The sequence below is a fragment of the Algoriphagus sp. AK58 genome (assembly GCF_014324365.1).
In the GTDB taxonomy this organism is placed as follows: Bacteria; Bacteroidota; Bacteroidia; order Cytophagales; family Cyclobacteriaceae; genus Algoriphagus.
Window position 1 is genome coordinate 288358 of the sequence record NZ_QEIG01000008.1, and the last position, 57671, is coordinate 346028.

Sequence of the window (57671 nt, forward strand, 5' to 3'; positions counted from 1 at the left end):
TTTTCTTATCAAGGGAATCTAGCATTTTCTTGTTGATCCCGTAATAGAGTGAATACTCTCTCAAGCTTGGGAAATACTTAATCTGCTGACGCTCGAGTTGGATTCTCAGTACGTTGGCCACATCGCACCATTCGAGTGCTTTTCTGACATCCAACTCCACTTTCACTCCCAAGCTGGCGATATATTTTGGCAAAAGAGTGATTGGTCCGCAAACCATTACCTCAGCTCCTAGCTTTTGGAGGCAAAAGATATTGGAAAGGGCTACTCTGGAATGAAGAATATCCCCTATGATGGCTACTTTTTTTCCTGCTAGATCGCCTAGTTTCTCTTGCATTGAAAAAGCATCCAATAAAGCCTGTGTAGGATGCTCATGAGTGCCGTCCCCGGCATTGACGATATTGGCTTTCACATTTCTGGAAAGAAAATGAGGTGCGCCTGGACTGGCATGGCGCATGACCACCATGTCGACCTTCATTGCCAGTATATTGTTGACGGTGTCGACAAGTGTCTCCCCTTTTTTCACAGAGCTGTTTGACGAGGAAAAATTGACCACATCAGCACTAAGGCGCTTCTCGGCCAGCTCAAAAGAAAGTCGGGTTCGTGTGGAGTTTTCGAAGAATATATTCGCTATGGTGATGTCGCGAAGGGAAGGCACCTTTTTAATTGGCCTGTTAATCACATCCTTGAAATTCGCTGCGGTTTCCAAGATCAGTCGGATATCGGTCTCTGAGATATCCTTGATTCCAAGCAGGTGTCTGGTGCTGAGTTGCGACATGATTAGATTTTATCTTTCTCTGTGATCCAAATTGCGTCCTGTGGATGGCCTTGTTGAGCCCATTCCACGATAACATGTTGTGAGTCGAGCGTATTGACTTTGACTCCCACATAATCCGGCATGATAGGAAAATCCCTTGTCAACCTCCTGTCTACTAACACCATCAACTCCACCTTAAGGGGTCTGCCAAAAGCAATCATCGCATCCATAGCCGCACGTACAGAACGTCCCTTGTAAAGAACATCGTCGATGAGGATTACTTTTTTCCCTTCCACCAAAAAATCAATTTTGGTCTCATTGGCTTTCAAAGGAAAATCCCTTCTTCGAAAGTCATCCCGGTGAAACGTAGCATCCAGATAACCTGAAGGAACATCCACTCCGGAAATCTCTTTCAATAGAGCAACAATCTTATCCAAAAGAAGAGTGCCTCTAGGCTGAAGACCTAAAAGTACGGTGTTTTCGAAATCGTCATGATTTTCGATAAGTTGGAAACAGAAGCGTTTCAGGGTGATGGCAATCTGCTGCTGATCGAGTACAAGCCGTTTTTGCATGGGTCGGATTTGGGTCGTAAATATAGGAATAAAACTAGTCCCGACTTTCGACTGGCTGGTACAAATCCCCGTCAACCAAAATTTTGCTCATAAAAAAGACATCCCTAAACTCTTCCTGGTTTTGGGAATTCATATACCTCACGGTTTGCTTTCCTGAAAGCAAAAAATACCGGTCATACCAATGAACTAGCCGGACCGATTCAAAATCGGTGCTTTGGATTCTTCCATTCTCATCCGGAAGTGCAAAATCAACCCTATGATCTTCCACTATTTTTTCACCATTCCTGAAAAAGCTGAGTCTGATCTGATCATCTACCGCATACAGGTGAAATAAATCATCACCTACCACTGCGATCTCTCCAAAAGGCTCGGGATAGTTGGTAATAAACTCCCTGTAGGTCGCAGCATTATCCCAAATCACCTGACCCGTTTTTGCAACTTTTACAAAATGAGCCGACTGGTACTGGTATTCCGTGTAGAGGGAAAAAGAATGAATGGGCATATTGGGGGAAACAAACGGATCCATGTAATAGGGCGCATACCCCATCCGGCTCATTCGATCATATCGATAGGGATTTGTTGAAGAATTCGGTATGCCCCTTCCAGAACCTCGAGAGGTTACAATATTGAGTTGATCAAAATATACATAATAGGCATCTTCCGTTTCTCTGACATCCCGGATGGAATAGGTATTTCTAATAGAAGGAATCTTCCCTTTTTCCAAATCCGATACTACGATTTGATCTTGTTTTGCTTTCCTTTTCTCAGGCAGGTAATTGAAAAAATTAGGAAAATCCTCAAGGGTGTACAGTTTGAATTCATATTCCCCAAATTCATTGATCTCCATGATATACATACCCTGGTAGGAATTACGACCTACCAATCCATAGGAACCAATCATGACTTGCTGGTAATTTTGGTCAGCCAGAAGCAATCCCTCCAATATCTCCTGCCCTTGTTGGCCAAACTGATCGACTTTTACTTCTCTAACGAGATTACCCAGCATATCAAATGTCAAAATAGAGGTCTCTCTAACTTTGTATTGTCCTCGTCGACTCACCACCACTTCCAGAGCTTCTAACTCTGCCAATTTCCGGATTTGGAGTACTTGAGTATTATTGCCATACACTCCTTGTACCGTATGTACACTCTTGTCATCTATATTGTATATCTGCAATACTGGCCTCCCCTCTGCATTTCCCATAAACACCGCCTTGCGGTTGATTACTAAAAACTCGACCAAATCCAAAGGCAATAGATTTTCAGCTGGATATTCAAAGCCTTCATTGGTCTGAAGATTTATATGCAGGATGTATTTTTCAGCTCCGGTATTAAACCCCTTTGACAACAACACATATAGATGATGCTGATCGGTATCATAACCAATCATATCAAAGCCATTACGGAGTTTCACCTCAATCAAACCGGTTGACTTCAGATCCAGTCCGGTGGTATAGTATTGGAAAATACGATCTGAATTGAAGCTTTTTGCCTGAAAGGTCCTAAAGGAAACCAAACCCTCAGGAATTCTCATGATTTCAAAAATCGGCTCAAAAGGCTGAGAAGCCACTTCAAAGCGATCCAAAAACTTTACCTGTGCAGACACCGAAATGGCTACTTGAGAAAGAAAAAACAAAAGAAGTACTTTTTTCATGCACCCAATTTTAGAATCAACTCAAATTCAGATTGAGTCATCGACATCACAGAAAGCCTGGATTGCCTAAGCATCAACATATCGGAAAGTAGATCCTCCGATTTGATAGCCTGAAGGGTCACAGGATTCTTCAATGCAACTTTGGATCTTAACCTGACTGCATCCCAAACTGCATCTTTTGGATCGGGAAAGGCCTCCGCCGACACTTCTGCCACACCTACCACTGCTTTGTCTTTTCCGGAATGATAAAATAATACCAAATCTCCCAGGTGCATTTCCCTTAAAAAATTCCTAGCCTGATAATTTCTTACCCCATCCCATACATCCTCACCTTTTTTGACAAAATCTTCCCAAGAGTAAGACGTTGGCTCTGTTTTGACCATCCAGTAATTCATAAGTTGGCTTTCGGTTAATTGGTGATTGGAAATAGAAAACTGATCATTGTACTTGTCTTTTCAAGTTACCCCTTCGGACTTTAATTTGAAACTATATTTGAAGACATTTGTATAGTTAGCAAAACGAAAATTCAAAAATTTTGGACCACAAGACCATTCTGAAACAACTCAAGCTGAGTATTCAGCTCATGGAGCTACACGAGGAAAACCCGTTTAAAATACGAAGCTACCAAAGTGCACTCAACACCTTGGAACGCGGGGATCAGGACCTCATGGAATTGACTGACAGCGGGTTGGCTGAACTTCCAGGACTTGGAAAAAGTATAATTGAAGCTATCCAAAGCATCAAATCTTCGGGCTCTTTTGCTCTGTTAAATGAGCTTCTAGAAAAAACACCCGAAGGCGTTCTTGAAATTCTGCAAATCAAAGGGTTGGGTCCAAAAAAAGTAAAAACCTTATGGGAAGAATTAGGCATTACCTCCACCCATGAGTTGATGGAAGCCTGTCGGAGTGGAAAAGTCGCTCAAATAAAAGGCTTCGGAGAAAAGACCCAAGAAGCCATCATTCAAAATCTGGTTTTCAAAGCATCCAATGCCGGGAAGTGGCTCTATGCAGATATTGAAGATGCAGTGATTCAATTGGAATCTACCTTGAGCCAATTACTTTCTCAATCAAAACTGGCAATAGTAGGCGAATTCGCCCGAAAAATGGAAATCATCTCCGAAGCAGAGTTTCTGATTGCTTCAGATCACCTTTCTAGCATCAAATCTCATCTGAGTACCTTCGAACCCATTGAATGGGATTGGACTCAATCCGGCCCCATGACCTGGAGAGGAAAACTTCGGGATCCTGAACTAAATGTCAAAGTTCAATTTTGCAATTCTGAAGATTTCCTATGGAAAAAGCTGGTTTTGGAAGCTTCCAAGGCACACTTGGCCTGCACAGTGGATGAGCATGAAACGATGACAGAGAAAATCCTCAAAAAGAATTATCATTCGGAGGAGGACTTTTTTCAAAAAAATAATTTACAGTATATCCCTCTGGAAATGAGAGAGGGATTTGGTGAGGTAGCTCAGGCTAAGGAGCACAAAATACCTGACCTTTTGGAAAATTCAGACCTTAAAGGGATACTCCACAACCATTCCACCTACAGCGATGGCAAGCACAGCCTAAGGCAAATGGCAGAGCACTGCAAATCCCTAGGTTATGAATACCTTGGCATCTCAGATCACAGCCGGACTGCGAGCTATGCCGGAGGATTAGAGATTGAAAAAGTACTAAAGCAACACGCCGAAATCGATCTGCTCAACCAAGAACTAGCTCCCTTTCGAATTTTTAAAGGCATTGAATCGGATATCTTGGCGGATGGAAGTCTGGACTATCCGCAAGATGTGTTAAAAAGTTTTGATTTTATCGTTTCCTCTGTGCATTCGATTCTTAACATGGAAAAGAGAAGGGCTACCGACCGGTTGATTCGGGCGATTACAAATCCTTTTACAACCATATTGGGACATCCCACTGGTAGGCTTTTGCTCAGGCGTGAAGGATACCCCGTCGATCACAAAGCCATCATCGATGCCTGTGCGGCCCACCATGTCGTTATCGAAATTAACGCCAACCCCTGGAGGCTTGACTTGGACTGGCGCTGGGTTAGGTATGCCATGGACCAAGGCGTCAAGCTCTCCATCAATCCTGATGCCCATGAAATGGACGGATATGCCGACATGAAATATGGTGTCTTGGTAGGGAGAAAAGGAGGACTTACGAAAGAAATGACACTCAATGCTCTTAGCAGAGAAGAAATAGCTTCGTACTTTGCAGCCCGAAAAGCCAGCATCAAATAAAACATCCCCACCCAATCATCTAACCGCTCAATCTCATCTCTGTCCTAATCTCTTAATCTTACCTCATGAAATGGTCTGACCTTCCCGAACCCGTACTACTCCAGAGATCCTTCCTTTTTGGAATTACCGGGATACTACTTGGTGCCCTTTCCATTTTAAATTCCAATTTCCATGTGTTGGAAGCACCTATGGGGCCGCTAAATGGAGTCAGTCTACTGCTTCAGTTTTTTGGACTAGGCTTGGCCATGATGGTTTTAAGAAAAAGAAAAGTGGCTCAGGAATTCAAAGAAAAATCTCAGATGATGATCCTGATTATGGTAGTGGCCCTGTTGTTTTTCATCTTTTCTCTTTAATCCCAAAAATATTCCAGCCTGAAATGAATTGATTTTCAGGCTGTTTATTTTTTTACTTAAAAAAAATTTAACTTTTTTTAAATATCAGCGCAACCCTTTTTCAGGACCCTGCATCTACCCTTTTGAAAGCCAACCGGAATGTTTAACAGATCCAATTTTTCCACTGAAGAAGGACTAATCAAGGGATGCCTAAGAGGGGACCGATCGGCCCAGCGTCACTTGTATGAATCCTATTCGGGGAAATTTCTGGCCATCTGTATGCGATACCTGAAAGATCGCGAGCATGCCGAAGATGTGATGATCGAGAGCTTCATGAAAATCTTTGAAAAACTCCCTCAATTTCAGGCAAAGGGAAGTTTTGAAGGGTGGATGAAACGAATCGTAGTCACTCAGGCACTGATGACACTAAGAAGTAACCGACATCTGATGATGGAGGTAAACCTCGAAATGGAGTATGATTTTCAAGGACACCACTACGAGTTGACTCATTTGGAGACCGCAGAATTGATGGAATTGGTTCAAGGCCTTCCGGTAGGATACCGGACTGTCTTCAACTTATACGCAATCGAAGGGTATTCCCACCAGGAAATCGCTGATTTGCTTGGCATCAGCGAAAGCACCTCCAAGTCACAGTTGAATCGCGCCCGAACAGCTCTCAAAGAAAAAATTGCCAGTCTGCAACCCAAAATCAAGACTAACCATGGCTAAAACAAACGAACAATTCGACCGGATTTTCAAGGATAAACTTGAAAATCATCAGGAAAAACCGAGCGCTCTGGCTTGGGAAAGGCTCGAAAGTCAACTCCCCAAAAAATCCAACTCCGGATTGGGTTTTTGGTGGGCTATCGCTGCCTCGGTCAGCATCTTGTTTTTTGTCGGGTATCTGACTTGGCAAGGACAGGAAGAAGTATCGGAGGAAACCCTTATTTCAGAAAATCTGAAATCAAACGAAGACCTACCCCTTCTCGACCAAAATTCTTCCCCAGAAGAAGTGCTTCAAACTCCAAATACCAATGACTTAATCTCTGAAAATGAATCCCTCGTAGCTTCATCGAAAATACAAGAAGCTCAAGGTACTTATCAAAAAGCTTCCATTCCGGCAACACCTAAAACCGAGTATAACCCTTCTGAATTTACAGCTCCATCTTCTGAAATTTTGATTGCTGAGGTGAATGTACCTGAGCTTAAAGCCCAGGATATCACTCTTCCCCTTCCGGAAATGAAAGCACCGGAAATCAATCAAGCGCTGGCCTCCTCAGCTATGGAAAATGCAGAAGAGCCTCTCTATCGGGTCAGCATTTATTCCAATGGGATCAAAAAAGGAGAACCTGTGGACAAAAATCTGATCACCGAACTGGGTAAGACTGTGGGACAAGTGGAAGGATTACTTGGAAAAGTGGACAATGGATTTGCTGAATTACAGGATAAAAAAGACAACCTCTTTGCAAGTCTCACCTCTAAAAGAGACCGAGCAGACGAAAAACCTTAAAACTAAACCAACTACTTGCTTTTAAATGACTCTAGTTATGAAAAAATACTTGCTTTTGCTTTGCTTCATGGGACTAGTTCAACTGGCATTCGCCGGCGAACGTAATGAATTGCCCATCAAAACCGAAACCCTCATCATGAAAGACAGTGTGGTGATCGAATTCGGAAAATCAGGAAAAGTACTCATCATCGTCGAATCCAAAGAAGACTTTGAAAAACTCAAGCTGATGAATATCAATCAGATCATCAGTGAACTTGACCTCGAGGAAAATAAAGAAACAGGAGAATTGACCATCGTGGAAATCCGGAAAAGAGACGGGTCCGTCAAAGAAGTGGTCAAAGTATATGAAGGAAGCGGAGAAACAGAGGTCAATGTCGCCGGCGTAAGAGTGTATGTAGATGAATCCGGAGAAAACACCCGTGTCAAGGTAGAAACAGGTGCTAGGAAAATGTCCGATCCACCATTCAGAACCTATTTTACGGTGGACTTGGGCATCAACAACTACCTCGATAACGGAAAATTCCCGACCTCTGACAATCCCTATGCAGTAAAAGGCTGGGGAAGCTGGCAGGTAGGACTCAACTGGATGGCAGCCCAAAGAATTTCCAAAGGTTTTCACTGGAATTTTGGTTTGGGTTTCCACTGGTACAATTTCAAGTTTGAAAACAGGGATTTCCAAGCTGTAAGAGGGGATGATCAAATAGAATTTATTCAGCGTACGGATGTGGATGGGTTTAAAAGCAAAATCTCAGCTTCCTACCTGACAGCCACCACCCTTTTGGAACTTGACTTTGGCCAAATGAAAGACAAAGGCAAAAGAGGGTTTAAACTCGCCGCAGGACCTTACATCGGATACCGCCTCGGAGGGCAATCCAAATATGTCTATGAAGAACTGGGAGGCTCAGGTCGTCAGAAAGACAAAGAAGCCACAGGACTTTACCTGGAAAACCTCCGCTATGGCATCCGCGGAGAACTGGGTATCCACCGGGTGAAGTTTTTCACCACCTATGACCTGAACGAATTGTTCCAGGGAGGAAAAGGTCCCGCCCTCAATCCTATCACTTTTGGAATTGTATTTTAAAAAAATGTGGGGAGCTTGACTCCCCGCCTCATATAACTAAACCAACGATGAAAAAAATACTTTTACTACTTGCTACCATCCCAATACTCGCCATTTCTTCAGCCTTTGGCCAAGAAAAATCCGCCATGGAAGGGGAGAAAACAAAAGTCTATACCCTCTTTGGAAAAAGCTGGATGGTCACCAAATACTCAGATGGCACCAAAACCTACGAATGGGAGATCTCAGATCAAGAGTGGGAAAACTACAAAGAATCCAAGGGCTCCAATTTCGAAACCAATTTTTTGGAAACAGAAGTAGGGATCAACATCTGGCCAAATGGAAAAGGCGCCCCTCAAGTCAAACCTTGGGGCAGCTGGTATGTGGCACTGAATACCACTGGTACTTGGAAACCTGACAACAATTTCAACCTAAAATCTTACTTGGGAGTCAGCTGGTACAATTTCAAATTTGAGGACACGGATATCATTGCCGTGAAAACCCCGGAGGGATTGGAGTTTCAGGAATTTACAGGAGGAACAGGAACCAAATCTAAAATCTCGGCCTCATTTGTCAATCTGACCCTTGTTCCTACAGTATTGACCAATGACGGAAACCTACGATTCGGAGTGGGAGGATATGCCGGTCTGAGAATCGGCGGAAGAGGAAAATTTGTCTACAACGACACAAAGGGTGACCAAATCAAGCAATTTGAAAAATCCAACATGTATGTCAACAATTTCCGGTACGGATTACGGTCGGAAATCGGCGTGGGAGACATCACCCTTTTCTTCAATTATGACCTGAATGAACTATTTGAACCAGGAAAAGGACCCGAACTACAAGCGATGAGTTTCGGTGTCACCTTTAACTGATAAAACCAACCAGAAACTATGAAAACATATCTCAAATTTTCTCTTGCATTCCTCATGATGGTTTCATCCACTTGGGCAATGGCGCAAAATGTTCTAGTCAACACCCAAAAAAGCTACTCCAACATCAAGCGAATTGAGGTAGAAAGTGGTTGGCTAAATGTATCCTACACTGGAGGAGGCTCAGCAGAAGTTTCCGTGGAAGCCTATTTAGAATCCAATTATACTGACCAGGACATTGTCTTTGTGACTGTCGGAGATGTTTTAAAAATCAGCCACACCAAAAAACAGAACAATTACAGCTGGAATTCTAAAAACAAGGGGTACATCCATATGAAAGGGCCTCAGAATATCGAAATCGACTTTCGAGGAAGTTCCGGAAATATGACCGTAGAGAACGCAGGTGGAAAATCCACCTCCTTGAGAGTTTCTTCGGGAAATGTCACTGCCAATCAGATCAAAGGGGACCTTATTATTAAGGCAACCTCCGGAAACCTAAATGTAAACGGAGTAGAAGGAAATGTGCAGGGGGGAGTCACATCCGGAAATGCCAATTTTCTTGCAGTTAAAGGAAATCTGGACTATGAATCCACGAGTGGTTCATTGGAAGCAGATGGCGTAGGAGGGCAAATTTCCGTCAGTTTGACTTCAGGAAATGCTAAAATCAACAATGCAGGACAGCTGGGTTTCCTTCAGTTTACCTCCGGAAATGTAAGGGCTACCAATTCGGGACTGGGACCAAATACCCGATTTAACGGGACTTCGGGGAATTTCAGAGTTCAGACAAATTCGGATTTGAAAGGCTTCAATTACTCCCTCAAATCCTCTTCGGGAAATCTAAAGGTGGGAACTACCTCGACCGGAAAATCATTGGAAATTGACAATGGCGCTTCTACAACCGTCAGGGGAAATATCACCTCAGGAAACATTACGATTGAGAATTAGAAGTTAAAGATTAAGAGATAGAGAGATCTGGAAGACAAATCAAATCCAGTTTATCTCTTAATCTCTTATTCTCGTATCATCAAACAGGCCGGGCAATTTCTCTGAGAAGTTCCCGGTCTTCTTTTTTCAGCTTCATCAGTCGAGTCATACGATCGGGGCTGGGTTTGGCCAGAGAGAAAAACACCAAAGCCAGGGCAAAAATAACTATGAAGAAAGGATTGCCACTGAAGAGGAGCCCTAAGGTACTGCAGATGGAAACCAAGAAAAGAAACAAAAACCGCTGAGTGGTGGCTTTTGCATAGATTTTTACCTTTTCAAGCAATTCGGTCTCAGCAAAAGACTTTTTGATATTGACACGAAAGGCCCAAAACTGACCTATCAACAAGGTTATGGAAAAGGTCATTAAAAAACCATTAAAAAACCCCGATGGCTCAGGCAAGTCCTTGGTGATACTGCCCGAGTTATGGTACAGGTAGACGATTCCAAAAGCCGGAAGTGCTATCAATAAAATGATCAGCGTCAATCGCTCCGTTCGGTGGTAGATTTTTCGTAGTTCCTGAGTTTCCAAGGGGCTTGTGTTATTCGATGGTGATTTTGATATCGTCGGTCAAAGGTCTGGACACACAGCATAGCACATAGCCAGCCGCCAGTTCCTTTTCACTGAGCCCCGCATCCTCATCCATCTTCACCTGCCCACTCAATACACGACCTCGACATGCAGTGCAAAGCCCACTTTGACAACTGTAAGGCATATTCAGTCCGGCTGCCAAACCGGATTCCAAAACCGTTTTACTAGGCGGCACAGTCACTACATGCTCCTCCCCTTCCAGAATGATGGTCACATCTCTGGTTAAAATACCATTACTGATCCCCTTAAGTGCATCTTCATGCGCCTGATGTGCAGCTGCGGAGTAAAAACTTTCCCGATGAATTCGTTCCTTTTCTATTCCCAACTCATCCAAAACCTGCTGGGCAGTCTCCATTATTCCATCAGGCCCACACATAAAATAGATCTCCTCATACCGGGGTTCATATTCCGCTTTTGCAAAAAGTTCTTTCAGCACAATAGGAGATAGCCTGCCTTTTAATCCCGTCCAGTTTTCGGAAGGTTGGCTGAGGTTATGGATGATTGTCAGCCGATCCGGATTGGCGAGTTGAAGCATTTCCAATTGTTTTCTGAAAATGATCTGCTCTTCATTTCTACTGGCATAGATCAGCGTGATGATAGACTGAGGTTCATTGACTAAGACGGACTTAAGGATCCCCATGATCGGGGTGATCCCACTTCCCCCTGCAATAAGGAAGAAGTGCCGGCGGTTTTTAGAATGAAAGTCAACAGTGAAATTCCCCATGGGCTTGACCACATTGATCGTTTTGCCAGGGAAAACTTTTTCATTTAGGTAGTTGGAAAAGAGTCCTTGCGGAACCCGCTTAACAGAAATCCCCGGAAATGGGTCGACAAAAGGTGAGGTACAAAGTGAATAAGAGCGACGCTGCTCTTTGCCTTCAAACTCCATCACCAAAGTTAAAAACTGACCGGGCTTATAATCCAGGTAAGGTTCCGGCTGTTCAAAATATATGGATACCGTATCCGAAGTTTCTTTGACTACCTCCCGCACTTTAAGAGGTAAATAGGGATTTACTTTTACCTCTTCTTTCTTTTTCTTGAAGAAATTGAACATGTGATCTTTTGGTGATTTGGCTGCAAAATTAAACCCCGGTTTGGTAAAATGGACAAAGCACGGGGAAATTTCAGTCAATAACCTCAAAAGGGAAAAGTAAGTTTGCCTAGTTTGGATAATTCTTGGTGCAAAAGCCCGATTTTGGGTCTTTGCCCTTACCTTTGCGACTTCCGAGTTTCGGACTGAATCTTTCTTTTGCTCAGCAACTCAATATGATATGGAATTAAATGCCCTGACCGCCGTTTCCTCTGTGGATGGACGCTATGCCGGCAAAACAGCCCCTCTTCGAGCTTTTTTCTCAGAATTTGCCCTGATCAAGTATCGGGTGCATGTCGAAGTGGAATATTTTATCGCACTTTGCCAACTACCCTTGCCGCAATTGGCGGAGTTTGACCATGCGCTCTTCCCCCAACTCAGGGACTGGGTGAAGCACTTTTCCATCGAAGACGCCAACTGGATCAAAACCACCGAACGCACCACTAATCACGACGTGAAAGCTGTGGAATATTTTCTCAAAGAAAAATTCGATGAGCTCGGTTTGGAACCTTACAAAGAGTTCATTCATTTTGGACTGACTTCCCAAGACATCAACAACACGGCCACACCGCTGATGCTTAAGCGGGGTCTGCAGGAAGTGATCCTACCGGCATTGGAAGAAGTGATCGAGAAGCTTGCTGACCTAGCTGATCAATGGTCTGAAATCCCCATGCTGGCCAAAACCCACGGGCAGCCCGCCTCTCCCACCCGACTGGGTAAGGAGATCAATGTCTTTGTGGTGAGATTGAGAAAGCAGCTCGAACTCCTGGAACAGGTGCCTTATTCTGCCAAGTTTGGCGGCGCCACCGGCAACATGAACGCGCACGTAGTCGCCTATCCTGACTTTGAATGGAATGAATTTGCCTTCACCTTCGTAGAAAATTACCTTGGTTTGGAGCGCTCGTTTCCAACTACCCAAATTGAGCATTACGATAACCTAGCTGCCGTCTTTGACGGATTGAAGCGCATCAACACCATTTTGCTCGACCTCTCCAAAGACGTGTGGCAGTATGTGGCTATGAACTATTTCAAGCAAAAAATCAAAGCCGGAGAGGTGGGTTCCTCTGCGATGCCTCACAAGGTAAACCCGATCGATTTTGAAAATGCCGAAGGAAACTTGGGCATCGCCAACGCCCTTTTGGAGCATTTGGCAGCCAAACTCCCAATTTCCAGATTGCAGCGTGACTTGACTGACAGCACCGTGTTGCGGGTCATTGGAGTTCCTTTAGCACACATGCTGATTTCTCTGGAGTCTTTGCAAAAAGGCTTGGGCAAATTGGAACTGAATCAGGCAGCGATCGATGCGGATTTGGAGGAAAACTGGGCCGTAGTTGCCGAGGCCATTCAGACCATCTTGCGCAGAGAAGGTTTCCCCAAACCCTACGAAGCCCTACGAGACCTTACCCGCACCAACTCAAAAATTACACAGGAGTCGATTTCTGAGTTTGTCGAAGGTCTTCCGATATCCACCGAACTAAAAAGCGAATTGCGGGCAATTACTCCGTTTAATTACACCGGGATTTAAGTGAGCAGTGAAGCAGTCTCAGTTGGCAGAGTGAATCGGTCAACTGAGGTTGTTTTTCTTTTAAACCACAAGTGGATTTTTTGATTAGAGTTTCCCTTTAAATCAAAAAGAATTTTTCTACGTATATTCCATGATCTAATTAGTTTGGTTTATGGAAAATTCAATCACATTTTTAACCAAAGTGAGCAAGGATGGGACAATCCAACTTCCGGAATCTCTCCACCTTGAAAATCAGGAGGTTGAGATCAGGATTTCAAAGCAAATTCCCCAAAAAAAGAATGCTTTGGATTTTGTGAGAAAATGGAAAGGAATCTTAAAGGGATCAGAAGGAGACTACAAGAAAGCAAGACAAGAATACCTTGAGAAAAAGCATCAATGACAACTATTTTTTTGGATACAAACATCATACTTGACATCGCGCTTGAAAGACCGATTTTTTTTCAACATTCCTCTAAAATCTTTGAAAAGCTAACCGAAGGAAGGATCCTTTGCTTCCTATCTGCCACCTCAATCAAGGACATTTATTTTTTGATCAGTAAAGAAAAATCTAAAGAAATCGCAAAAGAATTTATCCTTGACTTGGTGGAGATTATGCAAATTTTAGCAGTGGATAGAAATATTGTAATCCATGCAGTCAACTCAGATTTCTCTGATTTTGAAGATTCAATCCAAAATTCGGTTGCAGATCTTAATGGGATAGACTGGATTATCACGAGGAACAAAAAAGATTTCCGACAATCAAGGCTACAAGTTTTATCTCCCGAGGAAGCTTTAGAAAGACTTTAATCAATTCAAGTCTAGGTAGACGTCTTCGCCTCTGCGTGTATCCCAACTCACGGCTTTTTGTCTTTCTGTGCCTATGTTTTTCTTGAATATTGGGACTGATCACTGAGCACAACCTAATGATCACTACCAACTGCCCTTACGCCTTCGGCAAAAAAACCTCCGCCATCATACACCTCACGGATCCACCTCCGAGCTTTTCGATAGTGGGAATAGCAGGACTAATAATCGTCGTGTACTTTTCGATTTGTTGGATTTGACCCACATTGAGGGAATCGAAAGCCGCCTGAGACATCACGGTAAACTTCTCTCCACCGTCATTGCTCACTTCCAGCATATTTCCGGCAAACTGAAACTTTTGCCTTGCCGTAATGGGAATGACTTTTTTTCCCGAATTGGTCAAAGCATCCTTTACTTTTTGACGCTCAGCAGATTTGACGATGGTCTCCAGACAGACCACGGCAATATCCGTACCCACATGCATCATTACATTAGTATGATAGATCGGCGAAAGCCTCCCTCCCACTTCCTGCATGGCCTCAAAACTTACCACTTGATAGCCAAGCAACTTACCCACATACTCGAGAGGAACAGGATGAGTCCGCTCCGAAAAGCAGGCATAAATCACCTTTGCCTGTCGGTCCAGCACCATACTTCCCGTCCCCTCCAAAAACTGCCCATGCTCCTCGAAAAAACTTAAATCAATGATCTCTGATATCCCAAAGCCCAATCGAAGCAATTGTTCAAGGATCTCTTTTCTTCTTTCCAGACGACGGTTGGGAGAAAACATGGGATACAAAATCACCTTGCCGTCGGGATGGGTACTCAGCCAGTTGTTTGGAAAAATAGCATCGGTTTTTATCGGGCTTTCACTATCCTCTACCACCAACACTTCCACTCCTTGGTCTCTCAAAAGAGCAACAAAACCGTCAAACTCAGCCAAAGCCAGACGTTGGATTTCCTCAACTGAGCGAGAGTCCTGTTTTTGATAAAAATTATTCCCTGCCGTTTCGGGATTGAACCCAAAATGGACTGGTCGTACCATCAAAATGACCGAGCTCGTCTGGTTCATGGTTTCTTAGGATATCGGTAAAGGGTAGGGTTAACGTTGAATCGTTTTTCGCTGATGGTGAAAAAGGAATTGCCTTTGGAATTAAACCCAATAGCTTCCCCCTGGGGTTCGGGCACGTAGGGCAATCGTTTAGGCGCTTTCTGAAGGGCTTGTGGGATGCTCTCCCCTGACTTCCGCTCCCAATAGTAAATCGCAAAGTAATTTTTGATCAGAATTTTGCTCCCATCTCTGGAAATATCACCCGCGACTGAGCTGGTAAAATCCAAGTTATGAAGTTTTTCAAGCGTGGATTTGCCTTTGGAAAATTCCGATTGAGGCACTCGGTACAGCGAGTTTTTATCATCTCTCTTGGAAACGATAAACAAATCTCCTGAAATCGGATCCACCATCAAGGTTTCTGCATCTCTCGCCCCTCCTGGATAAGTAAGCCGCAAAACCTCAGGTTTTACGCTGTTTTTAGCGGCAATAGAATTGGGTTCAGGAAATCGAAAAATGCAGATTTCACCATGTATCCCCGCATTATCTCCTATTTCGGCTACAAAAACATAAGGTTTTCCGCCTGGACCAGGCCCTACGGCAATATCTTCCCAATCCCGGTTTTTTACTCCCACCAGCTCGATGACACCCAATTCTTTTCCCAGGGAATCCAATAAGTACACTGCTGCTTCCCCTCCGCTATCGGTATGGACATAGATCAGATTGGGATGCTTTTGGGAAAAAGCCAAACCGCTTATTTCCTCCAAAATGGGATTGTTGATCACCCCCTGAGGAATGCCCGCAAGGTAAACTGAATCAATTTTTGGTTCCTTTTGGGCAAAAGAAAACTGGGTACAAAAACTAAAAAACAGCGTAAAAACTAAAAGGATATGGATTTTCTTCATGTCCAAAAGTACGAATTGATGCGCGAAATGCTGCATTCGGAAAAGCTGCAGAATCATAGAAAAGTGCCAACGGCACGTTCTGTCCAAACCCAGAATTCAATTCTGGGTTTTTTGAAATCCTCAAGGAACAAGAGTGCTGAAGGCACGATCTGTATTGTTTTGGCACTTATTGCTTACAAACCCAACCCAATCTCTAATCAAAAATTCCTTTAGGTAATACGGATCGCCCCTTCAGGGCTCGTGGACTTCACTCTGATTTTTGCCCCAAATAGAATTTGGGGCTCACACATTTAGCGCCTTCAACGCAGGTGTTTTTCATTTAACAGGAAAAACATTTCTTCTTTCTCAAAGAAAAAAAATATCCCGAGCGGCTTAGCGAGAATACGATCTGCTCTGCTATCCTGCGTCTCCAGACGCTGGACCTATTCCCTAAAAACAGGAAATGCTGCTTTCGGAAAAGCAGCATAACCATTAGCATTTATCAAAGAATCAAACCTTAAACGGTAATTCATAAATCCGCTTACCTGTGAGTTTGTACACCGCATTGGCCAAGGCCGGAATGTAGGGTGGCACCGGAGGTTCGCCCACACCGGTTGGCTTTTCGGTGCTTGGGATGATGTGGACCTCGATCTTTTTTGGTGACTGAGGCATGCGGATGATCTGATACGAATCAAAGTTATGTTGCTGCACCTGCCCCTTATCAAAAGTAATCGCGGAAGTCATCGCCAAGCTGGTGGCAAACTGCGCCCCGCCTTCAAACTGGGATTTGATCCGGTCGGTATTGACTCCGACTCCACAGTCTACGGCATAGTGAACCTCAGGAATAATGAGATTTCCATTGGCGTCTTTTTCCACCATCACCACACAAGCGACATAAGTCAGGAAGCTTTTGTGCGCTGCAAATCCCAGGGCTTTGCCGGAAGCGAGATTTTGAGACCAGTTGGATTTTTCGGCAACAGCTTGGATTACCTTTTTCATCCGTCCCGTATTCCAAGGGAAGTCTTCGATCTTCTCCCCATAGTTTTCATACTTTCCGCCTGTTTCTTCGGCAAAATTCAGGTCTCGATCTTCTCCCAACAGCTCAATCGCCTGCTGAATCGGATCCACTCCTCTCGCTTCGGCGATCTCATCCATCATGCATTGGGCAGCAAAGGCATGGTTGATATTACTCACAGAGCGAAGCCAACCGATACGGGTATGGGCTTTGGATTCGTGCGTTTCGATGCGAATGTTGGGTACATCAAAGGGAAAGTCGGTACAACCCAAGCCCAATTCTCCGTCAGAAGGATGCAATTCATCTGGATTTCCTGTGGCTCCAATAGCCGGAAAGACCGAATGTTGATTCCAACCGGTGAGATTTCCTGATCCATCCAAGGTAGCTACGATCCGCTGTGCACTATGGGAATGGTAGAAATCATGGTGCAAATCATCTTCTCGGGTCCATTGTACCCGCACTGGAGTCTTGGCTGCTTTGGAAAGAAGCGCTGCTTCTATCACTCCATCGGGTTTGGATTTTCGTCCGAATCCTCCTCCTAAGAGCGTTACATTGATTTTCACTTGAGGAAGCTCGATACCCAAAGCTCCAGCCACTGCGCCTCGTGCCCACTGCGGATGTTGGGAAGGTGCCCATATTTCTACACTTCCATCACCTTTATAATCTGCGATCACTGCAATAGGCTCCATGGTGGCATGGGCATAAAACGGAATCTTGAATGTTTTGTCCAAAGTCTTGGCCGCACTGGACTTGGCCGCATTAAAATTGCCTCGCTCACGTCTCACCTTGCCATTTTGCAGGGTGGACTTGGCCATGGCCTCGAGTTGGGCGGTGGAGTTATAGTCTTGGTTTGGGCCTAGATCCCATTCGATTTCTAAGGCTTCCCGGCCCTTTTTGGCGGCCCAGGTATTGGAAGCGAGAACGGCAAGCCCTTCCAATGGCTTGTCCAAACCGGGAGGAATGCCTGCTCCTTCTATTTTCACGACCTGATTTACTCCGGGCACTGCAAGAGCTTTGGCATCATTGTAAGAAATGATTTTGGCACCTACCACTGGACTCCTAGCGATCATGGCGATTTGCATATTGGGCAAGTCCACGTCTGCACCAAACACCGCTTTTCCGGTTGCGATATCCTTGGCATCGTAGATGGCTACATCGGTTCCGACCAATTTATACTCGCTGAGCTCCTTGGTTTTCACAGCAGCCGGATCGGGTAGCGGCATCACCAACAAGTCCTGCACGAGATCTCCAAACGTGACTTTTTTCCTACTCTCCTTCAGATGAACTTCGGAATTTTCGGTATAGCATTCGGAGGGATCTACCCCCCATTTGGCAGCAGCGGCTTGGATGAGCATGTGTCGGGCCGTGGCTCCCGCTTTTCGCATCGGCTCAAAAAACATCCGCACTGAGAAGGATCCATCGGTATTCTGATTTCCATATTTGTCTTCATCGCCTTCGGCTTGTACGATCTTGATTTTGCTCCAATCTGCCCCGAGTTCGTCAGCCATGATCATCGGCAAGGAAGTACGAATCCCGGTACCCATTTCCGAGCGGTGAGCGATCAGGGTCACCTGATTATCAGAATCGAAAGAGATGTACACGTTGGGAGCAAAAGTCACCACTTCGCCTTTTGGACCTGAGCATTGGAAATTGACTCCCAGCAAAAAACCACCTGTAGCCAGCGAACCGATTTTGAGAAAATCCCTTCTGGAGGCCACAAAAATCTTGGAGCGATCTTCTGAGGCCTTGTTTTTATCCTTGAAAACTGGAATAAAATTTTTCATAGCGTTTCAGTTTTGGAATTAGCGGGAAGCTGCGGTTTGGATAGCTGACTTGATTCGGTTGTAGGTGCCGCATCGACAGAGATTGCCTTGCATGGCAGCTTCGATTTCGGCCTCGGAAGGGGTTGGATTCTGTTTAAGCAAAGCTGCTGCAGTCATAATCTGACCTCCTTGGCAATACCCGCACTGGGGCACTACATGCTCCACCCAAGCTTCTTGAAGCGGATGGTCTCCTTTTTCGGAAAGTCCTTCGATCGTCGTAATATTTCCGGCTCCTACCTCCGAAATTGGCAAGCTGCAAGACCGGACGGCCACGTCATCCAAGTGAACGGTACAAGCACCACAAAGCGCCTGTCCGCATCCAAACTTGGTTCCTTTCATATTCAAAAGGTCCCTGAGAACCCAAAGAAGCGGCATATCAGGCTCGGCTGAAACCTCTTGCTTCTTTCCGTTGATGGTGAGTGTATAGTTTTCCATAGACTGGACTTTGATAAGTTGCTATAAGGTAAGGATTTAGAAAATAAGAATGGATTTAGATTAGGTTTTCCACTCTCGTTGAAGATTAATCTCTGTTTGGATAAATGAAAATCACTTCCACCTTCCCACCATTATCCCGGATTGGGATTTGTTGGCCGCCAAATAATCACTCAGCGGCATGCTGGAAATTTCCACTTCCTTGTTTTTGGAACTGGCATGCATCAGGTGAATCCGGCCATTTCGCTCAAAAGCAAAACCTACATGCACCATGTCGAGATTCTTGATCGAAGTGGTGATGGCGATCATATCCCCGGATTGAATCTTGGATTCCAAAGACTGGATTTTGTCTTTTGGGATGTAGTAAAAGGACTTTTTGGCCAGCTCTGCTTCTACTTGTTTCAGCTCCTCCACATTTTTTGGATCGCTCAGTTGGGGATAAAACTGAGGATTCTCCGTCATAAAAGTGGGCGCATTCGGGTACGCTACCCCGCCGATTTCCTGGGTGATATCGGTGAGGATTCCTTTTGTTTCATTTTGGGCAATCCAGTCCGAAAAATAGTGCAAGCGGCTGGGATAGCCTTCATTTTTACCATGTCGGTAACGAATAGTTTCCAACTCGTGTTCGAAAGCCTCCATGCTGTTTTCACCTTGCTTTGCAAGTCTCACCAAAGTCACGACTGACTCCAAATAGGTCGTGCAGTCCACGCCCTGCAAGTTGATCACCAGTTGCTCGGGACCGGGTATTTCCAGGGTTTTCTCCACGTATTCCGTTTTCAAAAACCATTGACCGATTTCAGCTGCCAGTTCATTTCCCGATTGGTTTTTGTCCAAAGACTCCAGTTTGGCTAAAAACGATTCCAGCTTAGCACGGCTTTCCGGCTTGCAGACGGTTTGGGCTTGGGTGAAAAACGGGAAAAAGAATAAAAGGAGAATCAGGTTTTTCATTTTGAGCGTGGTGAGTAGGCTAAAAGTAAAAAATTCAATCACTCTCGAGAAATTAAATTCTATAAGTAAATGTAACTATCAAAATCAGGTCTTTTTTTCAAAAAATCAGGAGACCAAAAGGCCTCCTGATTACCAAGCTTTTTTCTGATTAGATTAGATTAGTGCCAATACCAAGCGCCCCCTACCTAAGTCATCCAATTCGATAAATTGGATAAGGCTGTTGCGTTTAGTTTGAAGGCGTTGATTTGATTCGAAAAAGCCCCATTTTCAGTCCAACGTTGAAGGTGAGGCTATTATCTTGGCTGGGCACACCCATCGCTTCTTCGATGGTGCCGCCCAAGATTCGGTACCCGAGACCTGCATGAAGCCTGGCAAATCGGTGGAGGTTGACCTCGATTTGAGCTCCTGGTTCTACAAAAAATGTCTTGTTTTCTTCGTAGTCAAATCCACGACCTTCTTCATCGATCTCGACCTCATTCATCCCGATGGCAAGCGGAAAGGTGAGATGTACCACCTTGGTAGCTTTCAGGGTGTATTCGATAAATCCACCTGCCTGATAGGAATCCAAGTGGGCTTGAGGAGGCAGCATCGTTGAAAATGAGGCAGGGCGCACAGTATTGATCATCTGTCCATAAAATCCCCCCACGGTGATTTTGTCATCGAATACCAGTCCGGCTCGGAATACTACAAACCCAGCATTTTCACCTGCAATCTGAGTACCTTGGAAACCAGGATTAATCATAATTCCGATTTTTGAAAGCGAAAGATCTCCGCTGAATAAGGTCTGGGGTTCCTCTTGTGCCATGATGTTTCCGATACCGATCCAAGAAATGAGGATGATTAAAATTGCTTTTTTCATTGTTGAAGTTGATTTGGTTAGATTTCATCCTCATTACGCTGGGACATTTTGAAAGCGTTGCCTGAGCGATAAAATTATTTTTTCTAAAAGGCAACCCTCTTATAAGGTGTGATCGTGATGCTATTGAAATGAATTTGCCGGATTCGAAAGAACTACAAGAGCTGATCAGGCTTTGCAAAAAGAATGATCGGAAAGCTCAAGAGCGGATGTTTAAGGTCACTTATCCGCTCGCCATTCAGGTATGCAGGCGCTATACTCCCAACTTGGATGAAGCCCAATCCATCGTCAATGAGGGTATGCTCAAGGTTTTTGGGCAATTGGATCATTATTCTCCCGAGCTGAGTTTTGGTGGGTGGGTAAGGAGAATAATGGTCAATACCGCTATCGATCAGTATCGCAAGACCAAGCGCTTGCAGGATCGATATGCTGAGATAGAAGATGAAAGCCCTGTTTTTTCATTTGATGAGGGCACCCTCGATCAGATCAGTGCTGAGGAAATTCTCGAGTTGGTCGATGACCTTCCGCCAGCCTACCGGATGGTTTTCATTCTTTACGCGATAGAGGGCTACAATCACCGGGAAATTGCCGAGCAGTTGGGCATTTCCGAAGGTACCTCCAAATCCAATTATTTTAAGGCCAAAGCCAAATTGCAGAGCGCATTGACCCAGATCAACACAGAAAAGCAAAGAAATCATGGATAAGCGAGACTCATTTGAGCGAAAAATAAAAGAGAAGCTGGAGGGGTTGGTTACTCCGGTGCCGGATTTGGATCAAGCTTGGGCGAGTTTCAGTCCAAGCATCCAACCTAAAGGTATTCCTCTTTGGAAGCGCTGGTTTATGCCTTACTTGTATGCGACTACACTTTTTGTCCTTTCACTTTGGTGGCATCAACGGGAGCAAAATGGCGATTTTTTAGCTGAAAATACCTTTAGGACTGAATCAATCATGGACACCCTTGTGGTGAGAGATACAGTTTACCTAGTCGATACGGTCTATGTAGTCAAAAGAATCTATGTTCAGGAAAGTCAAGTTGTCAATACCCCAAGCTTTTCCCTTGGTAAGGCAAAAGATCAAAAGCAAAATCTGAGTCAACTGCCAAATGGCCTGGAAAATCCTGTAAATCAAAAAATTGATACAAAAAAGACTGAAGCATCTTCAGGAGATCAAATTGACCTATTCAAATCTTCTGCTTATGTGATAGAAAAGGCGGATTCTACCAAACTTGAAAGTGACAAACGAATAACCGAACCTATTCAGAGAGTGGATTCGGTTTCGAAAAAATCTCAGATTGGATCGCTGCCGGACTCCATCAGTCCCAAAAGACCAAGAAGCATGAGCGCTCCATCGGTGGGGCCCAAAGAAAAAGTAGTGCTTAAGTCCGATGAAGAACTGTTGGTAGGAGACACCAGCAATCTGAGTAATCCGCCGATTCGCACCAAAACAAAACCCATGCTTCATGTGGAAGCTGTGACCTCTATTATGTTTTCGATCAGCAGACTCGTAGAATATTATACTCCAATCCAAAATGGGATTCAGATAGGTCTCGAATGGGAAAGTGGTTGGGGAATCTATGCAGGAGCGATTCGAAATCAGGTAGAAGGGGAGCTCGATGATGAAGAAATAATGCAGCTGTCTCCCGAAGTGATATCAAGGTTACCCAATCTGACGGCGGATATTTCCACCTTTGATGAGATCTATTTCACCAATCGGCAGTGGTTTTTCCCGCTAGAACTGCGCTGGAGAAGTATGTATTACAATGGGTTTAGCTTCGAAAGTAACTTTGGCCTGATGGGAAATTACCTTTCCCGACAAGATTTTATCTATGAATTTGAAAACAACTCCGTCGAGGAGTATCAATATGAGACAGTAGATAAGGACCAATTCTCGATTAGTCATCTGAGATTGGGGATCGGGACGAATTATTTGCTATCCAAGCGTGTGGGGATGTTTCTCCGAAGTCATTATTGGTTTCCGACTGCCCGACCGGGGATTATCCGGGATCGGATGCATGGCTTGGAAGTAGGTGTCGGTGTGAATGTTTTTCTGGGAAAATAAGGAACGCTTACTTTTCGCTTTGAAACCAAAAAGACCTGTCAGCATCACAATCTGACAGGTCTTTTTTCTGAGAAAATGGATCGCTATACCACCGAATTTTCCAACAGTATCGCATCCAAATCCTCTCCAGGAAGAGAAATGATTCGCTCAGCAACTGGATCCCATTCGATTTTTCGTCCGATTTTGTAGGATAGTCCAGCCATGTGCGCGGTGATAGCCTCCTCAAATCCCTCATCGATCCCACAGCTCGGATTGCCTCCGTTTCGGATGCAGCTGAGCCATTCCCGAATATGCAGGAAGGTAGAATCAACGCGCTTTCCATCCCGATAGGTCCAAAGCAAACCTTTATTTGCGAAGTACTTGGCAGTAGCGGAAGTCACCGCATCCACACCTTCGGCGGTGGGATCGTATTGATAGATCGGCACCTGAGGATCAATTCGGCCTTCTTTGATCAGGTCTTTGTACTTGGTAGAGCGGGGATCGGCGTAGATGGTCAGGATATTTCCCAACTCCATACTCGCATCGTGGCCCATCAGGACAGTACCTCGGTCAAACTGATTGCCCAAAGTTGCCGAATAAACCAAGGTCATTCCTTTTTCTTTTCCGTCCTCCTGACTAGAACCCGTGCTGAAATCCGGAAAGTCCATATTGACCTGCATCACATCAGGGACGTTCCGTCCATCCCGATGGGTGTAAATGCCACCGGAAGCAGTGACATACTTAGGAATTCCCATTTTCAACACACAGTTGACCCGATCGTAATCGTGGGTCAAGAGGTCTCCTGAAAGTCCTGAACCATAGGCCCACCATTTTCTCCAACGGAAAAAGTGCTCAGCATTAAATGGAACCTGCGGTGCAGTACCCAAAAACGCATTCCAATCAATGGTTTCAGGAGAGGCTTCGGGATGAATTTCATATTGCCAAGCCCCATTGTCATCGTTTCGGTTGGTGTTGGTAACGACCAGAGACACGTGACCTAATGTATTTTTCGCAATCGCATCTTGGGCAGTCAGGAAGCTAAGCGTCTGTCTGTGTTGATGTCCTACGGCTAAAATGGAACCCGGATGGTTTCTTACCGCTTCACGGAGTCGATACGTCTCCTCGATGGTATGCGTCATGGGCTTTTCCACATAGGCATGAACCCCCGCCTCAATCGCCGCCTGAGCCATCGGCGCATGCCAATGATCCGGCGTGGCAATAATGACCGCATCGACCTCTCCACTGTGGATCAAGTCCAGGTAATTTTCATAGCGCTTGCAGGGATTGGCTTCCGTATTGAAGGAGCGAAGTGCCTTTTCAGCCCTCACATCAAAAATATCGCAGATCGCAGTCAACTTGACATTCAGGTTTTCCTGTGCCAAAAAATCCTCCAATCGCTTGTCTTTGGGATCTTCTTGGGCTGACTTGGCCATAGATTCCATCCATTCCTGAGTGGCAAATCCCAAAGCCCGCATCAGTTGCTCTCCCCTGATTCCAAATCCGATCAATCCGATGCGGAGCGGGTCTCCGCTCATTGGACCTGAGGCAGGAGGAGCACTGGCTTTGATGTTCAATTTCTCCAACCAAAAGTCTTTTTCCAGCTTGGATTTTTTGGTGGTGTCAATTCCTGCCGCCCATACTGCGCCTAAAATCGGAACCCCAGCCAGGCTTTTGAGCAGATCTCTTCTGGAAAAAGCGGCGAATAGTTTTTTGTCAGTTGCCATGATATCGTGGGATTAATGGGTTTGAGAGGAAAGGGTTCTTTTGGCAAAAAATCGCTCCAAGCCAAAAGATACGGAAGTGGGGAAAAGGAAAACCACCAGAAGTGCGGCTGCTTCGATCAGGTTTTTGTTGATGATCCAGTAACTGCCCTCAGCAGGTCCCAAGGGATAGCCAGGAAAGGGCGGATGAGCAAAGTAATACAGGAGCAGAAGCCCCACTCCGATCAGACTGGCCAATTGGGTTTTAAAACCCAGAATCAAGGCAGCGCCTACGAAAAGCAGGGCAGCGATATTCAGGGTATCGATCGTGGAAATCATGGATTCACTTGCCAGCCAATGGAAAAAAGACTCCAAATAGGTAGCGCTGAGCAGATAGCCTTTAGCGGTCCATCCTGGGCTGTACAATTTGATGACGCCTTCATAGAGAAAATGCCATCCGATCAGCAGTCGGAGCAAAACCAGCACTCCGGTTTGCGTTGAGGTTAGTGGGGAAGCTTGGGTCATACCGTGGGTTGTTTTGGTTAACGTCCACGATATTAGGCACCCTAGCTTTGGAATTAGCTGATGTTTGTCAGGTAAAAAGGTGATTTAAAATGAGGTAACTAGACTTCTTTAAAAAACATCAAAAAACCCTTCATTAAATTTCGATTGACCTGTATCTTTTGAGATAATTGAGAATACAAGGAATTGAACTTTTTAAAAATGATGAAATGCCCATGAGAAAATGCTTATCACACAAGGGAATGATTATGCAGGGCATTCCATGTGGCAAATGAAAATCAAATTATAAACACATGAAATAGCGAATCCAATAGCCTTTGGAGGATTTTACTGATCCCCCAAAATCCGGGTTTCAGTCCGGTTTTTTCAGGCTTGGTCCAGACTTTTTATCTCAGGTGTGGAGGCTGATCTACTTTTGGATCATCATTAACACACAAACAAAAACAAACCAATTATTCACAAACAAACTACACACACAATGAAAAAGTCAATGTTAACCTTGGTGGCTCTGATGAGCCTTGGAATGATGACCGCTTTCGGGCAGGAATCTACATCGCAAACGGTAAAGCCTGTGGGCTTTTATGGATCGGTAATCAATGAATTCATTTTCACTAAAAGCTCTTCTCCAGTACGCAGTCATTACAGCATCGGTACTGAATTGGGATTGAGATTCCATGACAAAGTATTCTTCGGCCTCTATTACACCAACTCCATCGTTCCAGTTGATCTTTGGAAAGAAACGCCAAACAACGCACTGGATATGAAGCAAGTTCACTACGGCTTGTCCGGTAGCTATGTGCAGGATTTCGGAGGTCTTTTCTACGGTAAAGTTGGTTTGAGAGCAGCATACGCTGATATCAAGCAAGATTATACCATTACAAAAGAAAATGGAAACGTAGTCAACAAGGCCGAAAGCCGTACGCATTCCATCGCTCTTTCTCCTGACCTGAGAGTTGGTGCCCACCTCAATCGCTGGTTGGACATCGAATTGGGCGGAACCTACCGATATAATGTCAGAAATCAAGAAAAGTGGGGCATTTCCACTGAGGATTTCAACGGATGGGGAGGTACACTTTCGGTGAAAGCCAAATTCTAAACCAATCCACCATCAACCTTGCCAGCTCCTTCGAGCTGGCTTTTTTGATCCTATAAAATGAAAAGTCTTGAGATTAAAGAATTCCGCTTTGCTGACGTGGATTGGATTGATGGATTAAACTGGCACCAAAACACTCATGAATCCGCTCCCTATTTCTTTGGTTCTGAGGCCTTGGCTTTTTGGCCCGAAAATTTCAATTCCGATTCCCTATTTGCTTTGTCAAATGATGGCCAATGGATGGGTTGGATTGGCTTAAATCCTGTGCTGGACCCCTTTGGAAGTCTTGGGATTTCTGAGATTCTGTTTGGCTACGACCCAACTAAAGCGGACAGGAATTGTATGATGTTGGCGATCAATTTCTTGCTCATCAAAGCCCGAAGTCTCGGATTCTGGTCTTGCTTGATCCATCTGAAAAAAGACTCTGAGCTTCTACCGTTTTTGGTTGACTCAGGATTCAAAATTTTGGGACAGAAATATTCCGGAGGGAATGCAAGCACTAAAAATGAACTCCTGATACTAGAGAAAAGACTCCATTGAACTTTAAAACTTTGACCACAAAATGAAACATATAGAAACCATGATCAGGATCTACGCCCCCTGCGAAAAAGTATGGAAGATCCTGACAGATTTTGAATCCTATCCCAGCTGGAATCCCTTTATACGATTCATTTCCGGAGAGTTGAAAGAAGGCCAGAAACTTCAGATCAGAATATCTCCGCCCAATGAAAAAGAAATGTCTTTTTCACCGGTTTTAATTCGGAGCATCCCAGGCCGAGAACTTCGCTGGTCCGGTAAATTGCTTTTCAAAGGACTCTTTGATGGAGAGCACTATTTCGGACTGGAGGAGATCGATGAAAACACTACCCTGTTTGTTCATGGGGAATATTTCTCAGGATTATTGGTAGGACTGATGCCCTCTGTCTTGGAGCAAACCAAAGTTGGATTTGAGCAGATGAACCAAGCTTTGAAAAAAACTTGTGAGGCTTAGGTTTAAGTAAGCCCATTGATTGAATAAAAATCTTGAATCTTGACAAAAATGAGAATATCTATTGAACCAATGAAACCAAACCACTGGGAAGAAGTGGCGGCAATTTACCTTGAAGGAATCCAAACCGGAAATGCCACATTTCAACAAGACATACCGACTTGGGATGACTGGGATCGTAATCATCTCAAAAAATGTAGATTGGTTTGTCTTTACGAGGGGAAAATAATCGGTTGGGCGGCCCTGTCACCCGTATCCGGAAGATGTGTATATGCTGGTGTGGCAGAAGTCAGCGTGTATGTTTCTGAGCAATTCCGAGGAAAAAAAATTGGCTTTCAATTAGTTGAAAAACTGATTAAGGAGAGCGAGCATGAAAACCTCTGGACATTACAGTCCGGGATTTTCCCTGAAAACACCGGAAGTATTAGGATACACGAGAAGCTAGGGTTTAGAATAGTAGGATATCGAGAAAAAATCGGAAAAATGAATGGGAAATGGCGTGACACCTTACTATTGGAAAGACGTAGTAAAAAAAACGCAATTGAATAATCTTTCCTCTAATAAAATCCAACAAAACTTTTTTCAGTTTACACAAAACCTAGAAAAGTTCCTTTAAAGGGGCTTTTCTAGGTTTTAAAATCCCTCAAAAATGGAAATAGAACTTACTCATTTAACCCACCTAGTCCAGATTCAACCTACCCATGCGACATCCCTTTTTAGCATTTTGACCATTCACCGCAGCCACTTTTCTCCATGGTTGCCTTTTGTAAATGAGCTTCGCGACATTGAACAAACTGAAAAATTTATCCGTGAGTCTCAGGTTTTATGGGAATCTAAAAAGGACTTCTCTTTTGCTATTCTCGAAAAAGGACAGGCAAGAGGAGTGATCTCAGCCAAAAATCTGAATTGGATAGAAAAAAGTACTGAGTTGGGCTATTGGCTGGATCCTTCCCTACAAAACAGTGGAATAATGACCCTTGCTGTGAATCGTCTGGTAGAATTCCTGACCGTGGAGTTTCAATTTCAAACCTTTTGGATCAAGTGTGCGGAGGATAATCTCCCCAGCCAGCGGGTAGCTCTTAAAGCAGGATTTGAACAGGTGGGTGTGGAGAAAAGAGATATTGGGAAAGTTCAGGCAGTCTTTTTGAAGTTCCAATTGAAAAAAGAGAGCCTGGAGTAAATTTATGAATTGCGACAGACCATTCTGAAAAGAATTTCCCCGGTTTCCTCATGCGCTTTTTCTTCAAAAAAAGAAAAGCCCATTTTTTCATAAAAACAGATTCCTTTCTGATTTTTTAAAAAGACTTCCACCCAAAGGATCGGGAAATTTCCCGAGATAAATTCAACCAATTTCTTTCCGATTCCCTGATTCTGAAATTCAGGAAGTACAAATAACCCCCCAATTTCATTTCCGATCAGGGTGATAAAACCCAAGCTTCTTCCTAGGTGATCTTTACAAATCCAAGTATCACAACAAGGCAGGTATTCCCTGCTAATCCGCCTTTCCTCCTTCAGGAAGAATTCGGCATTAAGGAATGGATAAGCCAGACTGGCGCTCTGCTTCCAAATGACAAGGACATCCGAAAGGTCAGAGGACTGATAGGGATGAATAGCTTTCATAGGTTGAATCTTGGATTGGGGATTTAAAACATAAAAATTCCCTCTTGAACCAAGAGGGAATTAGTCACTATGTATACCAACTTAACTTTATGAATTCTTTGTGAAATAGAGGTTTCTAATCCTTCCTACATCCTTAATGAGGAATCCCGTGACCTTCCCTTTGGCATTGACTTCCCATTCAATAACACCCAACTCACGGGTACGATAAGTATTTCCTTCTATGGCGATCAGCTCCACCTCGCGGAATCCTGCGTACTGAAGCAAGGCTTCAGGCAAGATTAAAAAAAGCTTTCCTTCTTTTTCCTTTACTTTATAAGCCACATTCAAACTCCTATTTTCATAACTACCCAAGAGTTGATGGAGTGGAGGATGTTGAGCTTTTTGTCGGTTGGGATCCAGCATTTCCGCCGCATCTGATTTTTTACCCTGAATAAATTCAAGTGTTTGTTTTCCATTCTTTGTGTTAAAGGCAACTTGTCCGTCAAATTCACGGATAAAAAACTGAGTGTCAGACTTAGGCACAAGCTGAAAAGGCGGAGCGTCCGGTAGGTAAATAAACAATCGGCTTTCCTCCTGCCTGATCTCGAATTGTACCCCATCCCAAAAGCGGTATTCCCCGGCATAGTTTTGAGTGACCTCTTTTCCCAGTTCGATTTCGGTCTGCGCAGCTTTCTCCTCAGGCTTAGCCAAATCAGCCGTCAGGAATCTGGCTACGGCAAGAGCAATTGCACCCGGACTTTTGGGGAGTCTATCAGAGTTGGAGAGCACACCAATGCCCAAATCAAGTGATGGGATATAAACGACGTAGGAAGCATATCCCGGAACTCCACCCCCATGTGTGAATGCCTGAAGGGAATTGATTTCTCTTTTTTCCAATCCATAGCTATAATCGACAGCTTTTCCTGTGGCTAACGCAAACGAATCGGAAAACATAGGCCGAGTAAAATGCGCCTCATTGTGATTGGAAATAAGCAAAATCTGCATCCAACGCATTAGAGAAGGGAGATTGAGGTAGATATTGGATTCACCGGTGATAGTGGTTTTTTCCGGAAACTTTCTTTCAAATCCCTCAGAACCCGGATGATAAGGAATGGCTCGATCAGAAATCAGTTTTTCCGATCTATCCAAAACCAAGCCCTGAATCCCCAAAGAAGGGAAAAGAGAATTTTCGAAAAATTCCGCATAGGAACGGCCACTTTGAGCTTCAATCAACTGACCTAGGAAGAAGTATCCTGAGTTGGAATATAGAAAATCAGCACCGGGAGTAAAGTTTAACTTTCTGTAATTGGCATGCAGCCGTAACTCATCTCTTCTTCCCCATTCGGATTCAAGGGTTTTACCTGCAAAAACCCGAAGATTATCCGAAGAGGGAATTCCCGAAGCATGATGAAGCAATTGCATGGATGTGATCCTTTCGGGATAGGGAAAGCTGTTGAGATATTGGCTGACAGAACTATTCAGGTCCAATTTTCCCCGATCTTGAAGATATAATAATCCAAAAGCAGTAAAATGCTTGGAAACAGAAGCTAGATTAAACTTGGTATCATTCGAGATTGGAGTCCTGTTTTCAAGATCTGCAAGCCCATGGTAATGCTCCAAAATCACCTCACTTCCTTTAATGATTCCCAAGGCAAACCCGGGTTCATCAGAACCAAGCTTTTTGCCTATCAGAGAATCGAGCATGCTGGCATTGAGGACTGGAATTTTCGATGTGTCTTGCGCCCAGCCCTTTGGTAAGGTACATAGACAAAAGAGGAGAAAAAGGAGCTTTTTCATAATAGAGGTTAGTTTAGATAAGGAAATAAGTGATGAGGTGAAAACCCATATGTGTGAGAATGGCCAGAATCAATCCATACTTCCAAAAAGCATAGCCAAAGCAGAGTCCTGCCCAGAAATTACCACCGAGGATATAGATTAATGTCCAGATACTTGGGGCAGGTACTTCATTAAAAAGGGCTGGAAGATGGCCTGTGGCAAAAAGTATGGCTGTAAGCAGATTAGCCATCCAAAATTGGAGATGCGAGTTAGGCCGGTTGAATTCTTTGAGAATCCAAAGCAGCAGCGTCATCAGACCAAAGCGAATGAGGATTTCCTCGGTGATTCCCCCGTAAAGCATCCTCGTCCAAAAAGGTAAGCCAGGTCCTTGGATCACTTCACGGTACACAGGATCAAATCCCCAACAAGTACCCACATAGATCAGCAAGACTCCGAGTGCAGAGATTGCCGTCAAAGCCAAAAAAGGATGAGCCAAAGGCCGAAAAACAGAAATCAAAGGTTGACCTTTTTCCTTATCCAGAATGGGCAAATTTACCCCTGCGGCATCCTTCAGGAGTGTGCCAATAGTGATGCTGATTACCAAAAGAAGGATGGGATTGATCAAGGTAATCCACCGAAGCGTGGTGGGATCCATTTCCAAGCCTGAAGGCAAAGCCGGAGGAGTAACCCACATAAGGGAAACTATTCCCACTAAACCTAAACCAAACAGGCTGAATGCAATTCGGAGATTTGATGACTTTCGCATGGAAGTTTAATTCTCCACGAAGCTAGTTTCACCAAAATCCCCTGACTAATTAATCCAGATGAGCACCTCGTTTATCCTACTCAACCCGTAAAAAATGCCGACGAGCCCAAAGCTATTTTTCTTCAATCAAGGGAATTCGGGCGACAAAGAAATTACCCTCTGGGCCAAATTCAGGCATCTCAGGAGAAAGGAGAAGGTATCTGTTTTGGATATTCTTTAATCCCAGTCCAGTAGATGGGACATGATTGATCCGGACTTGAAGTGAATTTTTTACGACCAAGTAAAGGTCTTCGATTCCGATAAAAATTTTCAGCGGCTCATCTTTTGAAATACGGTTATGTTTGACGGCATTTTCAATCAGGAGCTGCATGGTCAACGGCGCAATCTGCATGGAATGAAAGCGCTCAGGAATATCAATCTCAAGTTGGATTTTATCTTCAAATCGGATTTTGAGCAGGAATATAAAAGAGTTTACAAAGTCCAGCTCCACCTTCAAGGACACGAGGGTATTGTCTTTTTGCTCAAGCAGGTAGCGATAGGATTTGGCCAGCTGATCAATAAACTTCTCTGACAAGTCCGCATCCACATGAACGAGAGAGCTCAATACATTTAGGCTATTGAATAAAAAGTGAGGGTTTACCTGATTTTTCAGGGATTCAAATTGGGCCAAAGCCATGCCTTTTTCCAGTTCTTCCCGCTGTGAAAGTATCCGATCTGTGATGTCTCGATTGCTCCAGATCCGGCCGACCAGCTTTCCGTCCTGAACCTGCGGAGCCGAATAGACTTCCAGCACCTTCCCATTGTAAAGATTTAGGGTCATGGTAAATACTGCTTGGGTGTTTTCCTTCAGAATTTCAAATCCACGGTCGATCTCTTCTTTGTTTTCGACTTTTGGCTCCACCAGTTTACTCATCTCCTCCACACTGAGACCGACAGGAGTTTTTTCCAAATCCCAGAGCCCGAGAAAGATTTCATTGGCGTAGACCACCTTGTTTTGGAGATTGGCCAAAAGAAAACCTTCCGCAGATGAATCTATGATAGCCTGATTGAATGAAAGAGAGGCGCGGGTAGATGCCTCGGCCTCAGACCGGGCAAGTGAAGAGGTGAGAATCTCACTGCAAAGCTTTAGAAATCGGATATCATCTTCAGACCAGTTCTTGGGCTCAAAAAGGGCATCATACCCGATCATGCCTACGAGCTCCCCATTGATTCGGAGAGGCAATAGCAAAATTCCAACTGTGCCGTCGGCTTCAAAGGCCTTCCGGCATTGCTCAGCTTCAGGGGGCATTTCATCCAGTGTCTTGAAATTGAGGATTCTGTTAGATCGCAACTGGTCAAAGGTCCATTGCATCGCCTCGGTTGGAATGCCATTTTGGTAGTAGATGGAAGGGATCTGATTGCCTTTTTGACTTCGCCACTCATGTAGGCAGTTCCAATAGTTTTTCTCCTGATTCAGTTGGTATACATAGACTCTATCCACCGAAGAAAACTTGCCCATTTTTTCCAGCATTTCTATCAATGCAGATTGGAAATCCATCCTTAGGAATGAACCTGAAATCGAACTGGTCAATTCATAGAGCTCTTTTTGCCTCCTAATCAACTGCTCTGTTTGATGACGACCTGTAATATCCCGACAGGTGACAATTAATCCCTCGATCATGGGAATAGTTCTTCCGTCGGAGATTTTAACCTCGAGCATTCTAACTGCCCCAGTTTTGGTTTTGACACGAAACTGATCGAAATAGACACCCCTTTTACCTTCTCCCAGAAATGCTTCAAATCGGTTTTTGACTCCGTTCTTATCCTCTTCCAGAATCCAGTAGAAGGGAGGGAATTCGGTCAGTTCTGAGATCTTATAATCCAATTGCTGCTCTGCAGAGGGACTGGAATATTTGATTCGCCCGTCGGTATCCCATACCTGCACGATATCTTCCACGTTTTCGATCAGCTGCTCAAAGTAGTTTCCTAGCCGAGCCACAGTTTCCTTTACCTGCTTTTCCCGAAGCGCTTCCAAAAAATGAATGATATTAAACCCGGTAAACAGCACAGAAAAGAGCAAAAATGAAATCAAAGTGTTGATAAAAATCTCATTGTTGCCCGGGAAAGGGGATTGATAGAGCAATTGAAAAAAATAGGCAGAAATCAACACCACCAAAAAGCTACATACCAGGCCCAAAACCCCGGATAACAAAACTCTTTTAAGCGGTCTTTCGAGCCAGTTGAAAAAGCGCTCACCCGTTTGAGTCACCCATACGGCCGACTTCCAGATCAGTAGTACGATGAATACATTGGCCAGAAAATTCTGAAAGAGTTCTAAGGCAGTAAATCCAGTAAAGAAAACCTGATTTATTAAAATGATCAATCCAAACCCCACCGCCACAGCTAACTGAAGCTTCCAGGAATACATCGTGGTCCTTGATTTGCTGGTTTGGAGGGTAAATAGTGACATAACTTGGCTTTCTGGCTTAATAGGGGGAAGATATTGAATTAGATCTTGCCAAAAAACCCAGCCCCGGTCGGGGATGGGTCTTGGGAGTGGTAGTGGTAGTACTAGTTTGGTTTAGTTATTCAATATCCGGGCTTTGATTTCTGCGAAGATCAAGTCGGGCTGCTCCAAATGCACGTGGTGGGAACTTTGCACCTGGACATGCTTTGAACCTGAAATCGACTGGACGTATTGTCCGTGAAGTAGGCTTTTCATCTGAATGTCTTCTTGTGTTTCCTCCGGACTGGGCTTCAGGGCAGTGATTACGGTCACCGGCTCGAAAGGGAGAGCGACATCTTTGACCTGCTCAGCAGTTTTGAGAGAAGCTACAAACTCCCGCTTACTTCCATCCTTTAGTCCCATATCATGGGCAATTTGTGCCAAAAGTTGCTCCGGTGTCATTCCTCCCAAATCCACCTCTTTCAAGGCGAGAATTTTGTCCTCCAAGGTGTAGTCAACGAGAACCATTCCTGACACCAGATGGGGATACTTTCCTGCAAAAATCCTGGCATAAAGTCCTCCAATCGAATGGCCCACGAGCAGATAAGGAGGTTCCAAATCGCTCTTTTCGAGAAGCTTTCTAAGTTCAAGTGCCACATCAAATCCCGTGGAAGGATGTCCTGCTTGGGTGGACTGTCCTACGCCGGCACGGTCATACGCCAAGGTCTGAAAATCTCTGGCCAATTCCTTTTGAATTTCATTCCAAGTGCCAAGCTCATCCCCAAGTCCAGATAGGAACACAATCGAATGACCGTATTTCCCCTGGGTTTTGGTATATATCTTATATCCGTTCAAATCGACCCATTCGATCTTGGATTTGGGAATAATGGGATCAGTATCGATTCTCACGGTGCAGGATGCCATGTATAAGAGGATCAGAAATCCCATAATGTAAAACAGAAATGCTCGGTAAGTCATAGTGGTTTTGTTTTGTTGTTGGGTCAAAATTGACCAGCTTCTTACGGTCCGAAAACAAAAAGGCGATGAACGCCCGATTTTTTCGGCTGAGCCTTAAAAAGTGATGTTCCAAGCCTGAAGAGATGTAGGATAAATTTTGAGAAAGGGCTATTTTTCGCCTGAATTGTTTGCTTATGAAAGTCGTAATTATTGAAGATGAGCGTCTTGCGGTAGACCGGGTAAAAGGATTTTTGGAAAAATACGATGCTCAAATTGAAGTACTTGCAGATCTTCCTTCAGTCAAAAAAGCCGTGGAATGGTTTTCTTCCCATCCTTTCCCTGATTTGATTTTGCTGGACATCCATCTGGAGGACGGGCAGAGTTTTGGGATTTTTGAGCAGATTTCGATCGACTGTCCGGTAATTTTCATCACCGCATTTGACGAATACCTGATCAAGGCGTTTAAACTTAACAGCGTGGATTACCTGCTTAAGCCCGTCAATTTTCAGGAATTGAGCCAGGCTATTGAAAAGTTTAAGAAATACCATGCTCCTAAGAAATCTTTCACCCTGGCCGATATCCAACAAATCCTCAATCCCCTGATCGAACAGAAACCAAGTTTCAAGGAGCGGTTCTTGGTCAGTTCGGGAAGCAAGATCCAAACCGTTCCCGTGGATGAGGTAGCCTATTATTACTCTGAGGACAAAATCACATTTTTAGTCAATCGGCAAGGTCAGCGGTTCCCCTTGGATTTATCTCTGGACAAACTTCAGGAAGTGTTGGATCCTTCCAAGTTTTTCCGAATCAACCGGAAATTTATCGCCAGTTTGGAAAGCATCTCCCAAATCCACAAATACTCCCCTACTCGCTTGAAGTTGGGACTTCTGCCAGATCCAAAGCAGGAAGTATTTGTCAGCATTGAGCGCTATTCCCAGTTTAAAGACTGGTTGGATCGGTAAATAAAAGCAGGAATGGACCAAATTAGCTTACCGCCTTTACGAATCGACCTGTTTAGCATCTTTATTTTTCTGGGCTTGATGCAGGCCGTGTATTTGGGTTTGGTCTATCTGATTTTCCCGGCAAAGCGAACACCAACCTCGATACTTCAAGGCTTATTGCTCTGGAGTATGGGAGGTTTTCTATTGGAAATCTTTTTGATGTATTCAGGATTGATTGCCCACGCCTGGTACTTGGTAGATTTCTCCGAACCATTGGGTTTTTTGGTTGGCCCATTGTTTTATGGGGTTATTCTTTGTCTTACTCGAGGAAAACTTTCCAAGAAGTTTTGGAGCCATTCGGTGCCCTTTTTTGCCTACATGCTGTATATGATCCCTTTTTGGGCTCTTCCTGATGCCGCCAAGTACAATGCGTGGATAGCATCCTACCATCCCGATTTCCCACGGTTGGACTATTCCTATCCTTATCAGACAGACCCGTTATTGATTAGGGAATTTGTCACTCCGATCACGCTTTTGTCGATTGCTGTTTATGGTTTACTCTGTCTTCGTGAAGTTTCCAGATTTTTCTCCAACCAGAATGCCTCGATCTGGAAACCGGTCACCCAAGCCCAAAAGCGACTGCGAGTAGTTCCCTTTATTCTGGTAACGGTTTTGATTTTTGTTGCTGGAGTGAAAATTTTCAACTTCGAAGATACCGGAGATCATTGGTACGCTGCCTACATCGCTTTCACGGTGTATCTTACCAGCTTTCTGCATATTCGTAGCTCCAATTTAGAACATGCAGATCTCAAAATTCCGGAGAAATACCAAGGCTCCAAGTTGGACGAGGAGACGAAAAGTATTCTTATTGGCAAGGTTAAACTGATTTTGGAGCAGGATAAGTCTTACCTAAATCCTGATTTTTCGCTACCCAATTTGGCCAAAGAAGCCAAAACAAGCGTGCACGTACTTTCACAAGCTATCAATGAAGGCTTTGGAAAAACTTTTTTCGAATTGATGGCAGAATATCGTGTGCGGGAGGCTTGCCTAATTCTAAAAAGTGAAGAAGGCGCTTATCTCAAAATGGAAGAAATAGCCGAACGGGTGGGCTACAGCTCTAAATCTTCCTTCAACACCGTTTTCAAAAAGCAGATGGGAATGACTCCCTCGGAGTATAGAAAAACCGTCCAAATGAGCTAGAATAGGCGTTCGACTTTATCAAATCGTACGCTGACTTGATAAAATCAGTCGTCTTCTGGAAGTAGATTTTTGAGTTTTGACCCATCAAAACCAAAAAAATCTCATGGAAACACAAGCGACTATCAGACGACATGATTTGGACTGGCTCCGGTTTTTTGCCATCCTACTTCTACTATTTTACCACACTGGAATGTGGTTTAGTACTTGGGGTTGGCATGTAAAAAATGAAGAGACCAGCCTGGTATTTAACTATTGGATGATCTGGTCCCATGACTGGAGGATGCCTTTGCTTCTGTTTATTTCTGGAGCAGGCACCTTTATGGCTTTGGGAAAACGAACAAAAAGCCAATTTGTGAAAGAGCGTTTCAAGCGGCTATTTGTTCCTTTGGCTTTTGGGATGTTTGTGATTGTACCGCCCCAAATCTATTTTGAACGGATCCAGGAATTTTCCAGCTTTTGGGAATTCTATCCAACAACCTTTGATTTTGAACCCTATCCCAAAGGAAATTTTAGCTGGCATCACCTGTGGTTTATTGCCTACCTATTGGTCTTTTCGATTTTAATTCTGCCTTTACTGGCCTACCTGAGAAAACCCATTTCTCAGCCGTTTAAGGCTTTTATAGAGCGTATTTTCACCAAACCGGCAGGAGCCCTTTTGATTCCATCAGGGTTGATTTTGCTCAGCCAGGTTTTACTTAGACCTTATTTTCCGGATGAAACCCACGATTTTCAGGACTGGGCTTACTTCATTTTCTACTTTTTGTTTTTTGCTTTTGGTTTGATCTTTTACAGCAATCCAAGACTGTGGGACAGTTTGGGCAAAAACCGAAAACTATTCCTCACCGCAGCAATCCTGATATTAATTCCTTTTTACGCAGCCTATCTTCATTTTAGAGGAGTTTGGCAGCTTCCGCTGACGACCGAAAATGTGGAAACCTTTTTTGATGTGACTTCTATTTTTCTGAGCTGGTTTACCGTCTTGGCGATCATTGCCTACGGTCAGTTTTACCTCAACCGACCTCATCCCATTCTCAAACATGTTAATGAAGGGCTGTATCCTTTTTATATCCTCCATCAAACCGTGATCATCGTGATAGGTTACTATATCTGCCAGTGGGAATGGAGCATCGGGCTTAAATATTGGACGATTGCCTTGGGAACTTTGGGGATTTGTCTTGGAATTTATTTTTGGATGATTCGGCCCATGAATTGGGTAAGGTTTCTTTTCGGAATGAAAAGGGCACCTTCTCAGTTTAATGAAAGAGAAAAAATAAAGTGGAAAAAAGCAGCTTGATATCGAAATATGGAAATTTTAAAATTGACTTTGAAGAGTTCAAAAATTGATGAAACAAGAGATTTCTATCACGAAAAACTTGGATTCAAAATAAATTACTTGAATGCAAATATGCTTAGCCTTCAAGTCGGTAAAACAGATTTGGTTTTTGAAAAGGAATTAGATAATTGCAAAGCGAATTATCATTTTGCCTTTCTCCTTCCCAAAAATAAGTTGGATGAAGCTTTGATTTGGCTCGAAAGTAAAATTTCCGTGATTAAAAATGAAAGTGGTGCCATTGTGCAATTTCCAAATTGGAACGCAAGCTCTGTTTACTTTCATGACAATAATGGGAATATTTTGGAATTCATCTGTCGAAATGATATGGACAATGATTCAACATATAATTTTTCCACGGAAAGTATTTTATCAATAAATGAGGTTGGTTTGGCTCACGAATCCCCTTTGTTTTTGGCTAATTCTTTAATTTCAGAAATAGGAACCGAATACTTTTCCAAAGGTCCTGTAAGTGAAGAGTTTGTGGCTTTGGGTGACGAATGCGGAATGTTTGTAATCTCAGGGCTAAATCGGAATTGGTTCCCTACAAATCAACTAGCACAAAATCATCCTATTAACGTTTCAGTGAAAGAGAAAGGGATTGAATATAAATTGGATTTTTAGGAAGGAGTTGAAACTATAATCATGAAGTTTAGAAGAACTGCGGTATCTATCACTGTTATTGATGTGATGTTTGCAGCGGCTTAACTATCAATTACCGTTCAACCTCAACTAAGGATCTAACATTAAGGATTTTGTAATCTATGTTCTTAAAACACGAATAAAAAAAGCCCACCAGAACATCCGGTGGGTTTTTGAAGATAAACCAACTTTCTATCTATAGAAATAATTATCATTTCCATCTACCTGTTCAATCTCCATAGGATTTGGGATTAGCTGAGCAATGGAAGCTTAGAATCAAGGCTGGTCAGGTATTCTGTTTCAAGCTTGACCCTTCAAGGAAGTGAGATAAATAGGGTTTCCTGATCTTTCCGAACCTTAACTCTATATTGGGTTTGATCAAAGTCCGAACGATAACCTACGGGGACAATCACTGAAGCATTCAATCCTTTCTCCCTGAGTCCAAGAATGCTGTCATAGCGCTCTTTTTCGAAACCTTCCATCGGACATGCGTCAATTTTGAGCTCAGCACATGCCATAAGTAGAGTGCTCATGGCTAAATAGCACTGTTTTTCCATCCATGATTTCCGATTGGTTTCCTCCATGCCGGAAACCATCAATTTGGTTGTGTTCCAATACGAGTTAAGTTCGTTCTTATTGGCTCCAGGTGTCTGAAATAATAGATGGAAATACTCATCTATCCCCTCCTCAAACCTTTCTGTTAGGGTACAAAAAACAAATAAATGAGAGGCCTCTGTGATTTGTTTTTGATCATAAGAAACCTTTCTGAGCTCGCTGCGCACATCAGGGTTTTCAATGACCAAAACCCGATAGAGCTGAAGTCCATAGGATGACGCAGAAAGTCTCACCGCCTCTTTCAGGGACTTGATATGTTCTGCTGAGACTTTTTTGTCGGGGTTAAATGATTTTGTGGCGTATCGCCAGTTTAAGTTTTCTAGTAGTTTCATAAGTTTTTTATGGTTTTCAATGGGTATTAAGAATCTCGCACAGCTAGTCATTACCACAGCATGTGTGGTTTTCCCCATGCTCGATTTTTTAGGTATTGGGTTGTCTTTGAGAAGTCATACATCCTGCCCCTGCCTGCCCAAACTTGCATCGCAGAACTCGCTATGGGAACAGGTTCAAATCAGTTACTCGCCTGTGAGAAGGAATACCATAGACCTATCATGATTCCTTTCTTATCGGAAAAACCGGAGTAAAAAATCCTTCTTGAATCCATACTTCAAATAGATCCCAATACCCATTTCTGATGCCTGTAGGATAATTTGGGCATTTCTTTCCCTTGAGGTGATATGATTTAAAACAGACTCCAGAAATGGGCCTGCCAAACTTTGTCCACGATATTTGGGAATAATGCCAAATGAATAAATCCCAACCGTATCCTCGGTAAAATAAAGCATGCAGGTTCCAAACACCTGATTCTTGATTTTCGCCAAAAAGAACCCGACCTCGTATTTCAGGCCAAGGATTGTCTTGGGCAAAATTTGATAGGAGAAGGAGTTTTTAAAATGGGTCGACCAAGTAATGCCCCCCTCTAAGTCAGAAATTTGTACGAGTTCGATCTGGGTTTTATACGGACCTACCTCAGAGGCATCAAGGGACATCCCGACCAGTTCTGCTTCCTTTTCAAATCCAAAGCTGGAAAAATACCCCTCCTGATCTACCAAGCTTTGATCCCAAATTGCCAACCTCAACCCTTTCCCAAAACTCAAGGCCCTGGCTATGGAAAGATTGTGAGGGGTAATTTCTCCTTCTACCCAGATTTTATTAGGCCAACATCCCGGAAAAACAAAGCTTTGGTGTAAAGGTCCGAGGCGCTTATACATTCCGGATTTTTCACCTGCCAGCTTCCATAATCCTGTCAGGTTTGCGATGTTCTGTTCGATAAGAATCATGGATTTCAGGATTTGATACAGATTACACCCAAAATCATGATGATTATTCCCACCACTCTTTTCCAAGTCAGCAATTCAGGCTCTAATCCAAACCAGCCAAAATGACTTAAAACAGCGGCGAAGATTAATTGACCGCTCAACCCAATAGCCACAGTGCTTGCTATACCCAACCTCGGGATGAGGTAATAAAAAGAGGATACCGCCAAAAAACTGACCAATCCGCCTGTTATCCAAAGGTAGCCTGGAATTGATTTCAGTGTAAGAGCCGTAGGGATTGCCTTTGGATTAATCACACTGATCAGTAAGGCAAAACAGGCACTAATCGTTAGCGCTACCGTCGAGGCTAGCTGACTGTTTGACAACAACACCCCCAACCTGGCATTTAAGCTTCCTTGAATAACAATCATTATTCCTATCATAAAGGCCAAACCTATCAATTGGAAATTCCCCATTTCTTAAGAAATTAATCGGACTCAATAGGTAATGCGATAGGTCTGATAGGTGAACCAGAGGCTCCCTTCAACTTTAATGAGGAGCCGATAAAGGCAAATTCATAAACCTTGTCTTCGGCGAGTGATTCAAGATTCATCTGCTCCAAAAACATCACTCCTTTTTCGGCCAACAAATACGTATGAACCGGAACCCAATTATCGTTTCTCTCCGGGGGGAAAGCCTCGAAACTTAAATTGTCAGCCCCGAGAAGCATGATACCTTTTTCCTCCACCAGCCATTTCGCAGCCTCTAGACTAATCCCCGGATATTCATCCAAATAGTGATCAGAATTGGTGTAAAATCTAGCCTGACCGGTTCGGATCAAAACTATGTCTCCGCTTTTTAATTCTACATTTTGCTTTGAAAGAGCCTCCATGAGGTCTAAAGAGGAGATCCGATAATTAGCAGGCAGGCGTTCCAAACCTTTGGAGGATACAATATCGATCAGGACTCCCCTTCCGATGATGGGAGGAATGGTTTCAGCTCCTGTCTTTTTCCATCCTTTATCACCCAGATGCTTTTCGGCTGAAAAGCCATTCCAAATTTCTCCATTAAGCCCAAAGTGGTTTAAGGCGTCTATATGGGTTCCCATATGAGTATACATGGATATGGCATCACCCGTGTAGCTTACTTTGGCATTCATTGATTCACCCAGTTTATTGGGGTTGTCAACTACCGTCCCATGTGGAGTATGGGTCATCCAAAATTGATACGGGGGATCCCCAAGGGCATGAAAGCTGGGCATTCCGACAAAATATTCCACACTGAGGTCATAGACCTTTCCGGAATTGATCTTACTCAAGACCTGCAACCTTGTCTGTTCTGTCATGAGATTTAAGGTTCCGAGTTCATCATCGGGTCCCCAAGGACTTTTCCCAACTTTTTCTTCACTAATTTCCTGAGCCAAAGACCAACCTGTCTGGAATGTCAGGAAATACGAAAGAAGCATTAGCTTTTTCATGATTTCTGATTTTTATTGTGATTAAATGACATGGCAAAGTTCTCTCGGCGAACACCGATGGCTAATGACCTAGAATAGGAAAACCACTTGACCTAGATTAAGATGATGAGCAGACTCCTGTGGGAAAGTTTCGAAAAATACATTGCGCTCACTCAGGAAGAGAAAGAGTTGATTGAATCAAGACTGACTGAAAGGACTGTCAAAAAAGGCCGTTTCTTGGTCTTTTCAGGAGGGAAAAGCCGAAACACCAATTTTGTACTTTCAGGCAGTTTGGTTGGGTATTACACCGACGCCAAAGGCTTGGACCATATCATCCAATTTGCATTTGAAGGCTGGTGGATCAGTGATTTAAAAAGTTTTATCACCCAACAAGAGGCAATTTTCAATGTCCAAGCCTTGGAAGACACCAAGGTATTGGAGCTCTCTTATGAACATTTGGAAGTGCTCTATGGACAAATTCCCCAGTTGGAGCGCTATTTCAGGATCATTACACAGAGGGCCTTTGTGGCTTTTCAGGAACGAATCCTGGAGACCATAAGTCAAACCGCAGAAAACCGCTATCGGTCTTTTCATGAAAAATTCAAAAAGTACGAGACCCGCATCCCTCAAAAACTCATTGCCTCCTACATTGGTGTGACCCCTGAATTTTTCAGTAGAATGAAAAAAAACCTGGATAAATGATTATTCCATAAAGTAGTCCATCCATTGAAATCTCACAGAAATCAGCGAGTATAAACTCAACTAAACACCTCCCCGCTATCATCTTGACCTGAAGGCAAAGTCTTTTATACAAAAGATTACCTCTGATAAACAGAGAGTTAGCCAATTTAAAAAAAAGCCATCATTTCTGATGGCTTTTCTAGGATGGCTCCCCCTATCAACGATAGTTGCAACCAAATAAGAGTGACATTGATCTTGAAAGAGATTTATAATCAATTACTTAATTCAAAGATCTTGAATTGACATCCCATTATAAAAAGGAAGCCAAAGGGATTATAAATTTTCAATGAATTCCTTGAATGGTATTATTTATGCGCCTACTTTTTCCTGTTTTCCATCCAACTCATAGGGTTGGATGAGTACTTCAACTGGTAGTTTCAATAAGGTTGAAAGATTTCTGACCATTTCGATCGTCAACGCCCTTTTCCTATTCAAAACGAGACTGACCGTAGTTTTACTCCCGATTGCCGATATAAGATCTTTGTCCTTAAGGCCCTTTCTTTCCATTGTTTCTTTTACGGCTTCAATAGGATCGGGCAAGGCAATGGGATAATGCTCTTTTTCGTATTTCTCGATTAAAGTAACCAGCAATTCCGCCTCCATCCCTTCGGGACTTTCGGGATCGGCCTCAAAGATTTTAGAAAGCCTGGCAAGAGATTGTTCATACTCCTTTTCTGTTGTAATTGTCTTTTCCCACTTCATCATTACAAGTTGATTTACGGTTTTAAAATTGCTCTACAGTGCTTGCGTCTACCTTGTCATATTCGGAGTGCGTTCCGATAAATTTGATGAATACCCACTGCCTCAAATAGCTGATTTGAACGATTAAGCGATATTTATTGCCAGAAATATTAAACACCACTCGATTATTTTTAACAGGATCAGCATCAGGAAAATCCTGAACAACATCTGAAGGTCTTTGCCATACTGAATTTTTAGTGATAGCAATCCAAGTTTCTAGACTTGATTTTGAATCTGGATGCTTCTGATAAAACTCCGTCAGATTTTTGATGGCAATAATATTTTTCAAAGCCAGCAAGTTAAAATACGCTTGAAGATATTAAAAAGTTTTCAATTTGAAAACTTTTCCCAAATCGATATTTACCTTTCTCCATTTTTTATCGATAATGGACTTTCAACGGTACTAAAAATGTTCACGCATTTGCAATGTAAACCAGTAAAATGTGCGTGCTAATTGCGATACCATTCTCATTTGGTACTCGGGAAGATCATTTCCCAAAAAGCAAAAAAGCCTTCAGAATTGCTTCTGAAGGCTTTTTTTTGATGCTCCCCCTCTTGGGCTCGAACCAAGGACCCCATGATTAACAGTCATGTGCTCTAACCAGCTGAGCTAAGGAGGAGTTTGTTTCGCTATCCCTTTCGGAAAACGTGATGCAAATGTAGAGGCATGATCCATTTTTTCCAAACTCATTTTTGAAAAAATATTCAATTTTGCCTCAATCTGCCTTTTTCTATTTCTTAGTCAGGGACTTATTTTTTGGATTTTTTCCGCTAAGCCCTCCCTTATTGATTTTTGGCACTAAACTTCCGGCTAAGTGTCTTGATAAACCTAACTTTACGAAACCGCAGTGCTGACCAGTCTTCATCAATGGCAATTTGACGCACTCCTTCATAATCCAGCTCTCCTACCTTTCTCCAACCGCTATCTCTATTGATGCTCACCTTGTATTTTTTGGAAGTGCCTTTAGGATAGGCTACCCATATTGCCTCATCCTCCGGGGAAAGTTGATGCATTTTTTCAAAATACTCATCGATGTCCTCCTTGCTATACACAAACGCAAGCATAAACGTAGGCTTCTCTCCTTCCTCCACATAATACCCAGAAGTCTTCCAAGAATTTACGAGGTCTTCCAAGTCCTGAGGGCAATTCCAAATCCGGATCTTCATCCCTTCTTTGAAATTCATCTTCTTTAAAATTGTGTCCATCACTAGCTTTTTTGTTTATAAAAAGTAAAAATTTTTGCAAAATTGAATCAAATCAAATCTTAGAAACTCATAAAGAGTTTAAGTTTCCTTTTCACCCATCCAACTCTTTCAAGTTAATCTAATCAGATGAAATGCCCATGAGAAAATGTCTCACACAGGGGAATGATTATCCAGGGCATTCCATGTGGCAAATGAAAATCAAATTATAAACACATGAAAAAAATAAAATTCATTTTCCTTTTCTTCATTCTCACCTCTAGGCTGCTGGCACAGGAGACCACTGATAACCAAGCCCTTCAGCGAATTCTCGAAGGGCAACTGAATCAGGATATCCCAGGAATTTTACTCCATATCCAGTCCGGAAGCGGGGAGATCCATTGGTCAGGTTCAGCGGGAGTTTCTGAAAAGGAAACTGGAAAAAAGCTGCTTCCTGATCAGACCTTTCGGGTTGCAAGTGTCACGAAGACCTTTGTGGCAGCTTCCATTCTCAGACTTTGGGAAGAAGGCAAAATCAGGTTGGAAGATCCGATTTCGAACTACCTTTCACCCGAGCATACGCAAATCCTGAGTCAGGACTATGACCTAGAACAGATCATTATTCTCCAGGTTTTGCAGCACAATGCCGGATTTTTTGACCACACCCATGCGCCTGTTTTCTTCGACAAAGTCCTACAACCCGGAGGCCACGAATGGACCCGGACCGAACAGCTAAAACTCTGCGTAGAAGCCGGAGAGCCGATTGGAAAGCCCGGGGAAAAGTTCAGCTACTCAGACACGGGATATATTATACTAGGAGAAATCATCGAACGAATTCAGGGAAAAACGCTGGGAATTGCTATTGAAGAAATTCTCGAATTTGAAAAGTTGGGACTTCAGAACACCGCTTTTGAAGGATTGAATCCAAAAGTGGATCAGGCTCGGATCCACCAGTATTTCCAGGGACAGGACACTTATTTGTTCCATCCCAGCATGGATTATTTTGGAGGTGGGGGACTGCTGTCTACTACGAAGGATTTGAGCCAGTTTTTCCTTGCCCTGTTTAAAGGAGAAGTGTTCGAAAGCCCCAAGACTTTAGAAAAAATGCTTGAAGCACCAACTTACTCCGAGACTCCAATGATGGACTATCGCATTGGGATTTACCGAATTGAGGTGAATGGTATAGAGGCATTCTCGCATGCAGGTTTTTGGGGTACCCAAGCTATTTACATCCCTTCTCTAGATCTTGCCGTGGCTACGAACTACAGCCAAATCTGGAAAGGAAGGGTGCCGCCGGTTTTTGGAGAGGCTTTGATGACTTTAAACCTGAAATAATCAAGGCTAAAGAACAAGGAATCGACTTTTGGTCTTGCAGGCAGTGCTTGGAGGTTGTTGTATAAATGTCCGAGGCGGACATATTGGGAAAAAGCCGAAATCGAAAATCAGACTGTAAGGCAAAGGAAAAGGAGCTACTACTTAAGTGATAATACAACCAAATGAGGTAATCCAAACCTTTCCCAAATAGCAAAAAAACAACACCTTAATTAGTTATAAAACCAAATTGAATCTCACCACAATTTAAAAAGAGGGGGAAATAGTAAAACAGCCTAAACAATAATTTATTTTATTGATTTTCAGTTATTTATAAAGCATATTTTTTCAAATCAACTCCCGACTACTCCTTTATTTTTTCAAAACTCTACCATTTAGGAGGCCAGAGGAGACAGAGTTAACATACCATATTTTTTGGATAAAATGATGGATAGATGGGGTAAATCATAAGTCTAACTTTATGATACACTTTTCTTTAACCATTTCCATTTAACCAATAAAACATGAAATCAATAATTACTCGACTACAAAACAAAAATATAGTTGCCCTGCTGGTGACCCTATTTTTGTGCGGGGTATCCATCTCGAATGGATTTGCGCAAAGCAGAATATCAGGTACCGTTGAAGATAATTCAGGTCTTTTACTTCCAGGTGTCACTGTACTTGTTTCAGGAACAACCCTAGGAACAGTAACAGATATTGATGGAAAATTCACCCTCACTGTTCCACAAGGATCCGAACGTCTTACTTTCTCCTACATAGGATATATCACCCAGCAAATTGAGATCGGGTCACAAAGCGTCATTCGTGTGGTTATGCAGGAAGATTCCAAAAACCTAGATGAATTCGTGGTTACGGCTTTAGGTGTACAAAGGGAAAGAAAAGAACTTGGCTACACAGTACAGGCCCTAAAACCAGAGGACCTGATCACAACCCAAGACAACAACATAGTAAATACCCTAAGCGGAAAAATTGCCGGTGTTCAGGTGACCAATAGTGGATCTCAGATCGGTGCTTCCTCAAGAATTATCATTCGAGGAAATGCTTCATTTGCTGGAAACCAACCACTATTTGTGGTAGATGGAGTGCCGATCGACAACTCGACCACTAACCTTGACGGAAATGGGGGATTGGATTATGGAAATGCCGCTGCCGATATAGATCCCGAAAACATCGAATCTTTAACTGTTTTGAAAGGGGCAAATGCGGCTGCACTCTATGGGAACCGCGCTGCCCACGGGGTTATCTTGATTGAAACCAAAAAGGGCAAAAAAGCCCGGCAAGGACTGGGAGTAGAAATTAACTCTTCGATGGTTTTTGATGTACCCAGCTACTTCATGAATTTCCAAAATGAATACGGAATCGGAACTCGGGGAGGTGAGTATGACTATCAACAATACCTACAGAGAAATCCGGGTTCCAACCTTACTTACAATGAATACGCTAAGCGGTTTAGCTACAACTATGTAAATGGGATAGGCGGAGGAGTTCAGGAAAATGCAACTTCCTGGGGACCAAGATATGATGCAGGACTTTTATTGGATCAATGGATCAAAGGCCCAAACAGTCCTTGGGAATCCAATCCTAACAATATCCAAGACAACTTTTTTCAAACTGGGACTAATTACATTAATCAGGTCGCAGTGACAGCAAGGGGTAAAGAAGCATTCGGAAGAGTAGCCTTCTCCAATCGTAAAATGACAGGTATTTTCTTCAACACCGATCAGACAGTAAATACGCTCAATGCCAACCTGACTCTGAATCCTCATGAAAAGCTGACTGTGGGAACCAATTTCAATTATGTCAATAGGCAGAGCGACAATCTCCCGGTGGTTTCCTATGGATCAATGACCAAATTGGCTTGGGGTGCCTTCAGACACATTCCCTTGAATGAGGTCAGAAAAGTTTATGATGAATTCGAAAACGAACAAGGTAGCGGGTACAATCTCAACCAGAATAACTTTTTCTATGAATTGAGACTAACCAATGCCATGAACCGGGAACGCTTCTATGGAAATGTGAATGTTGCCTATCAGATTAATGACTGGCTGACTGCAAATACAATTGTCGGATTGGACTACTACGATGAGATTCGAAAATCCATCACTTTGTCAAGAACCCGGGCAAATATTAACAATAGGATGGGGGGTCAATTTTCCCAGTCAGATCAAAGTAGACAGGAATTCAACACAGACATCCGTTTGGACTTCAATAAATCCTTTGAAAATGACATTTCCTTAATCGGTCTTGTGGGGGGAAACTTCCGTCAAAACAAATTCAGCAGCATGACCCTAAGTGCACCTGATTTGAACGTGCCTGATCTGTTTAATATCGGTAATGTCAAAGGTACTCCAGGCACGGGGATGTTTGATAGTGTAAAAGAAAACTACAGTATATACTCTTCAGCAACTTTTGGATACAAAGGGTACTTTTTTGCTGGGGTGACTGCCAGAAACGACTGGAGTTCTACACTTCCCGAAGAAAACAGATCCTATTTCTATCCCTCTGGAAATATTTCTGTAACCCTATCAGAGGCCTTGGATTTCAAAACAAAGAATTTCAGCCATTTACAGTTAAGAGCCAGTGTGGCCAAAGTCGGTTCGGACACCGATCCTTATCAATTGATGGGTACCTACACCACTACCCTCTTTAATAACATCGCCTTGTTCAATTCACCGGCAACCATGCCTCCGGCCAACCTCCGGCCCGAAATGACTACTTCAACAGAAATCGGGGCTGATTTCAGATTCTTCAACGACCGGCTTTCTTTAGATGCTACCTATTATAACCAAGTCACTGAGGATATGATCCTCAACGTGCCAACCGCCAGGACAACAGGATATGCCTCTCAATTGATCAATGCAGCGAAAATTCAAAATACAGGTATTGAACTTATCATCAGAGGTCTGGTGATGGACAGGGGAGATTTCCGATGGAATGCCACCCTCAACTGGGCAAAAAATAACAGCACAGTAGTAGAACTCTATGGAGGTTTGGAAAATATCACCATCAGTCCTGGGTTTGGTGGGGCAAGATTAGTGGGTACCCCAGGCCGGCCTTGGGGAGACATCAGCGGGCTTCCCTATGTGAGAGACGAAAACGGCAACATCAAAATTGCTCCTAACGGCACCCCAATGACTACCAACCAGCAGAAAATTTTGGGGAATGTGACTCCCAAATGGATAGGAGGTCTTCAAAACACCTTCAACTACAAAAAGGTAAGTCTTGGCGTATTGTTGGATTGGAGAAAAGGAGGGGACTTTTTCAGCGGAACATACTGGCACTCTTATCCCACAGGAGCATTCACTAATACGGTACAAAACAATGTCCGTGAAGAAGGCATCATTGTTCCTGGGGTGAAAGGTGACGGGACTCCAAATGATGTCAGAATTTCCGCTCAGGACTATTACAACGGCGCTTGGGTATGGAACAATCACGAGTATTCTATAATCGACGGATCTTACTTGAAACTTCGAGAATTGACTTTAGGATACACATTTAGTGTAGGCAAACTTCAGAATATTGCCGTCTCCGCATTTGGACGAAATCTCGCCATCATTTCAAGAAGCGCCAAAGCCAAAGAGCTTGGACTCGATCCAGAGGCGGCTTCCCAGATGGGCGGAGGCGAAAGAGGTACCGGTTTTGAAAACTTCATGGCTCCTACCACCAGATCCTATGGTTTTAACCTCAGGTTAAATTTCTAATTCCTTGGGGATAAATAAGTAAACATAGCAAACATTGAAAACAACCATAAATGGTTTGAAATATGAAAAATATACTTAATCATAAAATCTGTAAAATACTGGCAATCTGCACCTTGCTAACGGCAATTTCCTGTACTGAGGATTGGACAGAAATGAATATCAATCCAAATCAACCTTCTGTGGTGCCTGCATCCAACATTTTCGGAGCAGGGCTCACCGCAGTGGCAGGTCAGCTTTTTGGCGAACGTATTGGAATCTATTATGCAGGTACTTGGTCTGGCCAATTGGCAGCGATTGGCGCGGGGGATTATGAATTCAGGGTAGACATCAACAACGGGCAGTGGGACAACTTGTTCAGAGGGATGGCCCTATTTGAAGATGCAAGGGTCAACGCTGTCAGAGAAGGAAACAATAACCTCGCGGCTGTTTCCCTGATTATGAAAGCTTTCACCGCTCAGCAGGTTTCTGATATGTGGGGTGATATCCCCTATTCTGAGGCGTTTCGTCTAAAAGAAGAAGGGATCTTGAACCCGGTATTTGATTCCCATGAAAAAGTCTATACACAGATATTAAAAGAATTGACGGATGCTAACAATATGCTTGCTGCCGGTGCAGGAACTATTGGTGTCGGAGACTTTATGTATGCAGGAGACATTATTAAGTGGAAAAAATTTGCAAATTCTCTGCGATTGAGAGTGGCTATGCGAATGTCAAATGTAGCTCCTCAGGCCGCCGCTGCTCAATTATCCCAAGTTTTGGGAAATCCCGCAGCAAATCCTGTGTTTGAAGTCAATTCGGACAATGCCTACATGAGATGGCCGGGAATAGCTACAAACAACATCGAGCCTTGGAGAGCTAGACTTGGTGTATCCACTAACAAGCAAGATCAATACAGAACTAACCATGACTTGATCAGTCGTCTACTTGAATTGGAAGACCCAAGACTACCCGTGTATGCCGACAAGAACCAACTTGGAAATTATAATGGATACAAAATGGGAATAGGTCAATCAGGCTTTCCATTGAATAATAATCAGGGTGTCTCTCATATTGGAAATAGATTTGGCTATGATGACCGGGGATTCTCTCCATTTATGCATGCTGCGCAAGTTTGGTTTATCAAAGCCGAAGCACATGAAAGAGGCCTTGTGCCAGGCAATGCTCGGGAAGCCTACGAAAGGGGAATTACCATGGCAATGCTAGACAATGGAATCGCCCAGGCTGATATTGAGAAATACCTTCAAAGACCTGAAGTAGCGTGGGGATCGGGCGCCAAACCCAATCTAGAAAAAATTAGACTACAAAATTGGATTTCACTCTATAAGCAAAGCGTGGAAGCTTGGTCTGAAAATCGAAGAACCGATGTCCCTATGTTGGTCAATGTATCAAATGACTATGCCAATAACCACAATCGCCCTCCATTTAGAATGGCTTATCCTGCCAACGAGATCGCCTTTAATGAAAGCTATCCCAACACGGTAAAGCAGGTGGATATTTTCTATGGAGACAAGCTGTGGTGGGATACACGACAAGGAGTATATTAAACTTCAATCTCCCACCGGATATCATTCCGGTGGGAGAATTATACAAATGTTTGATTTCAACCCCATGTAGTTTCTTCTGAATCCAAGTGTATGGCAACTCGACTCACGCTTTCTTTACTCACCCTGCTTCTTTTCGGATTTTCCATTCTTTACTGCAGCACTATTCAAAAATCCACCTATTTCAATCCTGCCATTAACGAAAATGCGAATGGATTACATGGATATATTGGATATAGCACGCTAAAGAGACCTGAGGGCTATGGTGCCGGTATTGGTTTTTATACAGCGGTTTGGCCTTTGGTGGAACAACCCCTGGCAGGTTTTCAGATTGGCTTGCCAGGAAATTGGATTACTCCCGATAATCCGGACAATAAAGACATTCCTTGCTGTCCGGAAGGAACTATTGCCAGAACTTGGGCACCGCGAGGCCCCACTTGGTCAAGTGTGTTTCAGACTCAAGAAGGTGGCTTGGGCTATTGGAGAGGAAACAGATACCATTATGGTTCACCTAAGTTCAGCATGAATGGAGTACCCGATTGCTATAATTCAGAAATCGCATCTCCAGGATGGCCTTTTTTCTACCGGGCCGAGGCCTTGCCAGACGATCAATTGGGCATTGCCCAACTCAGTAACAGAATTTTGGTTCCACCTGACGGAATTACATTTGAAGGAGATCTGGAGGGTAGGTTTTTGGGATATACCCACATGGCACTTCCACTTACTGAGGCAAAGCCAGGTCCTCCTCCCACAGGAAATCAAAGTTGGACACTTTTCCTCAACTCGGAAAACTTCAAAGGACCGGTTGCTTTCTACATTCCGGAAATGTGGAGCAGACTGTCCAAAGAATATAAAGCAATTGAAGGAATGGGACTGGATACCCGCCCGGGAACCATGGGCGGAGGCGGTGCTATGGAAATCAACACTGTCCCTTCCTTTGAAATGAAAGACCAAAATGGAGAACTCTACATCAAAATCCCTCAATTGCAATTTCCGGTAAATGAAAACGGGCAGTCTGTACTGGTCCAGGATGTCACCTATTATTCCAAAGACGCCCTTTTCAATCACCTATTGGAATGGAAGAAAAACGGAAAGGCCTACTCCGGAAAATTTGACCAGGCGCATACCTGGAAGCCGGAGCTAAACCCAAGACCACTTTCCTTAGACCAAGGTGCAAGCCTCAACAACGGTGGGGAGAAATTGACTGGATTGGAAAACGTGCTCCAAACCGTGACAACCCAAACCAATGCATTTGGATTGGAATGGAAGGAAAACCCCATCTCCAAGCCAGGCCGTTTCCCTCAGTACTTTAAAAAGGTAGGCGATAAGCGAGTAGCCGTAAGTCCTGAGGAAGTTCCACAAGCACTCAGAGAAAAAGAATTTGCAAAGGCTGGATCAGAAAGTCATTACATCAACTGGAGGGACGGAAATGAAATCGTGGAAGGAAACTTCAGAATTGATAAAAGTCTACCCTATACTTCTCCGACAACCGGTGCATGGGCCAACCCCGGCCCTGCCTCTGAGTCCACATCGGTGCTCCTGAAGGATGGGTCAACGGTCACGTATAAGTGGTATAAGTTCGTGGACCAGCCTTCATTCCAGTCTTTAGGTTGGACAAAAGAAGAAAAAGCAGCCTTACAGAAATTTGTGGAACAAATCCACAAGACTTGGACCATCGACCAAGAATACATGGCTCCTCCCAGCACAGGAAAGCTTGTCGCCATCGATCCTGTCCTGATTGTCACCCCTCCAAAGGGAATGGAATATGGCTACGTACCTATTGTAGTGAGGCAGGAAAAAACCATGATTTCATCCAGGTAATTCTGTTTGCAATGAAAAGATTTTGTTCCTAAGAACAGTAAACCCAAATAGTCTAGCTTAGCGTAATCCCCCAAAAAACAATTTTTCCAGCTCGTTAACTCATTTTCCATCCTAGAAAAACATGGAAATCCAGTTAACGAGTGCTTATTTCCGACACTAACTTTCATGAACTTGTTGAATAATTACCCTTCTTATAACTCAAGAACATCATCAGACTCCGCTGTCCATTGGCTGGTTTTGGTGATTTTGCTAGGGTTTTCTTCCCTGGAGGTAAGTGCTCAGCAAGACCTGGGAAATGCTCCAAGACCAAATATCATCATTTTCTTGACGGATGATTTGGGCTATGGGGACTTAGCTTGCTATGGCAATCCCATCATCAAGACTCCCAACTTGGATCAATTTGCAAGAGAAGGAGTCCGAATGACTGACATGCATTCTGCCGCAACAGTCTGTTCTCCATCCAGAGCTTCCCTTCTCACCGGGAGAAATGCCTACCGAAGCGGGTTTTATAATATTGCCGGCTTTTTCGGAACTACTTTATACAAGGCAGAAATCACCTTGCCCCAATTGCTCAAAACAGCAGGCTATGAAACAGCCTTTTTTGGAAAATGGCACCTATCCAAATTGGAGTCCCCGACCGAGGTTTCGGTAAATGAAATGGGCTTTGATTATTCCCTGGCCACTTCAGTAAATGCATTCAACACAGGTCCAAAAAATCCGGATAAATTCATCAGAAATGGCCAAGCTGTTGGTGTGATGGAAGGCTGGTATGTGGACATTATCACCGAAGAAGCTGGTAAATGGATCTCAAATCGAAAAGATCATAAACAGCCTTTTTTCATGATCATTTCCAGCAATGAACCTCACACGCCTATCGACCCACCCAAAAAATTCGCTGACTTATACGACAACCTGGAAACAGATCAAGCCGAACTAACAACAAGGTATGGAGGAGTCCCGAGGCCGGAAAAGGACATCTCAACCTATCAAAAAGAATACTACGGTACAGTTTCCCAGCTGGATGACACCTTTGGGAGATTCATGAAATTCCTGGAGGAGCAGGGACTAAGGGAAAACACCCTGGTGATATTCACCAGTGACAATGGCCCTGAATATCCCGTGACCCTACTAGAATCCAACGGTGAATGGGAGGACCCAATCCGGGACAAATGCTTTGGCACTCCGGGAGAATTGAGGGGAATGAAAAGATACCCCTATGAAGGTGGGCATCGGGTTCCTGGAATCGTCCGCTGGCCAAAAATGATCCCCGCCGGTACAGTAAGCGATAAATTATTCAACGGCACCGACTTTCTCCCGACAATTTGCAATCTCGCCGGGGCTCCGCTACCCGATGGAGTCAAATTAGATGGAACAGACGCCTTCAACGCTTTCCTGAATAAAGATTACGAAAGGTCGGTTTTACCCATTTGGTTTTTTCTATTGAACTCATCCCATATGCCCGGTATGGCTCAAATGGCTATGCGGGACGGGGAATATGTAGTGATTGGAAGACTTACTCCTGACTGGAAAAACTTTTCCAATTCTCACCTGAAAACCAATTTTCAGCCTGTAGATTGGCTTAAAACTTCCGTACCTACTGAATTTGAATTGTACAACATCAAAAATGATGTAGCCCAAAAACATGACCTAGCCCGGGAAGAAAATGAAACAATGATGAAGTTGATCCCAAAAATGCAGCGCCTATGGCTTGAAATCAGAGATGAAGGCCCGTGGTGGGGAAGAATCGAAAACTGATTTAAAATCATCTTTTTTAATGAAATTACCATAAAGTAAATCGGCCACTAACCAATCAAAAAGCATTCAAATGAATAAAATTCACCTCGTTTTTAGTACCCTCCTCGCAATTCTGATTTTGAATGGATGCAAGCCAAGCCCTTCGGAAAAGCAAGCGGAATCCTCCATCGGTTTTATACTTCAAGAATCTGACTTACCTGATTATGAAAAAGACATTGACCATCGGGGACTGCTGACTGCACTGGACGACCGATACGATGAATCCATCCGCACCGGAGAGCATATTTATAACAATATCTGTTTCAACTGCCATGGGAATCCCGAACAAGTAGGGTCGATTCCAACAGCATTCAAATTTTGGGAAGGTGAATTTAAAGTTGGAAAAGATCCCTATTCAATTTACCAGACACTAACCCGGGGTTATGGCTCGATGCCTCCCCAAGTCAATTTGACCCCCATAGAGAAGTATGACATCATCAACTACCTGAGAGAAACCTTCATCAAAGAGAAAAATCCGGGACAGTTTGTTGAAATCGATTCGGCTTACCTAGCCGGTTTGCCGGAAGGAACTTCCATGGGGCCTGCTCCAAAAGAATTTAAGCCTTGGGCTGAGATGGACTATGGCAATTTTTTAATCAACACCTATGAACTGGTTGGATTAAACGCCCCTCCCAGAGAAAGGTCAACTGGCACCGCTCCTTTACCCGATGAAAATCTGGTGAAGCAGAATTTTGCCTACAAAGGAATCGCTGTGAGGCTGGACCAGGGAGCAGGAGGAGTGGCTGCGGGGAAAGCCTGGATGATGTTTGACCACGACTTGATGCGTGTGGCCGGAGCCTGGACTGGGGAGGGCTTCATTGATTGGGAAGCGATTCTGTTCAATGGCAAGCATAATATTTCTCCCAGAACGGTCGGAGATCTCCACTTTTCCAACCCCGTGGCTCCTGCTTGGGCGAACCCCTCTACAGGAAAGTTTGACGATCCCCGCTTCCAGGCACGGGATGGAAGAAAATTTGGCCCTCTCCCTCGGGAATGGGCCCAGTACAAAGGGCTTTATCAATTCAGGGACAGGGTGATCATTTCCTACACGGTGGGAAGTGCCAAAGTGCTGGAAACCTTTGGGCTGGAAACTTTGGAAAACCAGCCGATATTCACTCGAACCCTCAACATTTCTCCCTCGTCAAAGCCCCTAAAAATGCGAATCGCTCCAAAAGGAACGGCAGTAGCCTTGGTTGGTGAAGGAGTTTCTTTGAAAGAAGAAGGCGGATTTATCGTAGTGGAAGCCCCGCCTTCTCAAAACATCAAAATCAAAATCCTGATCGGAAAATCCGATATCAAAGGACTGCAGCAGTATGCAAAAACTTCCAGCCCACCGGAGGCTTTGGATACCATGATCAAAGGAGGCCCATCCAGATATCCTCAACAGCTGACTTCCTCCATTCAAATGGGAGTGCAAGAGGGCCCTTTCCAAGTAGATATCATGAATCCTCCATTTGACAGTCCTTGGAAAAATCAGTTCCGACTGAGTGGCCTGGATTTCTTTAAAGACACCAACAAAGGTGTGATCTGCTCTACTGACGGAGATGTGTGGTTGGTGGAGGGATTCACGAAAAACTCCGGGAAACTCACCTGGCAACGTATCGCTTCGGGCTTATTTCAGCCCTTGGGCATCAAAGTGGTCAATGAGGAAATTTTTGTCACTTGCCGAGATCAACTGGTGAAACTTCACGACTTCAACGGGGACAAGGAAACCGATTTTTATGAAGCCTTCAACAGTGACCACATGGTCACCGATCACTTCCACGAATTTGCCATGGGGCTTCAGGTCGACAAAGAAGGGAATTTCTACTACGCCAAAAGTGCCCGACATGCCCGGGAAGCCTTGGTACCCCAGCATGGCACCTTGATCAAAGTCAGCCCTGACGGACAGAAAACAGAAATCGTCGCTACAGGCTTTAGGGCTGCCAATGGAGTTTGCATCAATCCGGATGGAACCTTCATTGTAACCGACCAAGAAGGGCATTGGAATCCTATGAATCGCATCAATTGGGTCAAAAAAGGAGGATTTTATGGAAACATGTTTGGCTTTAATCCTCCTAAAGACAGTACGGAGAAGGGCATGGAGCAACCCTTGGTGTGGGTAGAGAGAGACCGGGATCAGTCCCCATCCGAACTCCTCTGGGTAGACAGCAAAAAGTGGGGCGCACTCAACGGAAAGCTGCTGAATCTCTCCTATGGCTATGGGAAAGTGTTTGTAGTTCCATTTGAAAAAATCGGCAGTCAGGTACAAGGAGGCATTTTTGAGTTGCCCATCCCGAGATTTTCCACTGGAGTGATGCGGGGCAGATTCAATCCCGGGGACGGCCAATTGTACCTTTGCGGCTTGTCTGCCTGGGGTTCCACCCAACCCCAATTGGGAGGACTTTATCGAATCCGAAAAGTCGACCAACCTATGGTTATCCCAGTAGGGATCGAAGCGACCAACACCGGAATCAAACTGACCTTTACAGACAAACTAAATACAGCAAGTGTTCAGGACACCTCCCATTTTAGGGTAAAAACGTGGGATTTGCTCCGATCCAGAAAG

The 57671-nt window shown here is 43.8% G+C and carries 54 protein-coding genes and 1 tRNA gene (2 of these 55 only partly in view); 28 read left to right on the forward strand and 27 right to left on the reverse strand.

Annotation, left to right across the window (positions count from 1 at the left end):
• The 4 genes in view from DDT91_RS08080 to DDT91_RS08095 are tightly spaced (at most 34 nt apart) and all read right to left on the reverse strand, a layout consistent with a single transcriptional unit that may run on beyond the window.
• Nucleotides 1-775, reverse strand: partial view of an aspartate carbamoyltransferase catalytic subunit gene (locus tag DDT91_RS08080; protein WP_187175671.1) — the 5' portion only. 152 nt of this gene lie to the left of the window's left edge; only the first 775 of its 927 coding nucleotides appear in the window; the start codon lies at nucleotides 773-775; its stop codon lies off the left edge, out of view.
• A gap of 2 nt (nucleotides 776-777) precedes the next feature.
• Entirely contained in the window at nucleotides 778-1326 is a 549-nt protein-coding gene (gene pyrR / locus DDT91_RS08085; RefSeq protein WP_187175672.1) for a bifunctional pyr operon transcriptional regulator/uracil phosphoribosyltransferase PyrR, read from the reverse strand.
• 34 nt (nucleotides 1327-1360) lie between these two features.
• Nucleotides 1361-2980, reverse strand: coding sequence for a transcriptional regulator (locus DDT91_RS08090; protein WP_187175673.1), 1620 nt, complete (start codon nucleotides 2978-2980; stop codon nucleotides 1361-1363).
• Nucleotides 2977-3375 (reverse strand): EVE domain-containing protein, encoded by a 399-nt coding sequence (locus DDT91_RS08095; RefSeq protein WP_187175674.1) that lies wholly within the window; start codon nucleotides 3373-3375, stop codon nucleotides 2977-2979. Before DDT91_RS08095 ends, DDT91_RS08090 begins: the two co-directional genes overlap by 4 nt.
• A gap of 140 nt (nucleotides 3376-3515) precedes the next feature.
• On the opposite strand from DDT91_RS08095, the gene polX reads away from it, so the two are divergent.
• The 7 genes from polX (at nucleotide 3516) to DDT91_RS08130 (ending at nucleotide 9935) form a co-directional block, all read left to right on the forward strand.
• Nucleotides 3516-5219, forward strand: a complete 1704-nt coding sequence (gene polX / locus DDT91_RS08100; protein WP_187175675.1) for a DNA polymerase/3'-5' exonuclease PolX — start codon at nucleotides 3516-3518, stop codon at nucleotides 5217-5219.
• 65 nt (nucleotides 5220-5284) lie between these two features.
• Nucleotides 5285-5572 carry a hypothetical protein gene (locus DDT91_RS08105; protein ID WP_187175676.1) on the forward strand — a complete coding sequence of 96 codons (288 nt, stop codon included), beginning with the start codon at nucleotides 5285-5287 and terminating at the stop codon, nucleotides 5570-5572.
• A gap of 138 nt (nucleotides 5573-5710) precedes the next feature.
• A complete protein-coding gene (locus tag DDT91_RS08110) occupies nucleotides 5711-6280 on the forward strand; it encodes an RNA polymerase sigma factor (protein WP_187175677.1) in 570 nt (189 codons plus the stop codon).
• Nucleotides 6273-7061, forward strand: a complete 789-nt coding sequence (locus DDT91_RS08115) for a hypothetical protein (RefSeq protein ID WP_187175678.1) — start codon at nucleotides 6273-6275, stop codon at nucleotides 7059-7061. The genes DDT91_RS08110 and DDT91_RS08115 overlap by 8 nt, the downstream gene beginning before the upstream one ends.
• Nucleotides 7062-7098: 37 nt before the next feature.
• Nucleotides 7099-8142 (forward strand): outer membrane beta-barrel protein, encoded by a 1044-nt coding sequence (locus DDT91_RS08120; protein WP_187175679.1) that lies wholly within the window; start codon nucleotides 7099-7101, stop codon nucleotides 8140-8142.
• Nucleotides 8143-8189: 47 nt separating this feature from the next.
• The gene (locus tag DDT91_RS08125) at nucleotides 8190-8993 is read left to right on the forward strand and encodes a hypothetical protein (protein ID WP_187175680.1); all 804 of its coding nucleotides are present in this window, start codon (nucleotides 8190-8192) and stop codon (nucleotides 8991-8993) included.
• Between the two features lie 18 nt (nucleotides 8994-9011).
• Nucleotides 9012-9935 carry a hypothetical protein gene (locus tag DDT91_RS08130; RefSeq protein ID WP_187175681.1) on the forward strand — a complete coding sequence of 308 codons (924 nt, stop codon included), beginning with the start codon at nucleotides 9012-9014 and terminating at the stop codon, nucleotides 9933-9935.
• A gap of 79 nt (nucleotides 9936-10014) precedes the next feature.
• Here the strand turns inward: DDT91_RS08130 and DDT91_RS08135 are convergent, their stop codons facing one another.
• Both DDT91_RS08135 and DDT91_RS08140 read right to left on the reverse strand, forming a co-directional pair.
• On the reverse strand, nucleotides 10015-10503 hold the full coding sequence (locus tag DDT91_RS08135; RefSeq protein ID WP_187175682.1) for a hypothetical protein: 489 nt from the start codon (nucleotides 10501-10503) through the stop codon (nucleotides 10015-10017).
• 10 nt (nucleotides 10504-10513) lie between these two features.
• Complete coding sequence (locus DDT91_RS08140) at nucleotides 10514-11617, reverse strand: ferredoxin--NADP reductase (protein WP_187175683.1); 1104 nt, start codon at nucleotides 11615-11617, stop codon at nucleotides 10514-10516.
• A gap of 217 nt (nucleotides 11618-11834) precedes the next feature.
• Between DDT91_RS08140 and purB the strand changes: the two genes are divergently transcribed.
• The 3 genes from purB to DDT91_RS08155 all read left to right on the forward strand — a co-directional run bounded on the left by purB (nucleotide 11835) and on the right by DDT91_RS08155 (nucleotide 13964).
• Entirely contained in the window at nucleotides 11835-13178 is a 1344-nt protein-coding gene (gene purB / locus DDT91_RS08145; protein ID WP_187175684.1) for an adenylosuccinate lyase, read from the forward strand.
• 151 nt (nucleotides 13179-13329) lie between these two features.
• On the forward strand, nucleotides 13330-13557 hold the full coding sequence (locus DDT91_RS08150; protein ID WP_187175685.1) for a hypothetical protein: 228 nt from the start codon (nucleotides 13330-13332) through the stop codon (nucleotides 13555-13557).
• The gene (locus DDT91_RS08155) at nucleotides 13554-13964 is read left to right on the forward strand and encodes a PIN domain-containing protein (RefSeq protein WP_187175686.1); all 411 of its coding nucleotides are present in this window, start codon (nucleotides 13554-13556) and stop codon (nucleotides 13962-13964) included. The genes DDT91_RS08150 and DDT91_RS08155 overlap by 4 nt, the downstream gene beginning before the upstream one ends.
• A 136-nt stretch (nucleotides 13965-14100) precedes the next feature.
• On the opposite strand, the gene ctlX is transcribed toward DDT91_RS08155, so the two are convergent.
• From ctlX to DDT91_RS08185, 6 genes are all read right to left on the reverse strand, one after another.
• Nucleotides 14101-15033: a citrulline utilization hydrolase CtlX gene (ctlX, locus tag DDT91_RS08160; RefSeq protein WP_255502049.1), complete on the reverse strand. Its 933-nt coding sequence runs from the start codon at nucleotides 15031-15033 to the stop codon at nucleotides 14101-14103.
• Nucleotides 15030-15914: a hypothetical protein gene (locus DDT91_RS08165; protein ID WP_255502050.1), complete on the reverse strand. Its 885-nt coding sequence runs from the start codon at nucleotides 15912-15914 to the stop codon at nucleotides 15030-15032. The genes ctlX and DDT91_RS08165 overlap by 4 nt, the downstream gene beginning before the upstream one ends.
• A gap of 489 nt (nucleotides 15915-16403) precedes the next feature.
• Nucleotides 16404-18692: a xanthine dehydrogenase family protein molybdopterin-binding subunit gene (locus DDT91_RS08170; RefSeq protein ID WP_187175688.1), complete on the reverse strand. Its 2289-nt coding sequence runs from the start codon at nucleotides 18690-18692 to the stop codon at nucleotides 16404-16406.
• Nucleotides 18693-18710: 18 nt separating this feature from the next.
• The gene (locus tag DDT91_RS08175; RefSeq protein WP_187175689.1) at nucleotides 18711-19166 is read right to left on the reverse strand and encodes a (2Fe-2S)-binding protein; all 456 of its coding nucleotides are present in this window, start codon (nucleotides 19164-19166) and stop codon (nucleotides 18711-18713) included.
• Between the two features lie 111 nt (nucleotides 19167-19277).
• Nucleotides 19278-20111 carry an N-acetylmuramoyl-L-alanine amidase-like domain-containing protein gene (locus DDT91_RS08180; RefSeq protein ID WP_187175690.1) on the reverse strand — a complete coding sequence of 278 codons (834 nt, stop codon included), beginning with the start codon at nucleotides 20109-20111 and terminating at the stop codon, nucleotides 19278-19280.
• A gap of 226 nt (nucleotides 20112-20337) precedes the next feature.
• Nucleotides 20338-20970: a hypothetical protein gene (locus DDT91_RS08185; RefSeq protein WP_187175691.1), complete on the reverse strand. Its 633-nt coding sequence runs from the start codon at nucleotides 20968-20970 to the stop codon at nucleotides 20338-20340.
• 128 nt (nucleotides 20971-21098) lie between these two features.
• Between DDT91_RS08185 and DDT91_RS08190 the strand changes: the two genes are divergently transcribed.
• The gene (locus DDT91_RS08190) at nucleotides 21099-21671 is read left to right on the forward strand and encodes an RNA polymerase sigma factor (protein WP_187175692.1); all 573 of its coding nucleotides are present in this window, start codon (nucleotides 21099-21101) and stop codon (nucleotides 21669-21671) included.
• Nucleotides 21664-23025 (forward strand): hypothetical protein, encoded by a 1362-nt coding sequence (locus tag DDT91_RS08195; protein ID WP_187175693.1) that lies wholly within the window; start codon nucleotides 21664-21666, stop codon nucleotides 23023-23025. The genes DDT91_RS08190 and DDT91_RS08195 overlap by 8 nt, the downstream gene beginning before the upstream one ends.
• A gap of 83 nt (nucleotides 23026-23108) precedes the next feature.
• Here the strand turns inward: DDT91_RS08195 and DDT91_RS08200 are convergent, their stop codons facing one another.
• Nucleotides 23109-24728: a Gfo/Idh/MocA family protein gene (locus tag DDT91_RS08200; protein ID WP_187175694.1), complete on the reverse strand. Its 1620-nt coding sequence runs from the start codon at nucleotides 24726-24728 to the stop codon at nucleotides 23109-23111.
• A gap of 12 nt (nucleotides 24729-24740) precedes the next feature.
• Entirely contained in the window at nucleotides 24741-25229 is a 489-nt protein-coding gene (locus DDT91_RS08205; RefSeq protein WP_187175695.1) for a DoxX family protein, read from the reverse strand.
• A gap of 475 nt (nucleotides 25230-25704) precedes the next feature.
• Between DDT91_RS08205 and DDT91_RS08210 the strand changes: the two genes are divergently transcribed.
• The 5 genes from DDT91_RS08210 (at nucleotide 25705) to DDT91_RS08230 (ending at nucleotide 28487) form a co-directional block, all read left to right on the forward strand.
• Entirely contained in the window at nucleotides 25705-26322 is a 618-nt protein-coding gene (locus DDT91_RS08210; RefSeq protein WP_187175696.1) for a hypothetical protein, read from the forward strand.
• A 57-nt stretch (nucleotides 26323-26379) separates the two neighbouring features.
• The gene (locus DDT91_RS08215) at nucleotides 26380-26859 is read left to right on the forward strand and encodes a hypothetical protein (protein WP_187175697.1); all 480 of its coding nucleotides are present in this window, start codon (nucleotides 26380-26382) and stop codon (nucleotides 26857-26859) included.
• A 22-nt stretch (nucleotides 26860-26881) separates the two neighbouring features.
• Nucleotides 26882-27310 carry an SRPBCC domain-containing protein gene (locus DDT91_RS08220; protein WP_187175698.1) on the forward strand — a complete coding sequence of 143 codons (429 nt, stop codon included), beginning with the start codon at nucleotides 26882-26884 and terminating at the stop codon, nucleotides 27308-27310.
• 48 nt (nucleotides 27311-27358) lie between these two features.
• A complete protein-coding gene (locus DDT91_RS08225) occupies nucleotides 27359-27856 on the forward strand; it encodes a GNAT family N-acetyltransferase (RefSeq protein WP_187176131.1) in 498 nt (165 codons plus the stop codon).
• 100 nt (nucleotides 27857-27956) lie between these two features.
• Nucleotides 27957-28487: a GNAT family N-acetyltransferase gene (locus DDT91_RS08230; protein ID WP_187175699.1), complete on the forward strand. Its 531-nt coding sequence runs from the start codon at nucleotides 27957-27959 to the stop codon at nucleotides 28485-28487.
• 2 nt (nucleotides 28488-28489) lie between these two features.
• On the opposite strand, the gene DDT91_RS08235 is transcribed toward DDT91_RS08230, so the two are convergent.
• From DDT91_RS08235 to DDT91_RS08255, 5 genes are all read right to left on the reverse strand, one after another.
• The gene (locus DDT91_RS08235) at nucleotides 28490-28927 is read right to left on the reverse strand and encodes a GNAT family N-acetyltransferase (protein WP_187175700.1); all 438 of its coding nucleotides are present in this window, start codon (nucleotides 28925-28927) and stop codon (nucleotides 28490-28492) included.
• Between the two features lie 87 nt (nucleotides 28928-29014).
• The gene (locus DDT91_RS08240; RefSeq protein WP_187175701.1) at nucleotides 29015-30703 is read right to left on the reverse strand and encodes a serine hydrolase; all 1689 of its coding nucleotides are present in this window, start codon (nucleotides 30701-30703) and stop codon (nucleotides 29015-29017) included.
• Between the two features lie 13 nt (nucleotides 30704-30716).
• A complete protein-coding gene (locus tag DDT91_RS08245; protein WP_187175702.1) occupies nucleotides 30717-31448 on the reverse strand; it encodes a type II CAAX prenyl endopeptidase Rce1 family protein in 732 nt (243 codons plus the stop codon).
• Between the two features lie 112 nt (nucleotides 31449-31560).
• Nucleotides 31561-33897, reverse strand: coding sequence for a histidine kinase (locus DDT91_RS08250; RefSeq protein ID WP_187175703.1), 2337 nt, complete (start codon nucleotides 33895-33897; stop codon nucleotides 31561-31563).
• 111 nt (nucleotides 33898-34008) lie between these two features.
• Nucleotides 34009-34851: an alpha/beta fold hydrolase gene (locus DDT91_RS08255; RefSeq protein ID WP_187175704.1), complete on the reverse strand. Its 843-nt coding sequence runs from the start codon at nucleotides 34849-34851 to the stop codon at nucleotides 34009-34011.
• A 173-nt stretch (nucleotides 34852-35024) separates the two neighbouring features.
• On the opposite strand from DDT91_RS08255, the gene DDT91_RS08260 reads away from it, so the two are divergent.
• The 4 genes from DDT91_RS08260 to DDT91_RS08275 all read left to right on the forward strand — a co-directional run bounded on the left by DDT91_RS08260 (nucleotide 35025) and on the right by DDT91_RS08275 (nucleotide 38922).
• Entirely contained in the window at nucleotides 35025-35789 is a 765-nt protein-coding gene (locus DDT91_RS08260; RefSeq protein WP_187175705.1) for a LytTR family DNA-binding domain-containing protein, read from the forward strand.
• Nucleotides 35790-35801: 12 nt separating this feature from the next.
• Nucleotides 35802-36968, forward strand: coding sequence for an AraC family transcriptional regulator (locus DDT91_RS08265; RefSeq protein ID WP_187175706.1), 1167 nt, complete (start codon nucleotides 35802-35804; stop codon nucleotides 36966-36968).
• A gap of 103 nt (nucleotides 36969-37071) precedes the next feature.
• Nucleotides 37072-38262, forward strand: a complete 1191-nt coding sequence (locus DDT91_RS08270; RefSeq protein WP_187175707.1) for an acyltransferase family protein — start codon at nucleotides 37072-37074, stop codon at nucleotides 38260-38262.
• Nucleotides 38263-38271: 9 nt separating this feature from the next.
• Nucleotides 38272-38922, forward strand: a complete 651-nt coding sequence (locus DDT91_RS08275) for a VOC family protein (protein ID WP_187175708.1) — start codon at nucleotides 38272-38274, stop codon at nucleotides 38920-38922.
• Between the two features lie 332 nt (nucleotides 38923-39254).
• On the opposite strand, the gene DDT91_RS08280 is transcribed toward DDT91_RS08275, so the two are convergent.
• The 4 genes from DDT91_RS08280 to DDT91_RS08295 all read right to left on the reverse strand — a co-directional run bounded on the left by DDT91_RS08280 (nucleotide 39255) and on the right by DDT91_RS08295 (nucleotide 42288).
• Entirely contained in the window at nucleotides 39255-39887 is a 633-nt protein-coding gene (locus DDT91_RS08280) for an NAD(P)H-dependent oxidoreductase (protein WP_187175709.1), read from the reverse strand.
• 231 nt (nucleotides 39888-40118) lie between these two features.
• Entirely contained in the window at nucleotides 40119-40835 is a 717-nt protein-coding gene (locus DDT91_RS08285) for a GNAT family N-acetyltransferase (protein WP_187175710.1), read from the reverse strand.
• 5 nt (nucleotides 40836-40840) lie between these two features.
• A complete protein-coding gene (locus tag DDT91_RS08290; protein WP_187175711.1) occupies nucleotides 40841-41287 on the reverse strand; it encodes a DMT family transporter in 447 nt (148 codons plus the stop codon).
• A gap of 11 nt (nucleotides 41288-41298) precedes the next feature.
• The gene (locus DDT91_RS08295; RefSeq protein WP_187175712.1) at nucleotides 41299-42288 is read right to left on the reverse strand and encodes a cyclase family protein; all 990 of its coding nucleotides are present in this window, start codon (nucleotides 42286-42288) and stop codon (nucleotides 41299-41301) included.
• 102 nt (nucleotides 42289-42390) lie between these two features.
• On the opposite strand from DDT91_RS08295, the gene DDT91_RS08300 reads away from it, so the two are divergent.
• Complete coding sequence (locus DDT91_RS08300; protein WP_187175713.1) at nucleotides 42391-42969, forward strand: Crp/Fnr family transcriptional regulator; 579 nt, start codon at nucleotides 42391-42393, stop codon at nucleotides 42967-42969.
• Nucleotides 42970-43317: 348 nt separating this feature from the next.
• Here DDT91_RS08300 and DDT91_RS08305 read toward each other — a convergent pair whose 3' ends face one another.
• The 4 genes from DDT91_RS08305 to DDT91_RS08320 all read right to left on the reverse strand — a co-directional run bounded on the left by DDT91_RS08305 (nucleotide 43318) and on the right by DDT91_RS08320 (nucleotide 44955).
• Complete coding sequence (locus tag DDT91_RS08305; RefSeq protein ID WP_370539301.1) at nucleotides 43318-43713, reverse strand: type II toxin-antitoxin system HigA family antitoxin; 396 nt, start codon at nucleotides 43711-43713, stop codon at nucleotides 43318-43320.
• A 19-nt stretch (nucleotides 43714-43732) separates the two neighbouring features.
• Entirely contained in the window at nucleotides 43733-44038 is a 306-nt protein-coding gene (locus tag DDT91_RS08310; RefSeq protein WP_187175714.1) for a type II toxin-antitoxin system HigB family toxin, read from the reverse strand.
• A gap of 257 nt (nucleotides 44039-44295) precedes the next feature.
• Nucleotides 44296-44369, reverse strand: a tRNA-Asn gene (locus tag DDT91_RS08315).
• A gap of 163 nt (nucleotides 44370-44532) precedes the next feature.
• Nucleotides 44533-44955, reverse strand: coding sequence for a hypothetical protein (locus DDT91_RS08320; protein WP_187175715.1), 423 nt, complete (start codon nucleotides 44953-44955; stop codon nucleotides 44533-44535).
• 213 nt (nucleotides 44956-45168) lie between these two features.
• Here DDT91_RS08320 and DDT91_RS08325 point away from each other — a divergent pair, with 213 nt between their 5' ends.
• The 6 genes from DDT91_RS08325 to DDT91_RS08350 form a co-directional block, all read left to right on the forward strand.
• Nucleotides 45169-46266: a serine hydrolase gene (locus DDT91_RS08325; RefSeq protein WP_187175716.1), complete on the forward strand. Its 1098-nt coding sequence runs from the start codon at nucleotides 45169-45171 to the stop codon at nucleotides 46264-46266.
• 500 nt (nucleotides 46267-46766) lie between these two features.
• Nucleotides 46767-49967, forward strand: coding sequence for a SusC/RagA family TonB-linked outer membrane protein (locus DDT91_RS08330; protein WP_187175717.1), 3201 nt, complete (start codon nucleotides 46767-46769; stop codon nucleotides 49965-49967).
• Nucleotides 49968-50029: 62 nt separating this feature from the next.
• Nucleotides 50030-51511, forward strand: coding sequence for a SusD/RagB family nutrient-binding outer membrane lipoprotein (locus DDT91_RS08335; protein WP_187175718.1), 1482 nt, complete (start codon nucleotides 50030-50032; stop codon nucleotides 51509-51511).
• 90 nt (nucleotides 51512-51601) lie between these two features.
• Nucleotides 51602-53329: a hypothetical protein gene (locus DDT91_RS08340; RefSeq protein ID WP_187175719.1), complete on the forward strand. Its 1728-nt coding sequence runs from the start codon at nucleotides 51602-51604 to the stop codon at nucleotides 53327-53329.
• A 165-nt stretch (nucleotides 53330-53494) separates the two neighbouring features.
• Entirely contained in the window at nucleotides 53495-55084 is a 1590-nt protein-coding gene (locus tag DDT91_RS08345) for a sulfatase (RefSeq protein WP_187175720.1), read from the forward strand.
• Nucleotides 55085-55154: 70 nt separating this feature from the next.
• Nucleotides 55155-57671: the 5' portion of a DUF6797 domain-containing protein gene (locus DDT91_RS08350; protein WP_187175721.1), read on the forward strand. The gene runs 201 nt beyond the window's last position; 2517 of the gene's 2718 nt are visible here — the first part of the coding sequence; the start codon lies at nucleotides 55155-55157; its stop codon lies beyond the right edge, outside the window.

Excerpts from the sequence above, each read along its gene's own strand:
- DDT91_RS08290 (WP_187175711.1), bottom strand. The coding sequence starts at position 41,287 with ATGGGGAATTTCCAATTGATAGGTTTGGCCTTTATGATAGGAATAATG.
- DDT91_RS08140 (WP_187175683.1), bottom strand. The coding sequence starts at position 11,617 with ATGTTCAATTTCTTCAAGAAAAAGAAAGAAGAGGTAAAAGTAAATCCC.
- DDT91_RS08175 (WP_187175689.1), bottom strand. The coding sequence starts at position 19,166 with ATGGAAAACTATACACTCACCATCAACGGAAAGAAGCAAGAGGTTTCA.
- DDT91_RS08170 (WP_187175688.1), bottom strand. The coding sequence starts at position 18,692 with ATGAAAAATTTTATTCCAGTTTTCAAGGATAAAAACAAGGCCTCAGAA.
- DDT91_RS08105 (WP_187175676.1), top strand. The coding sequence starts at position 5,285 with ATGAAATGGTCTGACCTTCCCGAACCCGTACTACTCCAGAGATCCTTC.
- DDT91_RS08305 (WP_370539301.1), bottom strand. The coding sequence starts at position 43,713 with ATGATGAAGTGGGAAAAGACAATTACAACAGAAAAGGAGTATGAACAA.
- DDT91_RS08300 (WP_187175713.1), top strand. The coding sequence starts at position 42,391 with ATGATGAGCAGACTCCTGTGGGAAAGTTTCGAAAAATACATTGCGCTC.
- DDT91_RS08230 (WP_187175699.1), top strand. The coding sequence starts at position 27,957 with ATGGAAATAGAACTTACTCATTTAACCCACCTAGTCCAGATTCAACCT.
- DDT91_RS08235 (WP_187175700.1), bottom strand. The coding sequence starts at position 28,927 with ATGAAAGCTATTCATCCCTATCAGTCCTCTGACCTTTCGGATGTCCTT.
- DDT91_RS08120 (WP_187175679.1), top strand. The coding sequence starts at position 7,099 with ATGAAAAAATACTTGCTTTTGCTTTGCTTCATGGGACTAGTTCAACTG.
- DDT91_RS08340 (WP_187175719.1), top strand. The coding sequence starts at position 51,602 with ATGGCAACTCGACTCACGCTTTCTTTACTCACCCTGCTTCTTTTCGGA.
- DDT91_RS08200 (WP_187175694.1), bottom strand. The coding sequence starts at position 24,728 with ATGGCAACTGACAAAAAACTATTCGCCGCTTTTTCCAGAAGAGATCTG.
- ctlX (WP_255502049.1), bottom strand. The coding sequence starts at position 15,033 with ATGAACCAGACGAGCTCGGTCATTTTGATGGTACGACCAGTCCATTTT.
- DDT91_RS08210 (WP_187175696.1), top strand. The coding sequence starts at position 25,705 with ATGAAAAAGTCAATGTTAACCTTGGTGGCTCTGATGAGCCTTGGAATG.
- DDT91_RS08155 (WP_187175686.1), top strand. The coding sequence starts at position 13,554 with ATGACAACTATTTTTTTGGATACAAACATCATACTTGACATCGCGCTT.
- DDT91_RS08150 (WP_187175685.1), top strand. The coding sequence starts at position 13,330 with ATGGAAAATTCAATCACATTTTTAACCAAAGTGAGCAAGGATGGGACA.
- DDT91_RS08240 (WP_187175701.1), bottom strand. The coding sequence starts at position 30,703 with ATGAAAAAGCTCCTTTTTCTCCTCTTTTGTCTATGTACCTTACCAAAG.
- DDT91_RS08270 (WP_187175707.1), top strand. The coding sequence starts at position 37,072 with ATGGAAACACAAGCGACTATCAGACGACATGATTTGGACTGGCTCCGG.
- DDT91_RS08275 (WP_187175708.1), top strand. The coding sequence starts at position 38,272 with ATGGAAATTTTAAAATTGACTTTGAAGAGTTCAAAAATTGATGAAACA.
- DDT91_RS08255 (WP_187175704.1), bottom strand. The coding sequence starts at position 34,851 with ATGACTTACCGAGCATTTCTGTTTTACATTATGGGATTTCTGATCCTC.
- DDT91_RS08260 (WP_187175705.1), top strand. The coding sequence starts at position 35,025 with ATGAAAGTCGTAATTATTGAAGATGAGCGTCTTGCGGTAGACCGGGTA.
- DDT91_RS08295 (WP_187175712.1), bottom strand. The coding sequence starts at position 42,288 with ATGAAAAAGCTAATGCTTCTTTCGTATTTCCTGACATTCCAGACAGGT.
- DDT91_RS08225 (WP_187176131.1), top strand. The coding sequence starts at position 27,359 with ATGAGAATATCTATTGAACCAATGAAACCAAACCACTGGGAAGAAGTG.
- DDT91_RS08250 (WP_187175703.1), bottom strand. The coding sequence starts at position 33,897 with ATGTCACTATTTACCCTCCAAACCAGCAAATCAAGGACCACGATGTAT.
- DDT91_RS08205 (WP_187175695.1), bottom strand. The coding sequence starts at position 25,229 with ATGACCCAAGCTTCCCCACTAACCTCAACGCAAACCGGAGTGCTGGTT.
- DDT91_RS08190 (WP_187175692.1), top strand. The coding sequence starts at position 21,099 with ATGAATTTGCCGGATTCGAAAGAACTACAAGAGCTGATCAGGCTTTGC.
- DDT91_RS08330 (WP_187175717.1), top strand. The coding sequence starts at position 46,767 with ATGAAATCAATAATTACTCGACTACAAAACAAAAATATAGTTGCCCTG.
- DDT91_RS08245 (WP_187175702.1), bottom strand. The coding sequence starts at position 31,448 with ATGCGAAAGTCATCAAATCTCCGAATTGCATTCAGCCTGTTTGGTTTA.
- DDT91_RS08125 (WP_187175680.1), top strand. The coding sequence starts at position 8,190 with ATGAAAAAAATACTTTTACTACTTGCTACCATCCCAATACTCGCCATT.
- DDT91_RS08090 (WP_187175673.1), bottom strand. The coding sequence starts at position 2,980 with ATGAAAAAAGTACTTCTTTTGTTTTTTCTTTCTCAAGTAGCCATTTCG.
- DDT91_RS08195 (WP_187175693.1), top strand. The coding sequence starts at position 21,664 with ATGGATAAGCGAGACTCATTTGAGCGAAAAATAAAAGAGAAGCTGGAG.
- DDT91_RS08345 (WP_187175720.1), top strand. The coding sequence starts at position 53,495 with ATGAACTTGTTGAATAATTACCCTTCTTATAACTCAAGAACATCATCA.
- purB (WP_187175684.1), top strand. The coding sequence starts at position 11,835 with ATGGAATTAAATGCCCTGACCGCCGTTTCCTCTGTGGATGGACGCTAT.
- DDT91_RS08220 (WP_187175698.1), top strand. The coding sequence starts at position 26,882 with ATGAAACATATAGAAACCATGATCAGGATCTACGCCCCCTGCGAAAAA.
- DDT91_RS08095 (WP_187175674.1), bottom strand. The coding sequence starts at position 3,375 with ATGAATTACTGGATGGTCAAAACAGAGCCAACGTCTTACTCTTGGGAA.
- DDT91_RS08285 (WP_187175710.1), bottom strand. The coding sequence starts at position 40,835 with ATGATTCTTATCGAACAGAACATCGCAAACCTGACAGGATTATGGAAG.
- DDT91_RS08115 (WP_187175678.1), top strand. The coding sequence starts at position 6,273 with ATGGCTAAAACAAACGAACAATTCGACCGGATTTTCAAGGATAAACTT.
- DDT91_RS08335 (WP_187175718.1), top strand. The coding sequence starts at position 50,030 with ATGAAAAATATACTTAATCATAAAATCTGTAAAATACTGGCAATCTGC.
- DDT91_RS08325 (WP_187175716.1), top strand. The coding sequence starts at position 45,169 with ATGAAAAAAATAAAATTCATTTTCCTTTTCTTCATTCTCACCTCTAGG.
- DDT91_RS08110 (WP_187175677.1), top strand. The coding sequence starts at position 5,711 with ATGTTTAACAGATCCAATTTTTCCACTGAAGAAGGACTAATCAAGGGA.
- DDT91_RS08165 (WP_255502050.1), bottom strand. The coding sequence starts at position 15,914 with ATGAAGAAAATCCATATCCTTTTAGTTTTTACGCTGTTTTTTAGTTTT.
- pyrR (WP_187175672.1), bottom strand. The coding sequence starts at position 1,326 with ATGCAAAAACGGCTTGTACTCGATCAGCAGCAGATTGCCATCACCCTG.
- DDT91_RS08265 (WP_187175706.1), top strand. The coding sequence starts at position 35,802 with ATGGACCAAATTAGCTTACCGCCTTTACGAATCGACCTGTTTAGCATC.
- DDT91_RS08185 (WP_187175691.1), bottom strand. The coding sequence starts at position 20,970 with ATGAAAAAAGCAATTTTAATCATCCTCATTTCTTGGATCGGTATCGGA.
- DDT91_RS08130 (WP_187175681.1), top strand. The coding sequence starts at position 9,012 with ATGAAAACATATCTCAAATTTTCTCTTGCATTCCTCATGATGGTTTCA.
- DDT91_RS08320 (WP_187175715.1), bottom strand. The coding sequence starts at position 44,955 with ATGGACACAATTTTAAAGAAGATGAATTTCAAAGAAGGGATGAAGATC.
- DDT91_RS08215 (WP_187175697.1), top strand. The coding sequence starts at position 26,380 with ATGAAAAGTCTTGAGATTAAAGAATTCCGCTTTGCTGACGTGGATTGG.
- DDT91_RS08180 (WP_187175690.1), bottom strand. The coding sequence starts at position 20,111 with ATGAAAAACCTGATTCTCCTTTTATTCTTTTTCCCGTTTTTCACCCAA.
- DDT91_RS08280 (WP_187175709.1), bottom strand. The coding sequence starts at position 39,887 with ATGAAACTACTAGAAAACTTAAACTGGCGATACGCCACAAAATCATTT.